At 73.4% G+C, this 57,671-nt stretch carries 44 protein-coding genes (2 of these 44 only partly in view); 33 read left to right on the top strand and 11 right to left on the bottom strand.

Features of this window, described 5'->3' with window-relative positions; translation table 11 throughout:
* Both miaB and ACZ597_RS20460 read left to right on the top strand, forming a co-directional pair.
* Positions 1–683, top strand: partial view of a tRNA (N6-isopentenyl adenosine(37)-C2)-methylthiotransferase MiaB gene (gene miaB / locus ACZ597_RS20465; protein WP_471331930.1) — the final stretch only. It extends 838 nt beyond the left edge of the window; only the last 683 of its 1,521 coding nucleotides appear in the window; its start codon lies off the left edge, out of view; the stop codon is at positions 681–683.
* Between the two features lie 34 nt (positions 684–717).
* Positions 718–1,431, top strand: a complete 714-nt coding sequence (locus tag ACZ597_RS20460; protein ID WP_471331928.1) for a class III extradiol dioxygenase subunit B-like domain-containing protein — start codon at positions 718–720, stop codon at positions 1,429–1,431.
* 85 nt (positions 1,432–1,516) lie between these two features.
* Here ACZ597_RS20460 and ACZ597_RS20455 read toward each other — a convergent pair whose 3' ends face one another.
* Positions 1,517–1,759 (bottom strand): antitoxin, encoded by a 243-nt coding sequence (locus tag ACZ597_RS20455; protein ID WP_471331926.1) that lies wholly within the window; start codon positions 1,757–1,759, stop codon positions 1,517–1,519.
* A 22-nt stretch (positions 1,760–1,781) separates the two neighbouring features.
* Positions 1,782–2,033, bottom strand: a complete 252-nt coding sequence (locus ACZ597_RS20450; RefSeq protein WP_471331924.1) for a hypothetical protein — start codon at positions 2,031–2,033, stop codon at positions 1,782–1,784.
* A gap of 185 nt (positions 2,034–2,218) precedes the next feature.
* On the opposite strand from ACZ597_RS20450, the gene miaA reads away from it, so the two are divergent.
* From miaA to hflX, 6 genes are all read left to right on the top strand, one after another.
* Positions 2,219–3,157, top strand: coding sequence for a tRNA (adenosine(37)-N6)-dimethylallyltransferase MiaA (miaA, locus tag ACZ597_RS20445; protein ID WP_471331922.1), 939 nt, complete (start codon positions 2,219–2,221; stop codon positions 3,155–3,157).
* A gap of 111 nt (positions 3,158–3,268) precedes the next feature.
* Positions 3,269–3,859, top strand: a complete 591-nt coding sequence (locus tag ACZ597_RS20440) for a hypothetical protein (protein WP_471332044.1) — start codon at positions 3,269–3,271, stop codon at positions 3,857–3,859.
* Positions 3,860–3,953: 94 nt separating this feature from the next.
* Positions 3,954–4,829 carry a diaminopimelate epimerase gene (gene dapF, locus ACZ597_RS20435; RefSeq protein WP_471331921.1) on the top strand — a complete coding sequence of 292 codons (876 nt, stop codon included), beginning with the start codon at positions 3,954–3,956 and terminating at the stop codon, positions 4,827–4,829.
* Between the two features lie 140 nt (positions 4,830–4,969).
* Complete coding sequence (locus ACZ597_RS20430; protein ID WP_471331919.1) at positions 4,970–7,048, top strand: RelA/SpoT family protein; 2,079 nt, start codon at positions 4,970–4,972, stop codon at positions 7,046–7,048.
* Between the two features lie 176 nt (positions 7,049–7,224).
* Positions 7,225–8,739 (top strand): M1 family metallopeptidase, encoded by a 1,515-nt coding sequence (locus ACZ597_RS20425; RefSeq protein WP_471331917.1) that lies wholly within the window; start codon positions 7,225–7,227, stop codon positions 8,737–8,739.
* Between the two features lie 281 nt (positions 8,740–9,020).
* Positions 9,021–10,526, top strand: a complete 1,506-nt coding sequence (gene hflX / locus ACZ597_RS20420) for a GTPase HflX (protein WP_471331915.1) — start codon at positions 9,021–9,023, stop codon at positions 10,524–10,526.
* Positions 10,527–10,630: 104 nt separating this feature from the next.
* On the opposite strand, the gene ACZ597_RS20415 is transcribed toward hflX, so the two are convergent.
* Positions 10,631–11,806: a trypsin-like serine peptidase gene (locus tag ACZ597_RS20415; protein WP_471331912.1), complete on the bottom strand. Its 1,176-nt coding sequence runs from the start codon at positions 11,804–11,806 to the stop codon at positions 10,631–10,633.
* Positions 11,807–12,287: 481 nt separating this feature from the next.
* Here ACZ597_RS20415 and ACZ597_RS20410 point away from each other — a divergent pair, with 481 nt between their 5' ends.
* From ACZ597_RS20410 to ACZ597_RS20390, 5 genes are all read left to right on the top strand, one after another.
* Positions 12,288–13,673, top strand: coding sequence for a diaminobutyrate--2-oxoglutarate transaminase family protein (locus ACZ597_RS20410; RefSeq protein ID WP_471332041.1), 1,386 nt, complete (start codon positions 12,288–12,290; stop codon positions 13,671–13,673).
* Between the two features lie 979 nt (positions 13,674–14,652).
* Complete coding sequence (locus ACZ597_RS20405) at positions 14,653–16,515, top strand: IucA/IucC family protein (protein ID WP_471331910.1); 1,863 nt, start codon at positions 14,653–14,655, stop codon at positions 16,513–16,515.
* A gap of 31 nt (positions 16,516–16,546) precedes the next feature.
* A complete protein-coding gene (locus ACZ597_RS20400) occupies positions 16,547–17,221 on the top strand; it encodes a GNAT family N-acetyltransferase (protein WP_471331907.1) in 675 nt (224 codons plus the stop codon).
* 164 nt (positions 17,222–17,385) lie between these two features.
* On the top strand, positions 17,386–19,242 hold the full coding sequence (locus tag ACZ597_RS20395; RefSeq protein WP_471331904.1) for an IucA/IucC family protein: 1,857 nt from the start codon (positions 17,386–17,388) through the stop codon (positions 19,240–19,242).
* A gap of 52 nt (positions 19,243–19,294) precedes the next feature.
* Positions 19,295–21,265 (top strand): ATP-dependent DNA helicase, encoded by a 1,971-nt coding sequence (locus tag ACZ597_RS20390; protein ID WP_471331901.1) that lies wholly within the window; start codon positions 19,295–19,297, stop codon positions 21,263–21,265.
* A 132-nt stretch (positions 21,266–21,397) separates the two neighbouring features.
* Here ACZ597_RS20390 and lexA read toward each other — a convergent pair whose 3' ends face one another.
* Complete coding sequence (gene lexA, locus ACZ597_RS20385; protein WP_125602045.1) at positions 21,398–22,189, bottom strand: transcriptional repressor LexA; 792 nt, start codon at positions 22,187–22,189, stop codon at positions 21,398–21,400.
* A 551-nt stretch (positions 22,190–22,740) separates the two neighbouring features.
* On the opposite strand from lexA, the gene nrdR reads away from it, so the two are divergent.
* The 6 genes from nrdR to ACZ597_RS20355 all read left to right on the top strand — a co-directional run bounded on the left by nrdR (position 22,741) and on the right by ACZ597_RS20355 (position 29,729).
* Positions 22,741–23,256, top strand: a complete 516-nt coding sequence (nrdR, locus tag ACZ597_RS20380; RefSeq protein WP_125816927.1) for a transcriptional regulator NrdR — start codon at positions 22,741–22,743, stop codon at positions 23,254–23,256.
* 136 nt (positions 23,257–23,392) lie between these two features.
* The gene (locus ACZ597_RS20375) at positions 23,393–26,275 is read left to right on the top strand and encodes a vitamin B12-dependent ribonucleotide reductase (protein WP_471331899.1); all 2,883 of its coding nucleotides are present in this window, start codon (positions 23,393–23,395) and stop codon (positions 26,273–26,275) included.
* A gap of 314 nt (positions 26,276–26,589) precedes the next feature.
* On the top strand, positions 26,590–27,432 hold the full coding sequence (locus ACZ597_RS20370) for an arylamine N-acetyltransferase family protein (protein ID WP_471331896.1): 843 nt from the start codon (positions 26,590–26,592) through the stop codon (positions 27,430–27,432).
* Between the two features lie 32 nt (positions 27,433–27,464).
* On the top strand, positions 27,465–28,070 hold the full coding sequence (locus ACZ597_RS20365; RefSeq protein WP_007266991.1) for a YdbC family protein: 606 nt from the start codon (positions 27,465–27,467) through the stop codon (positions 28,068–28,070).
* Between the two features lie 73 nt (positions 28,071–28,143).
* Complete coding sequence (locus ACZ597_RS20360) at positions 28,144–28,803, top strand: histidine phosphatase family protein (protein WP_471331894.1); 660 nt, start codon at positions 28,144–28,146, stop codon at positions 28,801–28,803.
* Between the two features lie 11 nt (positions 28,804–28,814).
* Entirely contained in the window at positions 28,815–29,729 is a 915-nt protein-coding gene (locus ACZ597_RS20355; protein ID WP_471331891.1) for an ADP-ribosylglycohydrolase family protein, read from the top strand.
* A gap of 126 nt (positions 29,730–29,855) precedes the next feature.
* On the opposite strand, the gene ACZ597_RS20350 is transcribed toward ACZ597_RS20355, so the two are convergent.
* On the bottom strand, positions 29,856–31,409 hold the full coding sequence (locus tag ACZ597_RS20350) for an MFS transporter (RefSeq protein WP_471331888.1): 1,554 nt from the start codon (positions 31,407–31,409) through the stop codon (positions 29,856–29,858).
* 142 nt (positions 31,410–31,551) lie between these two features.
* Here ACZ597_RS20350 and ACZ597_RS20345 point away from each other — a divergent pair, with 142 nt between their 5' ends.
* The 3 genes from ACZ597_RS20345 (at position 31,552) to ACZ597_RS20335 (ending at position 33,730) form a co-directional block, all read left to right on the top strand.
* Positions 31,552–32,157: a TetR/AcrR family transcriptional regulator gene (locus ACZ597_RS20345; protein ID WP_471331886.1), complete on the top strand. Its 606-nt coding sequence runs from the start codon at positions 31,552–31,554 to the stop codon at positions 32,155–32,157.
* A gap of 137 nt (positions 32,158–32,294) precedes the next feature.
* Positions 32,295–33,005, top strand: coding sequence for a ribonuclease HII (locus ACZ597_RS20340; protein ID WP_471331884.1), 711 nt, complete (start codon positions 32,295–32,297; stop codon positions 33,003–33,005).
* Between the two features lie 59 nt (positions 33,006–33,064).
* Positions 33,065–33,730, top strand: coding sequence for a hypothetical protein (locus ACZ597_RS20335; RefSeq protein WP_471331881.1), 666 nt, complete (start codon positions 33,065–33,067; stop codon positions 33,728–33,730).
* A gap of 258 nt (positions 33,731–33,988) precedes the next feature.
* Here ACZ597_RS20335 and ACZ597_RS20330 read toward each other — a convergent pair whose 3' ends face one another.
* Positions 33,989–34,618 carry a hypothetical protein gene (locus ACZ597_RS20330; protein WP_471331880.1) on the bottom strand — a complete coding sequence of 210 codons (630 nt, stop codon included), beginning with the start codon at positions 34,616–34,618 and terminating at the stop codon, positions 33,989–33,991.
* Positions 34,619–34,833: 215 nt separating this feature from the next.
* A complete protein-coding gene (locus ACZ597_RS20325) occupies positions 34,834–36,993 on the bottom strand; it encodes a RecQ family ATP-dependent DNA helicase (RefSeq protein ID WP_471331877.1) in 2,160 nt (719 codons plus the stop codon).
* Between the two features lie 124 nt (positions 36,994–37,117).
* On the opposite strand from ACZ597_RS20325, the gene ACZ597_RS20320 reads away from it, so the two are divergent.
* The 7 genes from ACZ597_RS20320 (at position 37,118) to ACZ597_RS20290 (ending at position 48,046) form a co-directional block, all read left to right on the top strand.
* Positions 37,118–38,380 carry a DUF4192 domain-containing protein gene (locus ACZ597_RS20320; RefSeq protein WP_471331875.1) on the top strand — a complete coding sequence of 421 codons (1,263 nt, stop codon included), beginning with the start codon at positions 37,118–37,120 and terminating at the stop codon, positions 38,378–38,380.
* Positions 38,381–38,904: 524 nt separating this feature from the next.
* The gene (locus ACZ597_RS20315) at positions 38,905–40,881 is read left to right on the top strand and encodes a glycogen debranching N-terminal domain-containing protein (protein ID WP_471331872.1); all 1,977 of its coding nucleotides are present in this window, start codon (positions 38,905–38,907) and stop codon (positions 40,879–40,881) included.
* Between the two features lie 117 nt (positions 40,882–40,998).
* Positions 40,999–41,745: an NUDIX hydrolase gene (locus ACZ597_RS20310; protein ID WP_042801975.1), complete on the top strand. Its 747-nt coding sequence runs from the start codon at positions 40,999–41,001 to the stop codon at positions 41,743–41,745.
* A 161-nt stretch (positions 41,746–41,906) separates the two neighbouring features.
* Complete coding sequence (locus tag ACZ597_RS20305) at positions 41,907–43,949, top strand: ATP-binding cassette domain-containing protein (protein WP_471331868.1); 2,043 nt, start codon at positions 41,907–41,909, stop codon at positions 43,947–43,949.
* A gap of 147 nt (positions 43,950–44,096) precedes the next feature.
* A complete protein-coding gene (locus tag ACZ597_RS20300; RefSeq protein WP_471331866.1) occupies positions 44,097–45,038 on the top strand; it encodes a FadR/GntR family transcriptional regulator in 942 nt (313 codons plus the stop codon).
* A gap of 383 nt (positions 45,039–45,421) precedes the next feature.
* Positions 45,422–46,993, top strand: a complete 1,572-nt coding sequence (locus ACZ597_RS20295) for an RNA polymerase sigma factor (protein WP_471331864.1) — start codon at positions 45,422–45,424, stop codon at positions 46,991–46,993.
* A 198-nt stretch (positions 46,994–47,191) separates the two neighbouring features.
* Complete coding sequence (locus tag ACZ597_RS20290) at positions 47,192–48,046, top strand: serine protease (protein ID WP_471331861.1); 855 nt, start codon at positions 47,192–47,194, stop codon at positions 48,044–48,046.
* Positions 48,047–48,266: 220 nt separating this feature from the next.
* On the opposite strand, the gene ACZ597_RS20285 is transcribed toward ACZ597_RS20290, so the two are convergent.
* The gene (locus ACZ597_RS20285; protein WP_007267009.1) at positions 48,267–48,500 is read right to left on the bottom strand and encodes a DUF7455 domain-containing protein; all 234 of its coding nucleotides are present in this window, start codon (positions 48,498–48,500) and stop codon (positions 48,267–48,269) included.
* A 446-nt stretch (positions 48,501–48,946) separates the two neighbouring features.
* Here ACZ597_RS20285 and ACZ597_RS20280 point away from each other — a divergent pair, with 446 nt between their 5' ends.
* From ACZ597_RS20280 to ACZ597_RS20270, 3 genes are all read left to right on the top strand, one after another.
* Positions 48,947–51,067 (top strand): DNA gyrase/topoisomerase IV subunit B, encoded by a 2,121-nt coding sequence (locus ACZ597_RS20280; RefSeq protein ID WP_471331858.1) that lies wholly within the window; start codon positions 48,947–48,949, stop codon positions 51,065–51,067.
* Positions 51,068–51,252: 185 nt separating this feature from the next.
* The gene (locus ACZ597_RS20275) at positions 51,253–51,816 is read left to right on the top strand and encodes a DUF485 domain-containing protein (RefSeq protein WP_471331855.1); all 564 of its coding nucleotides are present in this window, start codon (positions 51,253–51,255) and stop codon (positions 51,814–51,816) included.
* Positions 51,813–53,405, top strand: coding sequence for a solute symporter family protein (locus ACZ597_RS20270; protein WP_471331853.1), 1,593 nt, complete (start codon positions 51,813–51,815; stop codon positions 53,403–53,405). The genes ACZ597_RS20275 and ACZ597_RS20270 overlap by 4 nt, the downstream gene beginning before the upstream one ends.
* A gap of 2 nt (positions 53,406–53,407) precedes the next feature.
* Here ACZ597_RS20270 and ACZ597_RS20265 read toward each other — a convergent pair whose 3' ends face one another.
* From ACZ597_RS20265 to ACZ597_RS20255, 3 genes are all read right to left on the bottom strand, one after another.
* Positions 53,408–54,106: a DUF7342 family protein gene (locus ACZ597_RS20265; RefSeq protein ID WP_471331851.1), complete on the bottom strand. Its 699-nt coding sequence runs from the start codon at positions 54,104–54,106 to the stop codon at positions 53,408–53,410.
* Positions 54,103–55,719, bottom strand: a complete 1,617-nt coding sequence (locus tag ACZ597_RS20260) for a sensor histidine kinase (protein WP_471331848.1) — start codon at positions 55,717–55,719, stop codon at positions 54,103–54,105. The genes ACZ597_RS20265 and ACZ597_RS20260 overlap by 4 nt, the downstream gene beginning before the upstream one ends.
* 182 nt (positions 55,720–55,901) lie before the next feature.
* On the bottom strand, positions 55,902–57,128 hold the full coding sequence (locus tag ACZ597_RS20255) for a citrate synthase (RefSeq protein WP_471331845.1): 1,227 nt from the start codon (positions 57,126–57,128) through the stop codon (positions 55,902–55,904).
* A gap of 55 nt (positions 57,129–57,183) precedes the next feature.
* Here ACZ597_RS20255 and ACZ597_RS20250 point away from each other — a divergent pair, with 55 nt between their 5' ends.
* Positions 57,184–57,671, top strand: partial view of a citrate synthase/methylcitrate synthase gene (locus ACZ597_RS20250; RefSeq protein WP_471331842.1) — the 5' end (the start) only. The gene runs 679 nt beyond the window's last position; only the first 488 of its 1,167 coding nucleotides appear in the window; the start codon lies at positions 57,184–57,186; its stop codon lies beyond the right edge, outside the window.

Genomic DNA, 57,671 nt, shown 5'->3' with positions numbered 1-57,671 from the left:
CGGGTTCGGACCCGATCCTCAGGGCGATGCGCCGGTCGTACCGGCAGGAGCGTTTCCTCGGCATCATCGAGAAGGTCCGCGCCTCGATCCCGCACGCCGCGATCTCCACCGACATCATCGTGGGCTTCCCCGGCGAGACGGAGGAGGACTTCCAGCAGACGATGCACGTCGTGCGCGAGGCCCGCTTCGCCAGCGCCTTCACCTTCCAGTACTCCAAGCGCCCCGGCACCCCCGCCGCCGACATGGAGGGCCAGATCCCCAAGGAGGTCGTCCAGGACCGCTACATGCGCCTGGTCGCCCTCCAGGAGGAGATCTCCTGGGAGGAGAACAAGAAGCAGGTCGGCCGCACCCTGGAGGTCATGGTCGCCGAGGGCGAGGGCCGCAAGGACGGCGCCACCGCCCGCCTGTCCGGCCGCGCCCCCGACAACCGCCTGGTGCACTTCACCAAGCCCGACGAGGACGTCCGCCCCGGCGACGTGGTCACCGTGGAGATCACCTACGCGGCCCCGCACCACCTCCTCGCCGAGGGCCCGACGCAGGCCGTGCGCCGCACCCGCGCCGGCGACGCCTGGGAGAAGCGCAACGCCGCCCCCGCGCAGCCCGCCGGCGTCATGCTGGGCATCCCGTCCATCGGCGTCCCGGCCCCGCTGCCGGCCGCCACCTCGGGCTGCGCGATCGACTGACCGCGCAAGGGCCGGGGCGGCTAGGCTGCGGATCATGCTCGTAGCCGCAGCCGTCTGCCCCGCCCCGCCGCTCCTCGTGCCGGAGGTCGCCGCGGGCGCCGCCGCCGAACTCGACGACGCCCGTACCGCCTGCTCCGACGCGCTGGCCGTGCTCGCCGCCGCCCGGCCCGACCTGCTGGTCGTGGTCGGCGCCGCCGGAGCCGGCCGGGCCGGGGCCTACCCGCCGGGATCCCGGGGCGGGTTCCACGGCTTCGGGGTCGACACCGAGGTCCGCCTCGGGGATGGTCCCGGCGACTCCGAGGAGCGGGCGCTGCCCGACTCCCTGGCCGTCGGTGCCTGGCTGCTGGGCCGCGCGCGGTGGGGCGCCGCCCCCGTCGAGGGGCTCGCGGTGGGCGAGCCGCTGGAGACCGAGGGCTGCCTGCTGGCCGGCCGGGAGATCGCCGCGCGGGCCGGGCGGGTCGCGCTGCTCGTCCTGGGCGACGGGAGCGCCTGCCGGACCCTGAAGGCCCCCGGCTACCTGGACGAACGGGCCGCCGCCTTCGACGCCGCCGCCGGCCGGGCCCTGGGCGCCGCCGACACCGGGGCGCTCGCCGCGCTGGACCCCGTGCTCGCCGCCGAGCTGCTGGCCGCCGGCCGGGCCCCCTGGCAGGTGCTCGCGGGCGCCGCGGAGGGCGCGGGTCTGGACGGCCGGCTGCTGTACGAGGACGCCCCGTACGGGGTCGGCTACTTCGTGGCCGCCTGGTCGTAGCGGACGCGGGCGCCGGGTCCGCCCGTACGCACACACGGCGGAGGGGCGCGGGATCAGCCGATCCCGCGCCCCTCGCGGTACCGCGTCAGGCGGCCGGCGGCGTCGGCCCGCCGGGGGTGTCCTTGTGCGCGATCTTGCCCAGGGCGTCCTTCGCCTTGTCCGCGCCGGTCGTGATCCGGGCGCTGTACTTGCCATGGGTCTTGGAGTCCACGACCTTGGCGACCTTGTCGAGGCCCTCGCCGATCCTGCCCTCGTGCTGCTGCGCGAGGTCGCCGACCTTGTCCTTCGCCGGAGCGAGCTTGGCCTTCAGATTGTCCATGAACCCCATGGGGCACCTTCCAGTGGCGTGACTACGTACGGGCGCCCTCGCCGGCCTCGCTGTCCGCGGCCTCCTCCACCGACTGCTGCTTCGGGATCTCCACGGCCTCCGCCGCGGGGGTCCCGGCCGCCGCAGACCCGGCTTCCTCGACCTCCACGACCTCCTCGGCCCGTACGGCCGCCTCGGTCTCCGCCTCCAGCGCCTCCGCCGCCCCGGCCTCGGCGGCGGCCGGTTCGGCCACTACCTCTTCCTTGCGGCGAAAAATCCGGTCAAAAACGCCCATGTCTACTCCCATAACGTTACTCGTGCGGGTGAAGTTCCGCCCTGGCCGGACCGGCCTCCACCAGATGCGCGCCAGGCGCACGCCGGGCCGGAACCTCTTCAGGGCAACGACCCCGCCCGCACCCCGTCACCTCACCCGATCGGGTACATGACGGTGTCTTGACCGGGGGCTGCGAGACTGTGCCGGTGAGGAATGCAGCCCCCGCCCCGCGGGTCATCGCCGTCGTCGGTCCCACCGCGGCCGGAAAGTCCGACCTGGGCGTCGCCCTGGCCCGCCACTTCGACGGCGAGGTCGTCAACGCCGACTCCATGCAGCTGTACCGGGGGATGGACATCGGCACCGCCAAGCTGACGCCGGAGGAGCGCGGCGGGATCCCGCACCACCTCCTCGACATCTGGGACGTCACCGAGACCGCCAGCGTCGCCGAGTACCAGCGCCTGGCCCGCGCCGAGATCGACAAACTGCTCGCACAGGGCCGCACCCCCGTTCTCGTCGGCGGGTCCGGCCTCTACGTGCGCGGCGCCCTCGACGCCATGGAATTCCCCGGCACCGACCCCGAGGTACGCGCCCGGCTGGAGGAGGAGGCCACCCTGCGCGGCCCCGGCGCCCTGCACGCCCGCCTCGCGGCGGTGGACCCGGCCGCCGCCGCCGCGATCCTGCCCAGCAACGCACGCCGCATCGTCCGGGCCCTGGAGGTCATCGAGATCACCGGCAAGCCCTTCACCGCCAACCTGCCCGGCCACGAGTCCGTGTACGACACCGTCCAGATCGGCGTCGACGTGGCCCGGCCCGAACTCGACGAGCGGATCGCGCTCCGCGTGGACCGCATGTGGGACGACGGCCTGGTCGACGAGGTCCGCGCCCTGGAGGCCCAGGGGCTGCGCGACGGCATCACCGCCTCCCGCGCACTGGGCTACCAGCAGGTACTGGCCGCCCTCGCCGGGGAGTGCACCGAGGACGAGGCCAAGGCCGAGACCGTACGCGCCACCAAGCGGTTCGCCCGCCGCCAGGACTCCTGGTTCCGCCGCGACCCCCGGGTGCACTGGCTCAGCGGAGCCGCCGCCGACCGGGGGGAACTCCCCGGACTCGCGCAGTCGTTGGTCGAACGAGCGGTCACAGCCTGATCACGTGATTGCATCGGGAAGCCCCGTGTGCCCGTCGCGGGCCCAGGTCCGTGCCATCATCAAACTTCTGAACAGTGGCGTACGAAGTCCGAGTGGGGAGGGCGCGTGGCTATGGAGGCCGGCCCTCGTGACACGGGGCGGGACGACACCAGGCGGGAAGCGGACCCGATGCTCCGAAGCGGGCCCGGCGAGCCTGGCGCGCCCGCCGGACCCGGCACGCCGGACGCCCCGGCGGGCTCCGGCGGCACCGGCACCCCGGCGGGTCCCGACACGGACGCCGACGGGCTCGGGCTGCCCGCCGAACCGGCCCGGCTGAGCCCCGACGGCCCCGACGCCCCGGAACCGGGCACGGAGGCCGCCGGCCCCGAGTTCGAGGTCGAGCTGCGCCCGCAGCGCCGCCTGCGCATCTGGCAGATCGCTCCCATCGTGATGCTGGCCGCCGCCGGCTCCCTGATGTTCGCCTTCCCCCTCGCCTTCGAGTTCGGGGACGGCGGAGCCGTCGTCGCCATGCTCGGCTTCCTCATCAGCTCCTGCGCCGGCGGCTGGGGCATGATGGCCGCGCGCCGCGTCGGCTACACCTGGCCGGGGCTGCCGCCGCGCGGCAGCGGCCGCCGCCCCGACTGGCGGATGGCCGCGCTGTACGCGCTGGTCGCGCTGGCCGTCGTGGCACTCGCCGTCTACCGGGTGGCCCGGCTCCGCTGACCGCGCCGACCGGCCGCGGCACCGCCCAGGCGGCGGCCTGACCGCATGCTGATCCCGCAGGCCGCGGCCCCGAGCCGCTCGGTACCATGGGCGGGTGACGCACACCACCCTCTCCTTCCTCAAGGGCCACGGGACCGAGAACGACTTCGTGATCGTCCCGGACCCGGACAACGCCGTCGAGCTGCCCCCGACCGCCGTCGCCGCCCTGTGCGACCGCCGGGCCGGCATCGGCGCCGACGGTGTGCTGCACGTCGTCCGCTCCGCCGCGCACCCCGAGGCCGCGCACATGGCCGACGAGGCCGAGTGGTTCATGGACTACCGCAACAGCGACGGCTCCGTCGCCGAGATGTGCGGCAACGGCGTCCGCGTCTTCGCCCGCTACCTCCAGCACGCCGGCCACGTCGAGCCCGGCGACCTCGCCATCGCCACCCGCGGCGGCGTCAAGCAGGTCCACCTCGACAAGACCGGAGACGTCACCGTCTCCATGGGCCGCGCACTGCTCCCCGAGGGCGACGTCACCGTCTCCGTCGGCGAGCGCTCCTGGCCCGCCCGCAACGTGAACATGGGGAACCCGCACGCCGTCGCGTTCGTTGAAAGCCTCGACCACGCCGGAAACCTGTACAGCCCCCCGCCGTTCAGCCCCGCCTCCGCCTACCCCACCGGGGTCAACGTCGAGTTCGTCGTCGACCGCGGCCCGCGGCACGTCGCCATGCGCGTCCACGAGCGCGGCTCCGGCGAGACCCGCTCCTGCGGCACCGGCGCCTGCGCCGTCGCCGTCGCCGCCATCCGCCGGGACGGAGCCGACCCCGCCGAGACCGGCCGCCCCGTCTCGTACACCGTCGACCTGCCCGGCGGCACCCTCGTCATCACCGAACACCCCGACGGCCGCGTCGACATGACCGGACCGGCCGTCATCGTCGCCTCCGGGGAGTTCGAAGCCGCCTGGCTGACCGAAACGGCTTTCGCCTGAAGGTTCCCTCTCATGGGTGATCCGTTTCACGCTGAGCGAGAGGTGGACTGCGCCACGTGGTGGGGTCGGTAACATCAGGCACCGGCCCTGAGGGCTCACCCCATGCCCGCCACCGCCGGTCGAAGCCGCCGGAGGTGCCCATGAGTGCAGAGGCCACGAACCCCGAAGCACATGCCGAGATGCGCCCTGAGCTGCGCAGACGAGGCCGTAGCCGACTCGATCTGCGCCGCCTGGGGCGCGCGGCCCTGCTCGGGCCCACGTCACGCGACCGCCTGCCCGACGCCATCGGGCACGTAGCAGAAGCCCACCGCGCCCACCATCCGGACGCCGATCTGTCCATTCTGCGGAAGGCCTATCTGCTCGCGGAGCACTCCCACCGCGGCCAGATGCGCAAGAGCGGTGAGCCGTACATCACACATCCGCTCGCCGTCACCCTCATCCTCGCGGAACTCGGCGCCGAGACCACCACTCTGACGGCCTCTCTCCTCCACGACACCGTCGAGGACACCGACGTGACCCTCGAACAGGTCCGGGAGGAGTTCGGCGACGAGGTCTGCTTCATCGTCGACGGCGTCACCAAGGTCGAGAAGATCGACTACGGAGCCGCCGCCGAACCCGAGACCTTCCGCAAGATGCTCGTCGCCACCGGCAACGACGTCCGCGTCATGTCCATCAAACTCGCCGACCGGCTCCACAACATGCGCACCCTCGGCGTCATGCGCCCCGAAAAACAGGCCCGCATCGCCAAGGTCACCCGCGACGTCCTGATCCCGCTCGCCGAACGCCTCGGCGTCCAGGCCCTCAAGACCGAGCTGGAAGACCTCGTCTTCGCGATCCTGCACCCCGAGGAGTACGAGCACACCCGCTCCCTCATCGCCGCCCGCGCGGGCGAGGACGACCCCCTCGCCGCCATCGCCGAATCCGTCCGCACCGTCCTGCGCGACGCCGGCATCACCGCCGAGGTCCAGGTACGGCCCCGGCACTTCGTCTCCCTCCACCGCATCTCCCGGCAGCGCGGCGAACTGCGCGGCTCCGACTTCGGCCGCATCCTCGTCCTCGTCGCCGAGAACGCCGACTGCTACGGCGTGCTCGGCGAACTCCACACCTGCTTCACCCCGGTGGTCTCCGAGTTCAAGGACTTCATCGCCGTACCGAAGTTCAACCTCTACCAGTCGCTGCACACCGCCGTCGCCGTCCCCGAGGGGTACGTCGCCGAGGTCATCGTCCGCACCCGCCAGATGCACCGCGTCGCCGAAGCCGGAGTCGTCGCCCTCGGCAACCCGTACGCCACCGGCGAGCCCGCCTCCGCGGACTGCGACGAGGAACGCGTGGACCCCACCCGCCCCGGATGGCTCTCCCGGCTCCTCGACTGGCAGCAGTCCGCACCCGACCCCGACACCTTCTGGAGCGTGCTGCGCGCCGAGCTCGCCCAGGACCGGGAGATCACCGTCTTCCGCGCCGACGGGGGCACCCTGGGCCTGCCCGCCGGAGCCAGCTGTATCGACGCCGCCTACGCGCAGCACGGCGAAGCGGCCCACGGCTGTATCGGCGCCCGCGTCAACGGGCGCCTCACCTCCCTCTCCTCCCCGCTCTCCGACGGGGACACCGTCCAGCTGCTCCTCGCGCAGGACGCCTCCTCCGGGCCCGCCCCCGACTGGCTGGAGCACGCCAGGACCCCGGCCGCCCGGATCGCCATCGGCAGCTGGCTCCAGGCCCACCCCGACGGCCCCGGCCCCGCCACCGCCGCGCCGCGGGCGCCGCTGTCCGTGCCGGGTCTGCGCGGCGGCGGGGGCAACGCAGTCGCCGACCTGCCCGACGCGCACGTCCGCCTCGCCGGATGCTGCACCCCCGTACCGCCGGACGCGGTCGCCGGATTCGTCGTACGCGGCGGGGCCGTCACCGTCCACCGCGTGCACTGCCCGGCCGTGGCCCAGATGCGCTCCGTGGGCCGCACCTCGGTCGCCGTGCACTGGCGGGCCACCGCGGACTGCCGGGTCACGCTCAACGCCGAATCGTTCGGGCGCCCCCACCTCCTGGCCGACCTGACCGAGGCCATCGCCCGGCTGGGGGTCGAGGTCGTCTCCGCCACCGTGGAGCCTCCCGTCGAACAGCGGGTCCACCACAGCTACACGCTGCAACTGCCCGACGCGGCGGTACTGCCCGCGCTGATGCGGGCGATGCGGGACGTCCCCGGCGTGTACGACGTCAGCCGGGTGTAGGGCCCCGGAGGGGTTCAGGGGGCGCAGGGGGGAGCAGGGGGGTTCCGGGGACAGCACGCGCAGGGGCGCGTACGCGGGGGCGTACGGAGTCCGCTGCCCGGCAGCCGCGCCCCGTTCGGGTGGAGTCGTCGCGCGCCGCTCGCGGGCCCGGGACACACGCTGGTAAGCGGTGGTGGATGCAGCTCACCTCCCCGCGCCTGCGCGCCTCCCTGCTCGCCGCGGCCTCCCTCACCCTCGTCGCCGCCGTGCTGCCCCCGCCGAAGCCGCTGGGCATCGGCGACCGGCTCTTCCCCGAGCTCGGCAACCCCGGCTACGACGTCCTCTCGTACGACCTGTCCCTCACGTACAAGGACAACGGCAGTCCCCTCGACGCGGTCACCGCCATCGAGGCCCGCAGCCTGGAACCGCTGGAGCGGATCAACCTCGACTTCACGCACGGAACGGTCGCCTCCGCGGAGGTCAACGGGCAGCCCGCGCGCTTCGAGGCCGCCGGGGAGGACCTCGTACTGACCCCAGCGCACCCGGTCCCGGCGAGCACGCCGCTGCGCATCACCGTCCGGCACACGAGCGACCCGCGCGGCCGGGCCTCCGACGGCGGGTGGGTCGTCACCGAGGACGGCCTCGCCATGGCCAACCAGGCCGACGCCGCCCACCGGGTGTTCCCCTGCAACGACCACCCCGCCGACAAGGCCTACTTCACCTTCCGGATCACCGCCCCCGACGGGTACAGGGCCGTGGCCAACGGGCTGCCCGGCGCGCTCCCGGCCGCGCGGGCTGCGGGGACGACCGAGTGGACGTACCGGACCCTGCACCCGATGGCCACCGAGCTCGCCCAGGTCTCCATCGGCCGCTCCGCCGTCCTCCACCACACCGGCCCCCACGGCCTGCCGCTGCGCGACGTCGTGCCCGCCGCCGACCGGGAGCGGCTGGAGCCCTGGCTGGCCAAGACCGCAGGGCACGTCGCGTGGATGGAGGAGCGCGTCGGCCGCTACCCCTTCGAGAACTACGGGGTGCTGATCGCCCGGGCGAAGACCGGCTTCGAGCTGGAGACCCAGACCCTCTCCCTCTTCGAGCACGGCCTGTTCGCAGGGGAGGCGGCCGGCTACCCCGAGTGGTACGTGGAGTCCGTCATGGTCCACGAGCTCGCCCACCAGTGGTTCGGGAACAGCGTCACCCCGCGCACCTGGTCCGACCTGTGGCTCAACGAAGGGCACGCCACCTGGTACGAGGCCCTCTACGGGGACGGGCTCGGGAAGTACCCCCTGGAGCGGCGGATGCGCGAGGCCTACCAGCGCTCCGACCAATGGCGGGCCCAGGGCGGCCCCCCGGCCGCCCCGAAGGCGGCCGCCCCCGGCCAGAAGATCGGCCTGTTCCGGCCCGTCGTCTACGACGGTGCCGCGCTGATCCTCTACGCCCTGCGCCAGGAGATCGGCGCGGCGGCCTTCGACCGGGTCGAGCGGCGCTGGGTGGCAGAGCACAAGGACGGGGTGGCGGGCACGGAGGACTTCGTACGCCTGGCCTCGCAGGAGGCAGGGCGCGACCTCACGGCCTTCCTGCGGCCCTGGCTGTACGGGGAGACCACGCCGGCGATGCCCGGGCACCCGGAGTGGAGCGGCGCGGCGGCGGCGGCCGCCCCGGCGGCGGGGAAGGCCGCGGGGAAGGCGTCAGAGAAGGCCGCGGGGAAGGCGTAGGGGAAGCCGTGGGGGCGGAAAACGGTATGACGGGCGGGGAACGGGCATGACACCATCGACGAGGCCGACGGGGCGGTGCCCCGCCGGATCCCGCTCGGGAGAATCGCGGCCCGGGAACCGGCCCGGGGATCGGACCGGTAACCGCTCCGGGGAATCACCGGACGGGACCACACGTTGGACGTGACAGCGTTATGTCACGCACAGCGGTACCTTTGGCCCTGGCCGGCCCGGCCTGACACAGGACGGCCGGCGCGACACCATCGAATCGACGTAAGGATCCAATGACCTCCTCTTCTTCCCCTTCCCAGGACCCGCGGGACGCGCAGAACGTGCGGGACTCGCAGAGCTTCACCGAGAGCCTTCGGGCCGATGCCCTGATGGAAGAGGACGTCGCCTGGAGCCACGAGATCGACGGAGAGCGGGACGGCGACCAGTTCGACCGCTCCGAACGCGCGGCCCTGCGCCGCGTGGCCGGTCTCTCGACCGAACTCGAGGACGTGACCGAGGTCGAGTACCGCCAGCTCCGCCTGGAGCGCGTGGTCCTCGTCGGTGTCTGGACCTCCGGCACGGTCAGCGACGCCGAGAACTCCCTCGCGGAGCTCGCGGCCCTCGCCGAGACGGCGGGCGCCCTCGTGCTCGACGGTGTCATGCAGCGCCGCGACAAGCCCGACCCGGCCACCTTCATCGGTTCCGGCAAGGCGCGCGAGCTGCGCGACATCGTGCTCGAGAGCGGGGCCGACACCGTCGTCTGCGACGGCGAGCTCAGCCCCGGCCAGCTCATCGCGCTGGAGGACGTGGTCAAGGTCAAGGTCGTCGACCGGACCGCCCTCATCCTCGACATCTTCGCCCAGCACGCCAAGTCCCGAGAGGGCAAGGCACAGGTCGCACTCGCGCAGATGCAGTACATGCTGCCGCGACTGCGCGGCTGGGGCCAGTCGCTCTCCCGGCAGATGGGTGGCGGCGGCGGTGGCGGCATGGCCACCCGAGGCCCCGGTGAAACCAAGATCGAGACCGACCGGCGCCGCATCCGCGAGAAGATGGCGAAGATGCGCCGGGAGATCGCCGAGATGAAGACCGGCCGGGACATCAAGCGGCAGGAACGCCGCCGCAACAAGGTCCCCTCGGTCGCCATCGCCGGCTACACCAACGCCGGCAAGTCCTCCCTCCTCAACCGCCTCACGGGCGCGGGCGTACTGGTGGAGAACGCACTGTTCGCCACCCTCGACCCGACCGTGCGCCGGGCCGAAACGCCCTCCGGCCGCGTCTACACCCTGGCCGACACCGTGGGCTTCGTCCGGCACCTGCCCCACCACCTCGTCGAGGCGTTCCGCTCCACGATGGAGGAGGTCGGCGACTCCGACCTCATCCTGCACATCGTGGACGGCGCGCACCCGGCACCGGAGGAGCAGCTGGCGGCGGTGCGCGAGGTCATCCGCGAGGTCGGCGCCGTCAACGTGCCCGAAATCGTGGTGATCAACAAGGCGGACGCCGCAGACCCGCTCGTCCTCCAGCGGCTGCTGCGCATCGAACGGCACTCCATCGCCGTCTCGGCCCGCACCGGCCAGGGCATCGAGGAACTCCTCGCGCTCATCGACGCCGAGCTGCCCAGGCCCGCCGTCGAGGTGGAGGCCCTCGTGCCGTACACCCGCGGCGCGCTGATCGCCCGGGCGCACGCCGACGGCGAGGTGATCTCCGAGGAGCACACCCCGGAGGGCACCCTGCTCAAGGCGCGGGTCCACGAGGAACTCGCCGCGGAGCTGGCGCCGTACGTGCCCGCCAAGCACTGACGCCGGCACGGGGCGGCCATCCGCGGCCGCCGCTGACGGAACGACCGAGGGCCCCCGCAACACGCGGGGGCCCTCGGTCGTTCAGGCCGGAACTCGAACCCGGCTCACTTGAACTTGGCGCTCACCGCGTTGTAGATGCCCTTGGCCTCCGGACCCAGCTTCGGCCCGGCCAGCCAGCCGGCCTTCGCCGGACCGATCGAGGTGTTCGACACCAGCGCCGGCTTGCCGTCGGCACCCGTCGCGACCCAGCCGCCACCGGACGAACCGCCCGTCATCGTGCAGCCGATGCGGTACATCACCGGGTCGGCCTGCTTGAGCGCCAGCCGGCCCGGCTTGTCCGCGCACTGGAACGCCTTCTGCCCGTCGAACGGAGCCGCCGCCGGATAGCCCGTCGCCGTGATGCTCGCGACCTTGCCCACCGCAGGAGCGTTGAACTCCACCGGCAGCGCCGTACCGACCGTCTCCTCCAGCGACTTGCCGCCGCCCTTCTCCGGCGTCACGTGCAGCACCGCGAAGTCGTACGGGGCACCCGCGCCACCCGTCGGACCGCCGGTCGCGATCCACTGGTCCGAGGTCTGCGCCCAGTCGCTCCACCACACGCCGTACGGGGCGACCTGCTCGCGCGGCGCGCCCTTGAGCGCCGCCGCCGGCTTGCCCGCGTTGTTGTAGGACGGGACGAAGGCGATGTTGCGGTACCAGCCGCCGGCCTTGCCCGCGTGCACGCAATGGCCCGCCGTCCAGACCATGTTGGACTTGCCCGGGTGGGCCGGGTCCTTCACCACGGTGGCCGAGCAGACCATCGAGCCCTCGGGGCCGTCGAAGAAGACCTTGCCGGACGCCGGGACGCTGCTGTGGTACGGCGAAGCCGCAGGCTGGGCGGTCACCGGAGCCGGGGTCGGGTCGGTGACGCCCTGGTCCTTGCCGGCGTCCGGGTCGACGGCCGGGCGCTGCGGCTGCTCCGCGTCACGCATCCGGTCCGGGTCCCAGAGGCCGTCGATGATCGGGTTGACGTAGTCGCCCGCCTCGCGGAGCCAGTCCTCCTTCTTCCAGTTCTTCCACGCGCCTCCCTTCCACTTCTCCAGGTCGAAGCCGTGCTGCTTGAGCCTCTCCTTGAGCTCGTCCGGAATCTGGATCCCGTCCGCCGCGCCGGACGGCAGGGGCGCAGCCACGGTCGGCTTGGCGTCGGCGCCGGCCTCCCCGTCGCCGGGTCCGCAGGCCGAGGCGGTCAGCGCGAGCGCGGCCGCGCAGAGGATCGCGGTGACCGGTCGGTTCGGTCGCATGTCGTAAGTCCCCCAGGAGTTTCGAGGTGTTGAGACGGAGTCGATCGGGGTGGATCGCAGCACCCCACTATGCCGCCGAGGCCTAGGACGGCGGCCGCCGGGTCAATGGTTCCTGCCGCGACCGCCCGTTCGAACCGCAAGGATCTTCGGCCCACCCGTGATCCGAAGCCGTCACCGTCGTTGGTACGTACGGGGGATGGTGCGGCAGCGTTCGTGTTCGAGGCGCAATCCGGAAGAGCAACCTGCGGGAGGACCGACAGTCGTGGCCGTGACCGAACCGACCGCAGCCGCGGCACAGTTCCCCCTGCCGGCCGGGGCCGAGGCGTCGGCCGGGGCCTCGACCGATGCCTCGACCGCTTCCCCCGTCGGCGCGTCGGCCCGTGCGCCGGCGGCCGGGGCCGTGGCTGCCGGGGGCTCTGCGGCGGCCATGACGGGGGCCGCTACGCCGATCCCGGAGCACGCGGGGGCGCAGGGCGCGGGGATGGAGGGCGCGGGGCAGCCGGTGGTGCCGAGCCCCTCGAAGCCGGTCACGCGGAGCGCGCCGCAGGTCCCGGCGCAGGGCGGCCGGGGGCCCGCCTCGGCGGAGGGGATCCTGCGCAGGCAGGCGCTCCGGGAGTCCGCCGCCCGGACCTACGCCCGCTCGCTGCCCATCGTCCCCGTGCGCGCCCGGGGGCTGACCATCGAGGGGGCCGACGGGCGGCGCTACCTCGACTGCCTCTCCGGCGCGGGCACCCTCGCCCTCGGGCACAACCACCCCGTCGTCCTCGAAGCGATCCGCGGGGTCCTCGACTCCGGGGCTCCGCTGCACGTCCTCGACCTGGCGACCCCGGTCAAGGACGCCTTCACCACCGAGCTCTTCGAGAACCTGCCGGCCGCCCTGGCCGCCGACGCCCGCGTGCAGTTCTGCGGCCCCGCCGGGACCGACGCCGTCGAAGCCGCCCTGAAACTGGTCCGGGCCGCCACCGGACGCAGCGGGCTGCTCACCTTCACCGGCGCCTACCACGGCATGACCGCCGGAGCCCTGGAGGCCTCGGGCGGCGCCGGCGAGGTACGGGTGACCCGGCTGCCCTACCCCCAGGACCACCGCTGTCCGTTCGGAGTCGGCGGCGCCGAGGGCGCGCGGCTCGGGGCCCGCTGGACCGAGAGCCTGCTCGACGACCCCAAGGGCGGGGTCCCGGTGCCCGCCGCGATGATCGTCGAGCCCGTACAGGGAGAGGGGGGCGTGCACCCGGCCCCCGACGCCTGGCTGCGCCGGATGCGGGAGATCACCGAGGTCCGGGGCATCCCGCTGATCGCGGACGAGGTACAGACCGGGGTGGGCCGCACCGGCGCCTTCTGGGGCGTCGACCACGCCGGGGTGGTCCCGGACGTGATGGTCCTCTCCAAGGCCATCGGCGGCAGCCTTCCGCTGGCCGTGATCGTCTACCGGGCCGGACTGGACGTCTGGGCCCCCGGCGCCCACGCCGGAACGTTCCGCGGGAACCAGCTGGCCATGGCCGCCGGCACCGCCACCCTCGCCTACGTCCGGCGCAACGGCCTCGCCGAGCGCGCGGCGGCCCTGGGCGGGCGGATGCTGACGGCCCTGCGCGGTCTGGCGGCGGACCAGCCCTGCATCGGCGACGTGCGGGGCCGCGGACTGATGATCGGCGTCGAACTCGTCGACCCCGACACCGGTGCCGCCGCACCTGGCCTCGCCGCCGCCGTGCGCCAGGAGTGCCTGGATCGCGGCCTGATCGTCGAGCTCGGAGGCCGCCACTCCAGCGTCGTCCGTCTGCTGCCGCCGCTGATCCTGACCGACGAACAGGCCGCAGCCGTCCTGGACCGGCTGGCCGACTCCATCCCCGCCGCCGCCCGCCGGCCCCACTGACCACACGCCGAAGGACCCCCCGATGCCCGACCCCTCGACCACCCCCCGCCCCGAAGCCCCGGACACCCCGCCCCACCCGGCCCCGGCCCCTCCCGCCGCCCCGGGCCCGCCCGCGAGCCCGGCCCCGCCCGCCACCCCGGCCCCGGCCGCTGCCCCGGGCCAGCCCGCCAGCCCGGCCTCGGCCGCCAGGCCGGCCCCACCCGCTGCCCCGGCCCCACCCGCTGCCCCGGCCCCACCCGCTGCCCCGGGCCCCGCCCCGGCCGCCGCCCCAGGCCAGCCCGCCAGCCCGGCCCCGGCCGCCGCCCCGGCCCTGGCCCCCTCCCCGACGCCTCTCGCCGAGGCACGGCTGGCCCCCCACGCCCCAGGCCAGCCGGCGGCCCACCCGGCGCAGGCTCCGATCGCGGCTTCGGTCCCCCCGGCCCCCACACCCCTCGCCGGCATCCCGCCCGGCCCCCTCACCCCGGCCCCGGCCGACCTGGGCGCCGCCGCCCTGGGCACCCCAGCCCCGGCCCGCTTTGGCCCCGCCGCCCCAGCTACCCCGACCGAGGCCCCGGCCGCCGCTCCGGCCCCGGCCGCCACCCCCGACGGGCTGCCGGCCACCGCCGCCCAGGCGGCATCCGATGGGGGTGCACCCGCAGCCGCGCCCGCGCCGGCCCACCCGGCGGCGGTGCCCGGCAACGCCCCGTCCCAGGGTCCGGTCGCCCCCGGTCCGGGGCAGCCCGCAGCCGCCCCCGAGCAGCATCCGGCCCCGGTGAGCCCGGCGGCCGCGCCCGCCACGGCGCGGCCCGACGGCTCTGCCCGGCCGCCTGCCGCCGGGCACCCCGCCGGCCCCCCGCAGCCCGGGCCGCCCGCCGCCGCGCAGGTACCCCCGCGGCCCCGCCCGGACTCCGCGCAGCCCGAGCGGCCCGCGGCATCCCCGGCAGCGGACCGGGAGCAGGCGGCCCCCGGGCGGGCCCAGGCCGGAGCCGAGCCCGCCCCTGTGCCCGGAGTACCGGCGGCGCAGGCCGCCCCGGCGCACGCCCCGGCGGGCAGCGTGCCCCGGCAGAAGGACGGCACCCTCCGCCCCCGGGTCGGCGGCACCGGCCCCACAGGCCCCGACCCGGCGGCGCTGTCCGACCTGCTGGACCACCCCGACCCGGCCACCGCGGCCGAATCCGCGACGGTGGAGAACCTGCTGCGGTGCTGGGTTCGCGAGAGCGGCATCGGCCGCCCCGACGGGCCCGTCGGAACCCTGCTCCGCATCCCCCTCCCCGCGTCCGGAGCCGCGCTGCTCGTCCCCGTCCGGTACTGGTCCCCGGCAGGCTGGCACCGCTTCGCGCCCGCCCGCCTCGAAGGCGCTCCCGCCCACGCACCCGCCGTGGACGCCGTCACCCTCGGGGCCCTGCTCGCCCGCGAGGGCGACGGCCGCAGCGGCACCGACCTCGTCGGCCGGGTCGCCGACTCGGTGCGCCGCACCACCGAGTTCATCGCCGACCGCCGCCAACGCCCCACCGGCCCGGCCCCCGTCGCCGGCGACCGCTTCCTCACCGCCGAACAGTCACTCCTCCTCGGCCACCCCCTCCAACCGGACCCCAAGAGCCGCGAAGGACTCTCCGAAGCCGAAGTACGCCACTACTCACCCGAACTCCACGGCTCCTTCCCCCTGCACTGGATCGCGGTCGCGCCCGAGGCCCTCGCCACCGACTCCGCCTGGACCGAACGGGGCCGCCCGGTCTCCGCCGCACAGCTCCTCGCCCGGCTCGCCCCCGGTCTCCCGCTGCCCGCCGGCACCACCGCCCTCCCCCTGCACCCCTGGCAGGCCCGCGACCTCCTCCAGCGTCCCGCCGTCACCGCCCTCCGCGACGCGGGACTCATCACCGACCTGGGCCCGTACGGCGCCCCCTGGTACCCCACCTCCTCCGTCCGCACCGTCCACCGCCCCGGCGCCCCCGCGATGCTCAAGCTCTCCCTCGGGCTGCGCATCACCAACTCCCGGCGCGAGAACCTCCGCAAGGAACTCCACCGCGGCGTCGAGGTCCACCGGCTGCTCCGCACCGGCCTCGCCGAGCAGTGGCAGACCGCCCACCCCGGCTTCGACATCGTCCGCGACCCCGCCTGGGTCGCCGTCGACGCCCTGGACGGCAACCCCGTCCGCGGATTCGACGCCGTACTGCGCCACAACCCCTTCCGCTCCGACGACGACGCCGTCTGCGTCGCCGCACTGACCTCCCTCCGCCCGTGGCCCGGCAGGACCACGATGCGCTCCCGGCTCTCCGACACCCTCTCCCGGCTCGCGGTGACCACAGGCCGGCCCGTAGCCGCCGTCGCCGCCGAGTGGTTCCTGCGCTACCTCGACCACGTCGTCCTGCCGGTCCTCGCCTTCGACGCCCTCGCCGGCATCGCCCTCGAAGCGCACCAGCAGAACACCGTGGTGCTCCTCGACCGGGCGGGCTGGCCCGTCGGCGGCCGCTTCCGCGACAACCAGGGCTACTACTTCCGGGACTCCCGCCGCGCCGAACTGGAACGACGCCTTCCCGGCATTGGCGGCGCCAGCGACACCTTCGTTCCGGACGCCGTCACCGACGAACGCTTCGCCTACTACCTCGGCATCAACAACGTGATCGGCCTCATCGGCGCCTTCGGATCGCAGCGGCTCGCCGACGAGCGCGTGCTCCTCGCCGCCTTCCGCCGCTTCCTCGGCAAGGCCTCGGGCCTCGGCCCGGTCCCCGCGCGGCTCCTCGACTCACCCACGCTGCGCTGCAAGGCGAACCTGCTCACCCGCCTGGGCGGGTTCGACGAACTCGTGGGCCCCGTCGACACCCAGTCGGTCTACGTCACCATCGCCAACCCCCTCCACGACTGACGCGCTCCCACCGACACCGAGAAGAGCCCCGATGCCTCCCACGGACACCACCACGAGCACCGCCGGCGGCCCCGCCTCCCAACAGGCCACCGCGCACCGCTTCACCGTCGGATTGCTGCCGCTGCTCGCCGAGGCGGAACTCCTGGACTCACCAGCGGGCTGGGGCGCGGCCCCGACACCGGCAGGGGCCTTCCGCCTGGAACCCGTACGGCCGGGCCGGGACCTGGAACTGCTCACGGGCTGGATGAACGACCCCGAGGTGGCCGCCTATTGGGAGCTCGGCGGATCCTCCACCGTGACCGAGGCCCACCTGCGGGCCCAGCTCGACGGCGACGGCCACAGCATCCCCTGCCTGGGCCTCCTCGACGGCAGCCCCATGAGCTACTGGGAGATCTACCGGGCCGATCTCGACCCGCTCTCCCGTCACTACCCGGCGCGCTCGCACGACACCGGTATCCACCTGCTCATCGGAGACGGAACGAACCGGGGCCGGGGCCTGGGCACCACGCTGCTGCGGGCCGTCGCCGAGCTCGTCTTCGACAACCGCCCCCGATGCACACGCGTCATCGCGGAACCGGACATTCGCAACACCCCTTCCGTTTCAGCCTTCATGAACGCCGGCTTCCGCTATTCCACGGAAATCGACCTGCCCGAGAAGCGAGCCGCGCTGATGATCCGTGAGAGGGCCCTGCGCAATCTGCTCTGATCGCCACCCGGTCATCCCGCTCATCGCGCCATCCCGATCGACCTGACCGGTTCGCGTCTTCGACCCTCGGTATTCGGTTCTCGGCATTCGGCATTCGGTTTTCACAGCTCTCATCTCCAGAACTCCGCGTCGTTCAGCAAGGTTCCCGATATCCGAGGAGTGCCGTGCCGAATTTCCCCGCAGTCCCCGACTCCGCCGGGCACGCCGTTCCCCCGTCGCCCCAGCACCCGAGCACGCCCCCCGAACTCAACCGACCCACCTGGGACTTCGCTGCGCGCCGCCTGCTGGCCAAGATGCTCGGCGAGTTCGCGTACGAGGAGATCGTCAGCCCCGTCCCGGTGCCCTCGGCCGCGGGCGACGCCTGGACCCTGAGCCTCGACGACGGCAGCAGCCTGGGCTTCCGCGCCCGCCGGCGTGCCTACGGCAGCTGGCAGGTCGAGCCGGACACGATCACGCTGACCCCGCCGGACCCCTCCACGGAGCCCCCGATCGCGTTCGGGGACCCGTACGGCTTCCTCGTCCGGGCCCGGAGCCTCCTGCGCCTCGACGGTCCGACCCTCGGCCACCTGATCCACGAGCTCAGCTCCACCCTCGCCGCCGACGCCCGGCTCGACCACCACGCCTCCACCGCCGACGTCCTCGCCGACCTGGACTACGCGGCGCTCGAAGGCCACCAGACCGGCCACCCCTGGCTCGTCCTCAACAAGGGCCGCGTCGGATGGTCCGCCGGCGACGCCGCAGCCTGGGCCCCCGAAGCGCGCACCCGGCAGCGGCTGCCCTGGCTCGCCGCCCACACCTCCCTGGCCGAGTACCGCGGCACCGCCGGCCTCGAAGACCCGGCCCGGCTCTACGCGGCCGAACTCGACCCGGCCACCCGTGCGGGGTTCGACCGGATCCTGCGCGACCGGGGCCTCGACCCGCTCCGGTACCTCTACCTCCCCGTCCATCCCTGGCAGTGGGACGAGATCGTCCTGCCCCTCTTCGCCCCCGAGCTCGCTTCCGGCACCCTTGTGCCCCTCCCCGCCGACCCCGACGACCGGATCCCGCAGCAGTCGATCCGCACCTTCCTCAACCTCACCCGTCCCGACCGGCACAGCGTCAAACTCCCGCTGTCCGTCTTCAACACCACCGTCTGGCGCGGCCTGCCCAGCGACCTCAGCGTTGCCGCGCCGGCCGTCACGGCCTGGATCCACTCGCTCCGGGACGCCGACCCCTTCCTGCGCGACGAATGCCGGGTCGTGCTGCTCGGAGAGGTCGCCTCGGTCACCGTCCGCCACCCCGTGTACGACGGGCTCCCCGAGGTCCCGTACCAGTACAAGGAACTCCTCGGAGCGATCTGGCGCGAGCCGTTGGCCGACCGCCTCGCCCCGGGCGAGCGCGCCCGCACCCTCGCCTCCCTCCTCCACGTCGATCCCCGCGGCCGCTCCTTCACCGCCGAGCTCGTCGCCCGCTCCGGCCTCACCCCCCAGGCCTGGCTGCGCCGCCTCTTCGCCGCCCTGCTGCCCCCGCTGCTGCACTTCCTCTACCGCTACGGCACGGTGTTCTCCCCGCACGGCGAGAACACCGTCGTGATCTTCGACGAGCAGGACGTCCCCGTCCGCCTCGCGGTCAAGGACTTCGTGGACGACGTCAACATCAGCAGTACGCCCCTGCCGGAGCACGCGTCCATGCCCGACGAGGTCAGGGCCGCGCTGCTCACGGAGCCGCCCGGCTTCCTCACCCAGTTCATCCACTCCGGACTGTTCATCGGCGTCTTCCGCTACCTGTCCGCCCTGTGCGACGACCGGCTCGGCGTGCCCGAGGGCGAGTTCTGGTCCCTCGTACGGGCGGAGATCCTCCTCCATCAGGCCCGCTTCCCCGAGGACAAGGACCGCCACCGGCTCTTCGACCTGCTGACGGAGCGGATCGACCGGCTCTGCCTCAATCGGAACCGGCTCCACGCGGACGGCTACCGCGACCGCCCGGACCGCCCGGGCGCCGTCGTCCACGGCACCGTGCCCAACCCGCTCCACGGCCCCTGAAGAGTGATCGATGCGGTCGCTGTCGGTGGCGCCCCGTAGGGTTGGCAGTGCTATGACGAAGCCCTCCCTCCCCGACCTGCTGCACGCCGCCGTCTCCGCCGTGGGCGGCACGGAGCGGCCCGGCCAGGTGGCCATGGCCGAAGCCGTCGCCGAAGCGATCGACGACAACTCCCACCGGCTGATCCAGGCCGGCACCGGCACCGGCAAGTCCCTCGGCTACCTGGTGCCGGCCCTCGCGCACGGCGAGCGGGTCGTCGTCGCCACGGCGACGCTCGCGCTCCAGCGCCAGCTCGTCGAGCGCGACCTGCCGCGCACGGTCGAGGCGCTGCACCCGCAGCTTCGCCGCCGGCCGCAGTTCGCCATGCTCAAGGGCCGGTCCAACTACCTGTGCCTGCACCGCCTCCACGAGGGGGTCCCGCAGGACGAGGAGGAGGGCCTCTTCGACCAGTTCGAGGCGGCGACCCCGACCAGCAAGCTCGGCAAGGACCTGCTGCGCATGCGCGACTGGGCGGACGAGACCGAGACCGGCGACCGCGACGACCTCACCCCCGGCGTCTCCGACAAGGCCTGGAGCCAGATCTCGGTCTCCTCCCGGGAGTGCCTGGGCGCGACGAAGTGCGCCTACGGGGCCGAGTGCTTCGCGGAGGCGGCCCGTGAGCGGGCCAAGCTCGCGGACGTGGTCGTCACCAATCACGCGCTCCTCGCCATCGACGCGATCGAGGGTGCACCGGTGCTCCCGCAGCACGAGGTGCTGATCGTGGACGAGGCCCATGAGCTGGTCTCCCGCGTCACCGGCGTCGCCACCGGCGAGCTCACCCCGGGCCAGGTCAACCGGGCCGTGAAGCGGGCCGCCAAGCTGGTCGACGAGAAGACCGCGGACTCCCTCCAGACAGCTTCGGAGACCTTCGAGCGGGTGATGGAGCTGGCGCTCCCCGGCCGCCTGGAGGAGATCCCCGAGGACCTCGGCTACGCGCTGATGTCCCTGCGCGACTCCGCGCGCAACGTGATCTCCGCGATCGGTGCCACGCGGGACAAGTCCGTCCACGACGAGGACGCCGTCCGCAAGCAGGCCCTCGCCGCCGTGGAGAACGTCCACGCGGTGGCGGAGCGGATCACCAACGGCTCCGAGTACGACGTCGTCTGGTACGAGCGCCACGACCGCTTCGGCGCCACCCTGCGGGTCGCCCCGCTCTCGGTGTCCGGGCTGCTGCGCGAGAAGCTCTTCGAGGACCGCTCGGTGGTCCTCACCTCCGCCACCCTCAAGCTGGGCGGCGACTTCAACGGCGTCGCGGCCTCGCTGGGCCTCTCCCCGGAAGGGGTGGAGGGCGAGGGCGTGCCGGTGTGGCGGGGTCTGGACGTCGGGTCGCCGTTCGACTACCCGAAGCAGGGCATCCTCTACGTCGCGAAGCACCTGGCCACCCCGGGCCGGGAGGGCACCCGCGGCGACATGATGGACGAGCTGGCGGAGCTGATCGAAGCCTCCGGCGGCCGGACCCTGGGCCTCTTCTCCTCCATGCGCGGTGCCAAGGCCGCCGCCGAGGAGCTCCGCGGGCGACTCGACAACCCGATCCTGCTCCAGGGCGAGGAGACGCTGGGCGAGCTGATCAAGACCTTCGCGGCGGACCCGAAGACCTGCCTGTTCGGGACGCTGTCCCTGTGGCAGGGCGTCGACGTGCCCGGTCCCAGCTGCCAGCTCGTGATCATGGACAGGATCCCGTTCCCGCGCCCCGACGACCCGCTGATGAGCGCACGGCAGAAGTCGGTCGAGGAGAACGGCGGCAACGGCTTCATGGCGGTCGCGGCCACCCATGCCGCCCTGCTGATGGCCCAGGGTGCGGGCCGGCTCGTACGGGCCTCGGGAGACCGGGGCGTCGTGGCGGTCCTGGATCCGCGGCTGGCCACGGCCCGGTACGGGAGCTTCCTGCGGGCCTCGCTGCCCGATTTCTGGTACACCACGGACCGCAACCAGGTGCGCCGCTCGCTGGCCGCCATCGACGCGAGCGCGAAGGCCGACGGCAAGTAGGGGCCGAGCCGGAGCCCGGCCGGCATCAAGCCGGGAGCGGCAGTTCGCGGGGAGGTGGTGCCCGCGGGCATGGAACAGCTCCGGGACCGGCGCAGTGGGTCCCGGAGCTGGCTGAGGGGCGACGGGGCGGGATCAGACCCGTCGCAGTACGGCGACGACCTTGCCGAGGATGGTCGCCTCGTCGCCGGGGATCGGCTGGTAGGCGGCGTTGTGCGGGAGCAGCCACACGTGGCCGTCCTCCCGCTTGAAGCGCTTGACGGTGGCTTCGCCGTCCAGCATCGCGGCGACGATGTCGCCGTTCTCCGCGACGGGCTGACGGCGGACGGTGACCCAGTCGCCGTCACAGATCGCGGCCTCGATCATCGAGTCGCCGACGACCTTGAGGACGAACAGTTCGCCGTCGCCGACGAGCTGGCGGGGGAGCGGGAACACGTCCTCGACGGACTCCTCGGCCAGGATCGGCCCGCCGGCCGCGATCCGGCCGACCAGGGGAACGTAGGAGGCGGCGGGCTTGCCGGTGGTGTCCGTGGGCTGCGAGCTGGGCTGGTCGGAGCCGCGCACCTCGTAGGCGCGGGGCCGGTGCGGGTCGCGCCGCAGGAAGCCCTTGCGCTCCAGGGCCATCAGCTGGTGCGCCACGGAGGAGGTGCTGGAGAGGCCGACCGCCTGGCCGATTTCGCGCATCGACGGCGGGTAGCCGCGGCGCTGCACGGAGTCCCGGATGACCTCGATCACCCTCCGCTGCCGGTCCGTGAGCCCGGAGCTGTCGGCGCGGATGCCTGGAGGTCGCCCTGGCAGGGAGCGCGCGGGGCGTACGGCCTCCGCCTCCTGGTTCTGACTTGCGTCATTCATGGCATGCACCGGCTCGAGTCGGCTCTGGGAGCGGTTCTGGGCAGTGATGGTGGCACTGTCTGCGGTGGTGGTCACGTCGGCCCCTCTCGAAATGTTCTCCCTAGCTGGACAACGGTAGTAGCTTTCGAAAGGTTGCGCCAAACACACGTTCGAGTGAAAAATCGCGGATCCCCCGCCCGGGTTAGATCTGCAGGTGTATGGGCGGTAGGTGATGGCGGCCGTCCGGACGGGTCCGGAGAGGTCGTCGCGACGGTCAACCGGAATGCGTTCGGCGCGGGTCCGGACGAACGCGGGTTCGGCTCCGCGTGCGCTCCTTACGGTACCCTTCCCGGTTGGATCGGCCATGCTCGGGCGGGGTCCGGCGCTGGGCCCAGTTTGGCACCAGGAGCCCCCGTATCCGGCCATCGGACACCGCGACACGCGGAGCGGCGTAAATCCGGCGCAACCCAAGATCTAGTGGTTGGATGGGCGCGGCCACCCAGAAGTTGTGGTCCTCGGGTCCGCCGAGGTCCCCGGGATCGCATATGCTTGTGGCTGCTTCACGAGCCCCCGGCGAAGACTCGCTCTCCGTCGTTGAGGGGCTCCGTGGGGTGATTCAGTCGTGCCAAGAGGAGGGTGAGGGAACCATGCACTGCCCCTTCTGCAGGCACCCCGACAGCCGCGTCGTCGACAGTCGCACCACCGACGACGGAACGTCGATCCGCAGGCGCCGCCAGTGCCCCGACTGCTCCCGTCGCTTCACGACGGTGGAGACGGCCTCGCTGATGGTGATCAAGCGAAGCGGGGTCACCGAGCCCTTCAGTCGTACCAAGGTCATCTCCGGCGTGCGCAAGGCATGCCAGGGGCGGCCGGTCACCGAGGACGCCCTCGCCAAGCTCGGCCAGCGGGTCGAAGAGGCGGTGCGCGCCACCGGGAGCGCCGAGCTGACCACCCACGACGTGGGTCTGGCCATACTCGGCCCGTTGCAGGAACTCGACCTCGTCGCCTACCTGCGGTTCGCATCCGTTTACAAAGCGTTCGACACCCTTGAAGACTTCGAGACCGCCATCGCCGAACTGCGCGAGCCGCGGCCTCACCCCCACGAGTGCGAGCCCGGAGGGACCCCCGCGGTCGTCCCCGTGCCCGCCTCCGCCGCCGACTGACCGTTCGGGGCCGCAGTGCAGCGCGGTCCGGCCGGTCGGTGGGGCGAGATTCGTAGATACAAGACACACAGCACTGTGCCGCGGAATAGCGCTGGCACTTTAGGGCGTTTTTGCCCGCATATGGGAGGCAGGCGGCATGACAGAGACGGCGAGCAGCTCGGCACGTGGTTCCCGCGCCAAGGGGACCAAGGCCGCCAAGGGCGGCCTGCGGATCGAGCGCATCCACACCACCCCCGGCGTGCACCCCTACGACGAGGTGAACTGGGAGCTCCGTGACGTCGTCATGACCAACTGGCGCGACGGCTCGGTCAACTTCGAGCAGCGCGGCGTCGAGTTCCCCGACTTCTGGTCGGTGAACGCGGTCAACATCGTCACCAGCAAGTACTTCCGCGGCGCCGTCGGCACCCCGCAGCGCGAGACCGGTCTGAAGCAGCTCATCGACCGCATCGTGAAGACGTACACGAAGGCCGGCGAGGACCACGACTACTTCGCGTCCCCCGCCGACGCGGAGATCTTCGAGCACGAGCTGACCTACGCCCTCCTGCACCAGATCTTCAGCTTCAACTCGCCGGTGTGGTTCAACGTCGGCACGCCCCAGCCGCAGCAGGTCTCCGCCTGCTTCATCCTGGCCGTCGACGACTCCATGGAGTCGATCCTCGACTGGTACAAGGAAGAGGGCATGATCTTCAAGGGCGGCTCCGGCGCAGGCCTGAACCTTTCCCGCATCCGCTCCTCCAAGGAGCTCCTCTCCTCCGGCGGCAACGCCTCCGGCCCGGTCTCCTTCATGCGCGGCGCCGACGCCTCCGCTGGAACGATCAAGTCGGGCGGCGCCACCCGCCGCGCGGCCAAGATGGTCGTCCTGGACGTGGACCACCCGGACGTCGAGGACTTCATCGCCACCAAGGTGAAGGAAGAGGAGAAGATCCGCGCCCTGCGCGACGCGGGCTTCGACATGGACCTGGGCGGCGACGACATCACGTCCGTCCAGTACCAGAACGCCAACAACTCCGTCCGTGTGAACGACGAGTTCATGACGGCCGTCGAGAACGGCACCGAGTTCGGCCTGCGTGCCCGCATGACCGGCGAGGTCATCGAGAAGGTCGATGCCAAGGCGCTCTTCCGCAAGCTGGCCGAGGCCGCGTGGGCCTGTGCCGACCCGGGCATCCAGTACGACGGTGTGATCAACAACTGGCACACCTGCCCCGAGTCCGGCCGCATCACCGCGTCCAACCCCTGCAGCGAGTACATGCACCTGGACAACACGTCCTGCAACCTCGCCTCGCTGAACCTGATGAAGTTCCTGAACGACGACGGCAAGGGCAACCAGTCCTTCGACGCCGAGCGCTTCGCCAAGGTCGTCGAGCTGGTCATCACCGCGATGGACATCTCCATCTGCTTCGCGGACTTCCCGACCCAGAAGATCGGCGAGAACACCCGCGCGTTCCGCCAGCTCGGCATCGGCTACGCCAACCTCGGCGCCCTGCTGATGGCGACCGGCCACGCCTACGACTCGGACGGCGGCCGCACCCTCGCCGCGTCGATCACCTCGCTGATGACCGGCACCGCGTACAAGCGCTCCGCCGAGCTGGCCGCCATCGTCGGCCCGTACGACGGATACGCCCGCAACGCCGACTCGCACAAGCGCGTCATGAAGCAGCACGCCGACGCCAACGCCGTCGCGCCGCGCACCGAGGACCTGGACAACACGATCTGGGCCGCGGCCACCGAGGCCTGGCAGGACGTCCTGCGCCTCGGCGAGAAGAACGGCTTCCGCAACGCCCAGGCCTCCGTCCTCGCGCCGACCGGCACCATCGGTCTCGCGATGTCCTGCGACACCACCGGTGTCGAGCCGGACCTGGCCCTGGTCAAGTTCAAGAAGCTCGTCGGCGGCGGCTCGATGCAGATCGTCAACGGCACCGTCCCGCAGGCCCTGCGCCGCCTGGGCTACCTGGAAGAGCAGATCGAGGCGATCGTCTCCCACATCGCCGAGCACGGGAACGTCGTCGACGCCCCGGGCCTGAAGACCGAGCACTACGAGGTCTTCGACTGCGCGATGGGCGAGCGCTCCATCTCCCCGATGGGCCACGTCCGCATGATGGCCGCGATCCAGCCGTGGATCTCCGGTGCGATCTCGAAGACGGTCAACATGCCGGAGTCGGCGACCGTCGAGGAGATCGAGGAGATCTACTTCGAGGCGTGGAAGCTGGGCGTCAAGGCGCTCGCGATCTACCGCGACAACTGCAAGGTCGGCCAGCCCCTCTCCGCCAAGAAGAAGGAGGAGGAGAAGGCCGAGGTCACCGAGAAGGCCGAGGAGACCATCCGCACGGCGGTCGAGAAGGTCATCGAGTACCGTCCGGTCCGCAAGCGCCTCCCGAAGGGCCGCCCGGGGATCACCACCTCCTTCACGGTCGGTGGCGCCGAGGGCTACATGACCGCGAACTCCTACCCGGACGACGGCCTGGGCGAGGTCTTCCTGAAGATGTCCAAGCAGGGTTCGACCCTCGCGGGCATGATGGACGCCTTCTCGATCGCCGTCTCCGTCGGCCTGCAGTACGGCGTCCCGCTGGAGACGTACGTCGCGAAGTTCACGAACATGCGCTTCGAGCCGGCCGGTATGACGGACGACCCCGACGTGCGCATGGCGCAGTCGATCGTCGACTACATCTTCCGTCGCGTGGCGCTGGACTTCCTGCCCTTCGAAACCCGCTCGGCGCTCGGCATCCACTCCGCCGAGGAGCGTCAGCGCCACCTCGACACCGGCTCCTACGAGCCGCTCGACGAGGAGGAGCTCGACACCGAGTCCCTCGCCCAGTCGGCGCCCGTCGCCGCCGTGGCCAAGCCCGTGGCGATCGTCCCGGTCCCGGCCCCCAAGACGGCGCACAGCAACGCCGAGCTGGTCGAGATGCAGATGGGCGTCTCCGCCGACGCCCCGCTCTGCTTCTCCTGCGGTACGAAGATGCAGCGCGCCGGCTCCTGCTACATCTGCGAGGGCTGCGGCTCCACCAGCGGCTGCAGCTGACCCGACGCGGGTAGCTGAGCCGCGGAGCTGACCCGCGGCACACGAACGGAGGGGACCGGCCCACGGCCGGTCCCCTCCGGCGTACCCGTACCCGTACCCCGCATCTGTATCCGCGCCCGCTCCGGCGCAGGGCCGTCCGTCAGTGGGGGATCGTCCGGGAGGGCCGGGTGACCAGGTCTTCCCGGCACTCCGCGATCCTGGAGTGGAGCTGGCGCATCACGAGGGGGTTGGTGTGCAGGGCGGTCATGGCGATCATTGTGCGGGGCCCGTGCAGGCGCGGGCACGGGGATTTCACGGCGGGGGAGCGCAGAGCCATGTGGAGCGGTGACGGACTGGACCTGGACGCGTACCTGGCGCGGATCGGGCTCGGCGCCCGGACGGGACGGGCGGCGGGGGAACTCCGGCCGGACCTCGAGACGTTGTACGAGGTGCACCGGGCCCACACCGCCGCCATCCCCTTTGAGAGCTTGGACGTCCTGCTCGGCCGCCCCGTCGAGCTGGAGGTCGAGGCGCTGGAGGACAAGCTCGTGCGCGCCCGCAGGGGCGGATACTGCTACGAGCAGAACTCGCTGCTGGCCGCCGCCCTGGAGCGGATCGGCTTCGAGGTCTCCGGGCGCGGTGCCCGCAACCGCACGCGGGGTGACTCCCTGCTCGCGGTGACGCACGCGATGCTCGTCGTCACCGTCGAGGGCGAACCGTGGCTGTGCGACGCCGGGTTCGGCTACATGGGCCCGCGCGAGCCCGTCCCGCTCGCACGGCCCGGCAGCGAGGTGCGCCAGGGCCCGTGGACGTACGCGGTCCACGAGGAGGAGGAGGGCGTGCTCGTGCTCCGGGCCCGCCGCGGGGAGGAGTGGTGGGACCTGTACGCCTTCTCACCGCAGCGGTACCACCCCGTCGACTACGTCGTGCTGAACCACTACAGCTCCACACACCCCCGGTCCTCCTTCGTAGGCCAGACCATCGCGCAGCTTCCCGGAGACGCCGTCCGCAAGACGCTCGTCGGGCGCGAGCTCATGCGCCTCTTCCCCGACGGGCGGACCGAGCGGGAGCCGGTGGACTCCGACCGGCTGCCCGCCCTCCTCGACCGGGAGTTCGGGCTTCGGCTGCCCGAGCGGGATGCGGCGGAACTGGTACGGATCCACCGCTCCGGGGACTGACCCGGACCGCGCCCGGCCCGTACGATGGCGCGGTGCTGGTCAAGTGGATTCGCTGCACGGTGACGGACCGACGCGGGTTCGAGCGCGGGCAGCGCAAGTGGGCGGGGCTGCCCGGCGAACCGGGATTCCGGGGGCAGGGCGGCGGCTGGAGCAGAGGCCGGCAGGGGGTCGCGCATGTCTTCGCGTTCTGGGAGAGCCGTTCCTTCTACGACTCCTTCATGGCCCGCTCGCACGACAGACTGGCGGCCTCGCAGAACGGCACCTACACCGATGCGCGGGTCACGCTCTTCGACCACCGCTTCGACGTGAAGACCGGCTTCGAGCCGCGCTTCAGCGATGCCGACGTGGTGCGGGTCGCCCACACCCGGGTGCGGGAAGGGCGCGTGGACCATTTCGCGCTGATGCAGGAGAAGGTGTGGAACCCGGCCATGGCGGGGTCGCCCGGGATGATCCGGGGCCTGTTCGGCGAGGCGCCGGGCCGGGAGTTCCTGGTGCTGTCGATGTGGCGGGCGGCGGCGGAGCACGGCAAGTACCGGCAGGAGCGGGTGGAGCGGCTCTCCCTGCGCGCCCAGACCGAGGCCGACGTGGAGGCGCTCACCGGGGACGTCGTCGACCTCGAACCGGGCTGGACGGTATGACCGTAGGACAAGCGTCACCCCCGACCGGCGTGCCCGGGGCGTACCGGCCCCGGCGGCCGAATAGGGTCGGGGGATGGTTCGACCACGGCGCATCGTCCTTGTCCGGCACGGGGAATCGGAGGGAAACGTCGATGACACGGTGTACGAGCGGGAGCCCGACCACGCCCTGCGGCTGACCCGCACCGGCCAGGAGCAGGCCGCGGCCGCCGGGGAGCGGCTGCGCGAGCTCTTCGGCCAGGAGAGCATCAGCGCGTACGTCTCCCCCTACCGCCGGACCCTGCAGACCTTCCGCGGGCTGCGGCTGGACCCGTCGCGGGTACGCATGCGGGAGGAGCCCCGGCTGCGCGAGCAGGACTGGGGGAACTGGCAGGACCGCGACGACGTGAAGCTCCAGAAGGCGTACCGGGACGCGTACGGGCACTTCTTCTACCGCTTCGCGCAGGGCGAGTCGGGCGCCGACGTCTACGACCGCGTCGGGTCCTTCCTGGAGAGCCTCTACCGGAGCTTCGAGGCCCCGGACCATCCCGAGAACGTCCTGCTGGTCACCCACGGGCTGACGATGCGGCTGTTCTGCATGCGCTGGTTCCACTGGTCGGTGTCCGAGTTCGAGGCCCTGTCCAACCCGGGCAACGGCGAATACCGTGTCCTGCTCCTCGGACCCGACGGCCGGTACCGGATGGACCGCCCGTTTGAGCGGTGGACCACACCCGAGCCTTATGGCCTGGACGGCTAAAGTGACGCGCGATGACCGCTGACTCCACTCCCGAAACGCGTTACGCACGCGCCCTGTCCAGCCTTCGCGGGCTGGCGCTGGGGGACGCCCTGGGCTCCCAGTACTTCGTTCCCGTCAACTATCCGCTGCTGAAGAGGCGCGAGCTGCCGGCCGGCAGCGAGCCGTGGCAGTGGACCGACGACACCGAGATGGCCTGCTCGGTGGTGGCCGTGCTCGCCACGCACGGCCGCGTCGACCAGGATGCGCTGGCGGCCTCCTTCGCCGACCACCACGACTTCGACCGCGGTTACGGGCCCGCCGTGAACCGGATGCTGCGCCTGGTCCGGGAGGGCCAGGACTGGCGCACGCTGGCCGCCGAGCTCTTCAACGGGCAGGGCTCCTGGGGCAACGGCGCCGCCATGCGGATCGCCCCGCTCGGCGCCTGGTACGCGGACGACCCCGAGCAGGCCACGCACCAGGCGGAGATCTCCGCCTACACCACCCACCAGCACCGCGAGGCGGTGTGCGGGGCGATGGCCGTCGCCGCCGCGGCCGCGCTGGCGGCGTCCCCGTCCGGGGTGCCGACCGCCACGGACCTGCTGGACGGGGTGATCGCGCTGGTGCCGCGCAGCGCCGTCGGCGCGGGCGTGCGGAGGGCGCGGGACATGCTGGACTACGGCGACGCGACGACGGTCGCCGCGGTGCTGGGCTGCGGGCGGCGCACGAGCGCCCACGACACGGTGCCCTTCGCGCTGTGGTCGGCGGCCCGGGCGCTGGACGACTTCGAGCGGGCGTTCTGGACCACCGCCCAGGTGGGCGGCGATGTGGACACCACCTGCGCGATCGTCGGCGGAGTACTGGGCGGGCGCGGGGAAGCGGCGCTGCCGCAGCCCTGGCTGGACCGGACCGAGGCGCTTCCGGCGTGGCTGCCCGGCCTGCCCGGCTGACGGGTACCGGCTGCTGAGGGGTCCCGGCCGGGTGGCGCCGGTGCCGGGCGCGGGGACGGCTCCGCGCCCGGTGCTCCTCGTACGTCTTCCCGGCGGCGGCCGTGGGGCTCGTACGGGGCCGCGCGCTCAGGCCGCGGGGCCGGCCTCGGCGGCGGTTCCGCTCAGGGCCTCCAGGTCGCTCTTGCGCACCCGGATCACCAGCAGCGCGGTGGCCAGTGCCAGCCCCGCCATGGCGACGGCTGCGACGAAGGCGGTGGAGATGCCCTGGGTGAGGACGAGGTCCCCCCAGGGGTCCGGCAGCTGTCCGGTCTCCTTGAAGGCGGCCAGCTGGCCCGGTTCGGCGTGCGCCATGAAGTCCGGGACCTGATTGGCGGCTTCGTCGCGCCCGGCGGTGCCGAAGACGGTGACCAGGATCGACAGGCCGAGCGAACCGCCCACCTGCTGGCTGGCGTTCAGCAGCCCGGAGGCCGCGCCCGCCTCCTGCGGTGCCACACCGGAGACGGCGGTGAGCGTGAGGGTGACGAAGTTGAGGCCCATGCCGAAGCCGAACAGCAGCATCGGGCCGAGCACGCCGGACAGGTAGGTGCTGTCGGTGCGGATGAAGGTCAGCCAGGCCAGGCCGGTTCCGGTGAGGGCCGAGCCGGCGACCATGAACGGCTTGGGGCCCAGGCGCGGCAGGAAGCGCTGTGAGAGCCCGGCGGCGGCGATGATCGCCACGGTGACCGGCAGGAAGCCTGCGCCGGACTGGATCGGCGAGAAGCCCAGCACGTTCTGCACGAACTGGACGATGAAGAAGAACATGCCGAACATGGCGGCGGCGAGGCCGAGCATGATCAGGTAGGTGCCGGCGCGGTTGCGGTCGGCGAACATCCGGAGCGGGATGATCGGTTCGGCCGCCCGCGACTCGATGAGCACGAAGAGGCCGAGCAGGACGACGGCGGCGGCGAAGGAGCCGAGGGTCAGGGAGTCGCGCCAGCCGTCCTCGGACGCGCGGATGAACCCGTAGACGAGTGAGGCCATCCCGGCGGTGGAGGTGAGCGCGCCGGCGGCGTCGAAGCGGCCCGGGTGGCGTTCGGACTCGTTGATGTAGAGCGGGGCGAGGACGGCGATGAGCACGCCGATCGGCACGTTGACGAAGAGCACCCAGCGCCAGTCGAGCCACTCGGTGAGCATGCCGCCGGCCAGCAGGCCGACCGCGCCGCCGCCTGCGGACACGGCGGCGAAGACCCCGAACGCGCGGTTGCGGTCGGGGCCTTCGGCGAAGGTCGTGGTGATCAGGGCGAGCGCGGTCGGCGACGCGATGGCCCCGCCGACGCCCTGGAGGGCGCGGGCCGCCATCAGCTGCCAGGGTTCCTGGGCGAAGCCGCCGAGCAGGGAGGCCAGGGTGAACAGCAGGATTCCGGCCACGAAGACGCGGCGCCTGCCCAGGATGTCGCCGGCCCTGCCGCCGAGCAGCAGGAGCCCCCCGAAGGCGAGGGTGTAGGCGCTGATCACCCAGGACAGGTCGGTGGTGGAGAAGGACAGCGCCGTCTGGATGTGCGGCAGGGCGATGTTCACGATGGTCGCGTCGAGGACGACCATGAGCTGGCAGGCGGCGATGACGGCGAGCGCCACCCCTGGACGTCCGGGCCGTCGGGCGGCCCCCGGTATCCGGGGCTTGGCGAGTTGAGCGCTTGTCACTGTGGATCCCCCCGAAGTGAAATAGTGAACGCCTTCGTTCACTGCGGGTCCACGGTAGGAGCCGGGATGTAGGGAACGCAAGCGTTCACTAAGGCTGAAAATGTGCACGGGGAATCACCCGCGCCGGTCGGAGGTATGGGGCATGGCGGGTTCGGGCTGGTCGGCGGACGCGGCGCCGGTGCGCAGGCGGGGGCCGGCGCTCGAACGGGCGATTCTGGACGCCGCGCTGGAGCAGCTGAGCACCGTCGGCTGGAACGCCCTCACCATGGAGGCGGTCGCGTCCGGGGCGCGCACGGGCAAGGCCGCCGTCTACCGGCGCTGGCCCACCAAGACCGACCTGGTGGCCGAGGTGCTGCGGGCGGGACTGCCCGCCCTGGGGGAGATCGCCGACCACGGATCGGTGCGCGAGGACCTGTACCGGCTGTGCGTGCGGATGCGGGACGTCATGCGCTCCCAGGCCGGGGTGGCGTTGCGCGCAGTCCTTCACGAGTGCGACCACGCCCATGCGGGCCTGTTCCGCGAGGTGATCTGGAAGGGCCTGCACGAGCCGGCGCACGAGGTGATACGGGAGCTCTTCCAGCGCGGAATCGAGCGGGGGGACGTCCGTCCCGACGCCACGAGTCCCATGCTCACCGAGGTGATTCCGGCGATGCTCATGTATCGCACGAAGGTGTGCGGAAGCGAATGGCCGGACGTCGAGATCGCGGAGATGATCGACGGGCTGATGGTGCCGATGCTCCGGGTGTGAAGCGTCGGGAAGCCCGGCCGACGACCTCGGCACGGGCCCGCCGGCGCCCGCCGACGGCCCCCCGGGGACGCCCCGGCGCCGCTTGGCCCGGGCCGGGGTGTGCAGGCGGCCCGGGGCGGCGTAACCTTGCTGGCGCCATGCCGTACGAAGCACCCACCCACACCGTCGAGCGCTCCCTCCGTGCAACCACCGGCGCCAAGGTCATCGCCGGGGTCGACGAGGTCGGACGAGGGGCCTGGGCCGGTCCCGTCACCGTCTGCGCGGCGATCACCGGCCTGCGCCGGCCGCCCGAAGGGCTCACCGACTCAAAACTGCTCACCCCGAAGCGGCGCGACGCCCTGCTCGAGGTCCTGGAGGACTGGGTCACCGCGCACGCCCTCGGGCACGCCTCCCCGGAGGAGATCGACGAACTCGGGATGACGGCGGCCCTGCGGCTCGCGGCCGTGCGCGCGCTGGAGGCGCTCCCGGTGCGGCCCGACGCGGTGATCCTCGACGGCAAGCACGACTACCTCGGCCCGTCCTGGCGGGTCCGTACGGTCATCAAGGGCGACCAGTCCTGCGTCGCCGTGGCCGCGGCCTCGGTGATCGCCAAGGTCCGGCGCGACCGGATGATGGCCGAACTCGGCGAACCGGGCGACGGAATCGAGGACTTCGCCTTCGCCGCGAACGCGGGCTACCCCTCGCCGGTGCACCGGGCCGCGCTGGAGGTGCGCGGGCCCACCGCGTACCACCGGCTCTCGTGGTCCTACCTCGACGCGCTGCCCCAGTGGCGGCACTTGAAGAAGGTGCGCCGCAGCGAGGAAGCGATGGAACTGGAAAACGGAGGCCAACTCGGCTTCGATTTCTGATCGCACCCACGTGCCACCGACCGGTACGTTTCGTACCGGTGTTTGATAGATATCAACTCATGCCTCTCACCCCCGCCATCGAGGAGCCTCAGATTCACGAGAGTGCCCAGGGTCCCCGCGTCACGCCGGCCGCGAGCCGCACCGCGCAGACCCCCCGCCCTGTACCTGGTCCGCGTCCCGTAGCCGTTCCCCGGCCCGGACGCCCCGGTCCCTCCCCCGCGGCGGCGAGCCGCGCGGGTGTCGCCCCCCGGCCCGGTCCCCCGGCGCCGCGCACGGCGGAGACCACCCCCGGACCCGTTCCCGCAGCCCCCACCGCGCCGTCCGTCTCGGCGGCGGTCCCGCAGGTCCAGCTGATCCCGGCCTCCGCCGAGGGCGCGCTGGACGCGGCCGAGGAGGCCGTGGACCTGCTGCTCGACACCGGGCGCGCGCCCGGCGAGATCCTGGTGATCACCACCGGCGACCCGCACCCGTGGGCCGCCCACGAGCTGTCCTTCGGCGAGGCCTCCTACTGGGCCCAGCACGACGCCGGGGACGACGTCTTCTACGCGGACGCGGCGCACGTGGAGCGCGCCGCCGGCCGCCCCGTCGTGGTCTTCGCGGCCAACGGCGGACCGGCCGAGGCGACCTCCACCGCACTGCCGGTGGCGCTCGCCGGGGCTGGTGCGCTGCTGATCGTGTGCGGCGACGTCCAGCAGATCAACTCCGTGCTGGGTGCGGGCGTCTGACGCCCCGTATCCCGCGCGGGCGAGGGGCGGGGCGGGCCATGGGCCGGCCCCGCTGAAGTCCGAAGCCCGACCAGCCGTACCCCCTTCCCCGGGAGTACGGCCGTGAGGGCTGCCCCCGCACGTCCGCAGCGGCGCGCGGCGGCTTCCCACGGCGTACGGTCCTGCCGGGGCGTCGGCATCGCGGCCGTCGCCGCGGTGGCCGTCCGGTCCGGTCCGGGGCGTCGGCGTCGGCGCCGGGGACCGCCGGTTGCCGGAGCCTCAGCGCGCGGCGGTCCGGCGCAGGGGCTCCGAAGAGCCGCCCACGGTGCTCAGGGTCAGCGGCGCGAGCTCGGGGGTCAGGGAGCCGAGCGGCTCGGGCCGGGAGTCCGAACCGGGCCGCCGCCCGCCACGGCCCTCACCCACCACCTGCCAGCCGCCGCGGGTCAGCGTGATGTACGCCCCGCAGCGCAGTCCGTGCAGGGTGCAGGCGTCGCGCAGCCCCCACATCCAGGCGCCGTCCTCCTCGGTCCAGCGCTCGTCTCCGTCACGGCAGTACATCAGCACCGCCGTCCGGACCGGGGTCCGGCGCCGCAGGTCGTGCGGGATCACCCGGCGCAGCCGCGACAGCAGCGCGTTGCGGTACTCCCAGCCGTCCGCCGAAGCGGACTTCTGCACGAACGAGGCGCTCGCGACGAGCTGTTCCTCGGGACCGAGCACGGCTATGACGGCGGTGGACGGAGCGGGGCTGTGCCGGGAGTGCAGCCCGCTGACCACCTCGCGCGGATTGCGGAGCAGGGGGACCCCCGCCGCCGTCCACTCGGAGGGTTCGAGCAGTCTGCCGTGCCGGCTTGCGCCACCGGCCGCCGCTGCCAGTGACGTGGTCGAGGACGGGGCGAATCCGAAGGTCACGGTCCTCCCTTCGGGTACACGCCCGCGTACGGGCACGGCTGGGGTGTGGGCGCGCCGCAGCGCGGCCCAGGAGAGTGCCGACGAGCCGAGCGGGAGCACTCCGATTCTCGCGTGGCCCGCGAGGATGGGGCAATGAGCATTTGCGCCCGCGGACCGGAATTCGCCGGTATGCCGCTCATATCCTTGCCCCGCCACGCCGAAGATGACGCATTCCGCTACGGCTGGAGCGCGAGCACCAGCGGAAACACCCCCTCGACCCCCGCCCGCCGCAGCAGCCGGGCGGCCACCGCGAGGGTCCATCCGCTCTCCGCGCGGTCGTCGACGAGGAACACCGGACCCCGGACCCCGGAAAGGCTCGCGGCCAGGGCCGGTGGCACGGTCAACGCCTGGTGGAGCCCGCGGACCCGCTGGGCGCTGTTCGATGACGGCAGACCGAACTGCGGCGCCTGATCCGTGTATTCCAGCGCCCCCAGCAGGGGGATCCGCCCCACCTCGGCGATGCGCGCGGCCAGGGAGCCGACCAGCTGCGGGCGGCTGCGCGAAGGCAGCGCGACCACGCCCACGGGCCGGGCCGGAGCGTCAGCGGCCCCCGAGGCCCAACCGCCGGGGCCCCGGGCCCAGTCGGCGAGCACGGCCACCACGGCCTGCGCGACATCGTCCGGAACCGGCTGGTCGGCCGCCTGCGGGGCCAGCATGGGGCGCAGCCGGTTCCCCCAGCCGATGTCGGACAGCCTGCCCAGGGCGCGCCCGGTCGACGACTGCTCCCCGGCCGGGATCCGCCCCTTGAGGTCCACGCCCACCGCCGCGAGCCCCGTCGGCCACATCCTGCGCGGTTCCAGTTCCACTCCGGGGCGGCCCAGTTCGCCCCGCGCGGTGTCCAGCGCGGCGCCGGAGACGTCCGCCGTGAAGCGGGCTCCGGCACAGTTGTCGCAGCGGCCGCAGGCGGTGGCCTCCTCGTCGTCGAGCTGGCGGCGCAGGAACTCCATCCGGCAGGCGGTCGTGCCCGCGTAGTCCCGCATCGCCTGCTGCTCGGCCGCCCGCTGCCGGGCTACCCAGGCGTACCGCTCGGCGTCGTACACCCAGGGCTCGCCGGTGGCGGTCCAGCCGCCCTTCACCCGGTGGACGGCCCCGTCCACGTCGAGCACCTTCAGCATGCTCTCCAGCCGGGTGCGGCGCAGGTCCACCAGCGGCTCCAGCGCGGGCAGCGAGAGCGGGCGGCCCGCCTGGGCCAGCGCGTCCAGGGTGCGGCGCACCTGCTCCTCCGGGGGGAAGGCCACCGAGGCGAAGTACTGCCAGATCGCCTCGTCCTCACGCCCCGGCAGCAGCAGCACCTCGGCGTGCTCCACCCCGCGGCCGGCCCGGCCGACCTGCTGGTAGTAGGCGATGGGGGACGACGGCGAGCCCAGGTGCACCACGAAGCCCAGGTCGGGCTTGTCGAAGCCCATCCCCAGGGCGGAGGTCGCCACCAGGGCCTTCACCCGGTTCGCCTGGAGATCGCTCTCCGCCTGCTCCCGGTCGGCGTTCTCCGTCTTGCCGGTGTACGAGGAGACGGTGTGCCCGCGGTGGCGCAGGTAGGCGGTGACCTCCTCCGCGGCGGCCACCGTCAGCGTGTAGATGATTCCGGATCCCGGCAGCTCGGCGAGGTGGTCGGCGAGCCAGGCCAGCCGGTGCGCGGCGTCGGGCAGGGCCAGGACCGCCAGGCTCAGGCTCTCGCGGTCCAGCGGGCCGCGCAGCACCAGCGCGTCCGTGCCGGCACCCGTACCGAGCTGCTCCGCGACGTCGGCCGTCACCCGGGCGTTCGCGGTGGCCGTCGTCGCCAGCACGGGGACGCCCGGCGGGAGATCGGCGAGCATCGTGCGCAGCCGGCGGTAGTCGGGACGGAAGTCGTGCCCCCAGTCGGAGATGCAGTGCGCCTCGTCGACCACGAGCAGCCCCGTGGCGGCCGCCAGCTTGGGCAGCACCTGGTCGCGGAAGTCCGGATTGTTGAGCCGCTCGGGGCTCACCAGCAGGACGTCGACCTCACCCGCCGCCACCTCGGCCTGGATGCCCTCCCACTCCTCCGGGTTGGCGGAGTTGATGGTGCGCGCGTGGATGCCGGCCCGCGCGGCGGCCTCGACCTGATTGCGCATCAGCGCCAACAGCGGGGAGACGATGACGGTCGGTCCGGCCCCGCTCGCCCGCAGCAGGGACGTGGCCACGAAGTAGACCGCGGACTTGCCCCAGCCGGTGCGCTGGACCACCAGGGCCCGCCGCTTGTGCGCGACGAGGGCCTCGATCGCCCGCCACTGGTCCTCACGCAGCCGCGCGGTGCCCGTGGGGTCGCCCACGAGGCGGGCGAGTACGGAATCGGCCGAGGACCTCAGGTCTGCGTTCATGCCCCCATGCAACCCGATGCCTCCGACATCGCGCCAATGCGGATCCGAACCTGTGGAAATTGAAGATCGAACGAGTTATCCACAGGGGTTTCCGGATCAGAGCGGGCACGGGACCGTCGGACGCATGACGACGAACCACGAATCACCCAGCCCGTCCGGCCGGCCCTCCATCAGCCCGTCCGGAGTCCCCACCGAACCCCAGATCACCCTGCGCAGCCCGGCGGAACTGGCCGACGCGCTGCCCTACATGCTCGGCTTCCACCCCACCGACTCCCTCGTCATGGTCGCCGTGCACGGCGAGAACGGACGCTTCGGCGGTCGCCTGCGCGTGGGCATCCCCCTCGCCCCCGGCGAATGGGAGGACACCGCCCGGCAGGTCGCCGAATGCCTCATCCGCGGCAGCGAACGGCGCGGCGGCAAGCCCGACGGCATCGTGGTCTTCCTCTGCCAGGACCCCGGCGGCGGCGAGAGCGGGCAGCGGGTCATGACCCGGCTGCGGCCGCTCGCCCAGCGGCTGCGGATCGCCTGCGGCGCCCTGGACGTGCCGGTCCTGGAGGCGCTGTGCCTCTCCGCCGGCCGCTACTGGTCCTACACCTGCGGCGGCGACGGATGCTGCCCGGCGGAGGGCAATCCGCTGGCGCCGCCCGGCACCTCGGTGATGGCCGCAGCGGCCACCTTCGCGGGGCTGCGGGTCCGGGGCTCCCTCAAGGAGATCGAGAACCGGCTGACACCGCTCGCCGGGGCATGGGCCACCGAACAGGAAGAGGCGCTGGAGCGGGCCGCCACGGCACTGGTGCCGAGGATCCTCGACGGGGCGACCCGGGAGGAGGTCGGCGAGCAGACCCTCGCCCTGGCGCGCACCCTGATGCGGCGCCTGACCCTCGCGCCTCCCGCCGAGGGCGGGCCCCGCGCCGACGACTGGGACGACGCGCTGCTCGGCCACGACGAGGCCGCCGCCGTGATCCTCGGGCTCCAGGACCGGGAGATCCGCGACATCGCCGCCGAGTGGATGGAGGACGAGGAGGCAGCGCCCGCCCTGAGGCTGTGGCGGGCCCTGGCCCGGCGCTGCGTCGGCGCCTACGGGGAGCACGCCGCGGCCCCGCTGACCCTGGCCGGCTGGGTCTCGTGGTCCACCGGGGACGAGCCGACCGCCCGGATCGCGTTCGGGCTGGCCCTGCGGGCCGACGCCGAGTACCGGTTCGCCCAGCTCCTCCACCACGCCTGCAACGAGGGCATCGACCCGGAAGGCCTGCGGGAGTGCCTGCGGGAGGAGCGCAGGCGCCGGGAGCCGGGCCGCAAGCGGCCCGCCGGAGCCACCCGCCCGCCCGGCCGCCTCACCGGACAGCGCCGCCGCGCCTCCCGCCGCACCGAGGGGAGCGGGCAGTGAGCCCCCGGCAGGGCCTTGCGGCGGCCCTGTGGAGTGCGGCCGGCCGGGCCCGGAGCCGAAGCCGCCCCGCCCGCTGCGGGCAGCCGCCACCGCGGCCCGTGACCCGGGCGGGGGTGGCCGCGTTCAGCTGGGGGGTGGTGGGGGCCCGGCCGCGCCGCCGCCCCGCAGAACCGGCCGGAGCGCAGACAAGGCGGCACATGGCTCCCCCCGTACCCCGAAGCGGCCCGTCCGGGCCCCCTCCCACCCCAGCGCCCCGCCCGCCGGATTCCGCGCCTGACCACCCGGCGGAGCGCCCGCCGGGCGGCCCGTTCGGCTTGGGCGGCTCGGCCGGCTTGGGCGGCCCGTCCGGCCCGCTGCCGGGGGGTGCCGCGCCGCCGGGGCAGGTGCCGGGCGGTGCCGGGGCGGGTCCGATCGGGCCGGAGCCGGTGCCGGTGCCGGTCCCTGTGCAGGTGGCCGGTGCCGGTCCTGGTGCCGGTGCGGGTGCCAGTGCCGTGGGTGGGGTCGGGGGGCGGTCCGGCGCCGGGGTGCCCGGACAGACGGCCGCCGCCGGTACCGGGCGCCGGGCCGAGCTGCCGCCGGTGCACGGCGCGGTCATCTGCGTCGCCGCACCCTGCCTGGCCATCTCGCCCGAGCACGGCCAGCTGACCGGGCGGGGGGTTGACGGGATCTACCGCTCCGGGCGCCGACTGCTCTCGCGCTGCGTGCTGCGCGTCGCCGGGCGGGACCCGGTCGCCGTCCAGGGCCGCAGCATCGGCGCGGACCGGGCCTCCTTCACCGCCACCGTCCGCACCGGCGTCGAGCCCGGACCGGACCCCGACATCGGGGTCGAACGGATCCGCCACGCCGACGGCACCGAGCGCATCACCGTACGCAGCTTCGCCGCCCGCCCCCTGCGCCTGCCCGTGGAGGTCTCCCTCGGCACCGACCTGGCCGAACTGGCCGCGGTGGCCGCCGGCCGCGCCGGGCCGGAGCTCGCCGCCGCGGTGCACGCCGCCGGACTGCGCTGGAGCACCGGGGACGCCCTGGCCGTCACCACCGCCGAGCCGGCCCCCGACGACGCCCTCGCCTCGGCCGGGCTGCTGCGGTGGGAGCTCGACCTCAGCCCCGGCGAGTCCCGGACCATCGAGCTGCGGACCACCCGGGACCGCACCGCGCGGGCCTCCGCCGGGCAGGTGGCGAACCTCCTGGCCGCAGCCCGAGCCGAGGGGGACGACTCGAGGGCCGACGCGTGGTTCCGCAGCAGCGTCGAAGACCTCCGGGCCCTGCTCCTGCGGGACCCCGCGGAACCCGGCGACGCCTTCGCGGCGGCAGGAGTGCCCTGGCGGCTCGGACCGGCCCCGGCGGAGTCGCTGTGGGCCGCGCGGATGGCACTGCCGCTCGGCACCGGACTGGCAGCCGCCACGCTGCGGATCCTGGCCCGCGGGCAGACCGGGGGCCGGGGCCCGGACGCGGGGAAGATCCCGGGTCCGCTGCGGGCCGCCGGGCCGCAGCTGCCGCCCGGGTGCACCGGGACCGAAGCCACCCTCGGCTTCCCGGCGGTGCTTGCCGAGGCCCGGCGGTGGGGCCTGCCCGAGGACGAGGTGGCCCGGCTGCTGCCCGTCGCGGAGCGCTGCCTGGACTGGCTGCGCGGGGCGCTGGGGGAGGACGGCTTCCTGGCCGACCCCGACCCGGGGCCCCGCCGCTGCGAGACCCAGGCCCACGCGCACCGGGCCGCGCTGCTCGGCGCCGACCTGCTGGACGGGTGCGGGCGCGGCGGAGCGGGGGAGTGGCGGGAGTGGGCGGCCGCCCTGCGGGAGAGGTTCCGGGCCCGGTTCTGGATCGGCGGCCCGGACGGGGGCCGCCCCGCCGCCGCCCTGCACCCCGACGGCCGTCCGCTGCCCCGGCTCACCGGAGCCGCCGCGCACCTGCTGGACACCGGCCTGCTAGGCGGGGGCCGGATGGCGCCCGGGCTGCTGGACCCCGTCCGCACCGAGCAGCTCGCCCGGCTGCTCGGAGCCCCCGCCATGGATTCGGGATGGGGGCTGCGGAGCATGGCGGCCCGGGAGCCCGGTCACAACCCCTTCGGCCACCGGTCGGGAGCCGTCCGGGCCCACGAGAGCGCCGTCGCCGTGGCCGGGCTGGCCCAGGCGGGCTTCGAGAAGGAGGCCGCCGGTCTGCTGCGGGGCCTGCTCGACGCCGCGGAGGCCTTCGGGTACCGGCTGCCGGAGATGCACGCCGCCGAGCAGCGCACCGCGGGCAGCGCGCCCCTGCCGCATCCGGCGGCCTGCCGGCCGGCCGCGGTGGCCGCGGCCGCCGGGATCCACGCGCTCACCGCCCTCGCAGGCGTCCGGCCGGACGCCCCGGCGGGCACGGTCGCCGTGGCCCCCAGGGCGGGCGCCCCCCTCGGCGCCCTGCGCCTCTCCGGGCTGCGGGTGGCCGGGGAGCCCTTCACCGTCCGGATCAGCCGCCTCGGCGTCGGCATGGTGGAGGAGGCGGCCGATGGGCTCCAGCTGGGAGGCTGAGAGGAGGACCGGAAGGCGGCCCCTGGTGCTCGGGCGGATCCTGACTGGGGTCCAGATCACCGTCCTCGGGATCACGAAAGCGCTGTTTATCGTCAGGCAGACGACTATGATCGCGGCATGTCGCCCTACGACCCGTCGGCCTTTCCGCCCTTCGCCGTCACCGTCGACCTGGTCGTGCTCACCGTGCGGCGCCACGCGCTCTGCGCGCTGGTCGTGCGACGGGGTGAGCAGCCGTTCCAGGGGCGCTGGGCGCTGCCCGGCGGCTTCGTGCGCGGGGACGAGGACCTGGCGGGCGCCGCGGCCAGGGAACTCGCCGAGGAGACCGGCCTGTGCGCGCACGACCCGGCCGCGCCCGGCGTGGACAACGGCGCACACCTCGAACAGCTCGCCACCTACGGGGACCCGAAGCGCGACCCCCGGATGCGGGTGGTCAGCGTGGCCCACCTGGTCCTCGCCCCGGACCTGCCCGCCCCGCGGGCCGGGGGCGACGCCAACAGCGCCCGCTGGGCCCCCGTCGACGAACTCCTGGAAGGCCCCGACCAGGCCTCCGCCGGGCTCGCCTTCGACCATGCGACGATCCTCGCCGACGGCGTCGAACGGGCCCGCTCGAAGATCGAGTACTCCTCGCTGGCCACCGCCTTCTGCCCGCCCGAGTTCACCGTCGGCGAGCTGCGCCGGGTGTACGAGGCCGTCTGGGGCGTGGCGCTCGACCCGCGCAACTTCCACCGGAAGGTCACCGGGACCCCCGGGTTCCTGGTGCCCGCCGGCGGGACGACCACCCGTCAGGGCGGGCGGCCCGCCCAGCTGTTCAGGGCCGGCGGGGCCACCCTGCTCAACCCCCCGATGCTGCGCCCGGAGGTCTGATCCGCCGCCTCGGCGGCGGCTCCCTCCGCCGTACGGGGGGAGGCCTGCGGCCATCTCGGTACGGACTCGGGCCGGTTGCGTAGAAAATCGGACATATCGCGTTATCTTGCATGCGGTACTCACGCTGCCGCAAAGCGGTCTCACACCCCGCGAGAGAAGCGATGCTCCAGGCCATCGGACTCACCAGCACACCCCGTCGAGAACTCCCGCCCCTCGTGGACGACCTCACCTTCGAGGCCCGCCCGGGGTGCGTGACCGCCCTGCTCGGAGAGCCGGGCTCGGGCAAGACGACCGCCCTGCGGCTCATGCTCGAACTCGAACCGGGCCGCGGCGTCACCTACTTCCGCGGCCGCCCGCTGCACCGGATCCCGCATCCCGGCCGTGAGGTCGGGGTCCTCCTCGGCGACGTCCCCGGGCACCCGTCGCGGACGGTCCGCAGTCAGCTCCGGATGCTCTGCGCCGCCGTCGGCGTCCCGGCCTCCCGGGCCGACGCCATGATGGAGGTCGTCGGCATCGGCGGCTTGCGCGACCAGCGGCTCGGCTCGCTCTCGGCCGGGATGGACCGCCGCGTCGGGCTGGCGGCGGCCATGCTCGCCGACCCCTGCACCCTGCTCCTCGACGAACCCACGGCAGGGCTGGCCCCCCGGGAGCGGGCCTGGCTGCACGGTCTGCTGCGCGGCCACGCAGCCCTGGGCGGTGCCGTGCTCTTCACCACGGACGACGCCAAGGAGGCCGCCCGCAGCGCGGACCGGGTCGTCTCCATCGCCGCGGGCCGGCTGGTCGCCGACCAGGACGCCGCGGACTTCGCGCGCACCCGGCTGCGACCCAGGGTCGCCGTGCGTACCCCGCACGCCGTCCGGCTGGCCGACGTGCTGGGCCGGGAGGCCCGGGCCGCGCACCGGGTGGTGGAGATCGTCGAGGAGAGCGGCAGCCGGCTCTCGGTGTACGGGAGCAGCTGCGCCGAGGTCGGCGAGGCCGCGTTCCGACACGGCGTACTGGTCCACCAGCTCGCGGACGAGACGGGCGACACCGGAGCACCCGTCCCGCCCGTGCCGCAGGCCCGCACCGGGACCGGCTCGGGGATCCGGGTGGAGGCCCGCCCGGAAGCCCGGGTGGAAGCCGCCGCGCAGGCCCGCACCGGCCCGGGCGCCGGCACGTCCGGCGGCGACGCGGGCGTCCACGCCGCCCCCCGCACGGGCACCGGCCCCGCGGCCGAACCCGCCGGCCCCGGACACGCCGTCGGCCCCGGCCCCATTCCCGGTCCCGCCGCCGGCGCCGGCCCCGCCATCGGCGTCCCCGCCGAACCGGACGCCGAAGCCCGGCCCGGCCCCGCCCCGGCGCCCGCCCCCGGCTCCACCGGGCGCACGCGCGCCCTCGCGCGGCGGGCCCGGCACGCCCGACCCGCGCGCCCCGCCCCGGCCGTGCGCCGCGTGGGCGGCCCGCTGCGACCGTTGCGCTACGAGCTGCGCCGCGCCTTCGGTACTGCCACGCCCTTCCTCACCGCCGCCCTCGTCGTCGCCGTCTCCGCCGCCACCGCCCTCGTGCTCGCCCGCGCCGGCCACACCCCGCAGAACAGGGTCCTGGCCGCGTGGCCCGAGCGGTTCCCGCTGCCCCCGGCCGCGCTCGGCGCCGGTCTGCTGGGGGCCCTGGCCTTCGGCGAGGAGTACCGCTACCCCGCCCTCGCGGCCGACCGGGGCACCGTGCCGCGCCGGTTGGGGCTGCTCACCGCCAAGCTCGGGGTGTGCGCCGCCCTCGCCCTCGTGCTCGGGGCCCTCGCGGTCACGTCCGACGCCGCCGCGCTGCGCCTCGTCTTCGGGACCGCCCCGCTGCGGGCCCCGGCCGAGTGGCTCGCCCCGGCCGCGAGTTGGGCCGGTCTGCTGGTCGGCTGCGCTTGGGCCGGGGTGCTCGCCTCCGGGGTCTTCCGGTCCTCCCTCGCGGGCCTGGGCGCCGTGGTCGCCGTACCGGTGGCGGTCGTACCGCTGGTGCGTGAGGTCCTGGAGGGGCAGTCCGCGTACCCCGCGAGCGGAGTCGCCTCCCGGCTGCGCGCCCTGGCCTCCGCGCCCTGGCCCCCGGAAGGGGACCGCTTCGTACTGGGGGCCCTTCGGGTGATGGCCCAACCCATCGGCACCGCGCTGGTGTTGTCGTTGATCGTCCTGTTGTGCGCCTATGGGTTCACAGGACTGCGCGCCCGAGTCCGTTGGTGATCGTTCCGGTGCGGGTGGCGACCGCGGGGCGACCGTGGAAGTCCGCTTCGCGCGGAATCACGCGAAGCGGACCGCAACTCCCCGCAAAAAGCCCGGTTCCTTACGATAAGGCGTCAATTGCGTAGGTGGCGCCGATCACCCTTTCGTGTGCTTTTCACCAAAGACCTCAAGGGTGATGGAGGCGCGGCCGACAAAGGATTCGTGAGTACCCTTGCGCACACCATGATGACCGCCGCCCGCCATGCCGACACCGGCCTCGCCGGCCCGGGCGAACTCGACCGCTACCCCTACGCGGAGGCCGTCGGCTCCGACCGGGTCGGGCCACCCCACTGGGACGGCGCCGACGTCGAGTTGAGCCGCGTCGGACGCCGGGCGGCCGGCAGCCGCGGCCGCGGACTGCACGGCCAACTCGTCCAGCAGCTCGGCCAGATGATCGTCTCCGGCGACCTCGGTGCGGACCGGCCGCTGGTCCCCGAGGAGATCGGCCAGCGCTTCGAGGTCTCCCGCACGGTCGTCCGCGAATCGCTGCGGGTCCTGGAGGCCAAGGGCCTCGTCAGCGCCCGCCCCAACGTGGGCACCCGGGTCCGGCCGGTCGCCGACTGGAACCTCCTCGACCCCGACATCATCGAGTGGCGCGCCTTCGGCCCCCAGCGCGACGACCAGCGCCGCGAGCTCAACGAGCTCCGCTGGACGATCGAGCCGCTGGCCGCCCGCCTCGCCGCCGGACACGACCGCCCGGACGTCCAGCAGCGCCTCTCCGACATGGTCGAGATCATGGGCCACGCCCTCGGCCAGGGCGACGCGATCACCTTCGCGCGCGCCGACAACGAGTTCCACGCGCTGCTCATCCAGGTCGCGGGCAACCGCATGCTGGAGCACCTGTCGGGCATCGTCTCCGCCGCCCTCCAGGTCTCCGGCAGCCCCGTCACCTCCTGTGACCGCCCCAGCGAGACCGGCGTGGCACACCACGCGCGGATGGTGGAGGCCCTGGCCTCCGGCGACAGCGCGGGTGCCGAGAGCGCCATGCGCCAGCTCCTGACGGTGCATCCGGAGGTCGAGCGCGTGGTCCCCGCCCCGCGCGAGCACTGACGCTCCGACGCACGGGGGCGTGGGAGCGCACCACCGGTCGCCGGGCCCCCTCGGGCCCGGCGACAGCGGCATACGGGCTCCCTGGCGCGGGCGCCCTCCGCCGGTAATGACGACTGCGGGACCGGCACGACCGGGCACGCCGTGTGACGCAGGCCACGAAGAGGTGTACCCGGGACACGAAGATTGGGCGTAACGCTCCGCGACGTCACGCGATGACCTAAGAGGTGATGGCCGACGGAGGGAAGACAGCAGCCCTTGGGGATGCTGTGCAGCTCCCCGGCCCCTGCCCGCGCCCCCGGCCCATCCCCAGTCGGTGGTCGTCGGCTCCGGTCCAGCACCAGGCCGGGGTCGGAAGCCGTTCCCATCGTTCCGAGAGGTTGTTCGTGTCGGCCAGCACATCCCGTACGCTCCCGCCGGAGATCGCCGATTCCGAGTCTGTGATGGCGCTCATCGAGCGGGGCAAGGCCGAGGGGCAGATCGCCGGCGATGACGTGCGTCGGGCCTTCGAGGCTGACCAGATTCCTGCGACCCAGTGGAAGAATGTCCTGCGCAGCCTCAACCAGATCCTCGAGGAAGAGGGTGTGACGCTGATGGTCAGTGCCGCGGAGTCGCCCAAGCGCACCCCACGCAAGAGCGTCGCAGCGAAGACTCCCGCGAAGCGGACGGCGACGAAGACCGTCGCGGCCAAGACGGCGGCCGCCCCGGCAGTGGCCGACACCATCGCGGAGGCGGGGGCGGCGGACCCCGACACCGCCGACGCGCTCGCCGGGGAGCCCGCAGCCGAGCCCGCCGCGAAGAAGACGGCGGCGAAGAAGACCGCGGCCAAGAAGGCCGCACCCGCCAGGAAGGCCGCCGCGAAGAAGACGGCGGCGAAGAAGACCGCGGCCAAGAAGGACTCCGACGAAGGCGCCGAGGAGACTCTCGAGGAGGGCCCCGACGCCGCGAAGGCGGAGGCCGAGGAGGAGGACGAGGGCGGCGAGAACAAGGGCTTCGTCATCTCCGACGACGAGGACGACGCCCCCGCCCAGCAGGTCGTCGTGGCCGGCGCGACCGCCGACCCCGTCAAGGACTACCTCAAGCAGATCGGCAAGGTGCCGCTCCTCAACGCCGAGCAGGAGGTCGAGCTCGCCAAGCGCATCGAGGCGGGCCTGTTCGCCGAGGACAAGCTGGCGAACTCCGACAAGCTTGCCCCCAAGCTCAAGCGCGAGCTGGAGATCATCGCCGAGGACGGCCGCCGGGCCAAGAACCACCTCCTGGAGGCCAACCTCCGCCTCGTCGTCTCGCTGGCCAAGCGCTACACCGGCCGCGGCATGCTCTTCCTGGACCTGATCCAGGAGGGCAACCTGGGTCTGATCCGCGCGGTCGAGAAGTTCGACTACACCAAGGGCTACAAGTTCTCCACGTACGCGACCTGGTGGATCCGGCAGGCGATCACCCGGGCCATGGCCGACCAGGCCCGCACCATCCGCATCCCGGTGCACATGGTCGAAGTGATCAACAAGCTCGCCCGTGTGCAGCGTCAGATGCTCCAGGACCTGGGCCGCGAGCCCACCCCGGAGGAGCTGGCCAAGGAACTCGACATGACCCCCGAGAAGGTCATCGAGGTCCAGAAGTACGGCCGCGAGCCGATCTCCCTGCACACCCCGCTCGGCGAGGACGGCGACAGCGAGTTCGGCGACCTCATCGAGGACTCCGAGGCGGTCGTCCCGGCCGACGCCGTGAGCTTCACGCTCCTGCAGGAGCAGCTCCACTCCGTGCTCGACACGCTGAGCGAGCGAGAGGCGGGCGTCGTCTCGATGCGCTTCGGCCTGACCGACGGGCAGCCCAAGACCCTCGACGAGATCGGCAAGGTCTACGGGGTCACCCGCGAGCGCATCCGCCAGATCGAGTCCAAGACCATGTCGAAGCTGCGCCACCCGTCGCGTTCGCAGGTCCTGCGCGACTACCTGGACTGATCCGGTCCGCGGGGCGGCCGGGCGGGCTCCTTCCGGCCCGGCCGGACCCGACCGGGCGTCGAGCGGACGCACGGCGGTCCTCGACGGGCCCTCGACCGGCGCGGCGGGCCCTCGGGCCGGGCCGGGGCAGCAGGTGCGCATGTCCACCGGGCATCCCACTCTGGGTGTAATCGAGCACACTCAGAGTCAGGAGGCCTCATGCGTCGTCCCTTCGCCCGTGCCCTGGCGGGCGCTCTGACCCTGGCGGCGGGAGCGGCCGCGGCGCCGCTCGCCCAGGCGCCCAGGGTGGCCGCGGACAGCGTCGTCATAGGCGGGAGCCCGGTACGGGTCGCCGACAGTCCCTGGGTGGTGGCCCTCGCCAGCCGTGACCGGTTCGGGGGTATCCGTGACGGGCAGTTCTGCGGCGGTGTCATCGTCGCGCCGACCACCGTGGTGACGGCGGCCCACTGCCTCGGCCGCCAGGTCCTCGGCGGGCCGGTCGAATCCGTCGCCGACTTCCGCGTGATCACCGGGCGTACGGAGCTCCGCGCGCCCGAGGGCCGCGAGATCGCTGTGGCCGGGGCCCGGGTCAACCCCGCCTACGACCCCGGGACCAATGCCGGTGACCTCGCCGTGCTGGACCTGGCGGAAGCGGTGCCGGCGGACCACGTGCTCCCCATGGCCGGGGCCGGCCACGCCGCCTACGGGGCGGGCACCGAGGCGGCCGTGTACGGCTGGGGCGACACCAGCGGCTTCGGCGACTACGCGTACGGGCTGAGGGCGGCGCGGGTCACCGTACTGGCCGACGAGGTCTGCCGCCGGGCGTACCCGGGGGACTCGGACGGGCAGTACCGGGAGGATTCCATGGTGTGCGCGGGCGACGGCGCGGGCGGGAAGGACGCCTGCCAGGGGGACAGCGGCGGACCGCTGGTGGCACAGGGGCGGCTCATCGGGCTGGTGTCCTGGGGGCGTGGCTGCGGGCGCGCCGACAGCCCGGGCGTCTACACCCGGATCGCACCGCTCGTCGGCTTCGTGAGCGGCCCCGAGAGGCGCGCACGGCCGAGCGGGGCCTAGGGCGCCGTGCGGGGTGCCCGGAGGGTCTCCAGGCGCCCCGCACGCCCCGGGAAGGGGTACGGGAGCCGGCACGGGGCGGGCCCCGGAGCGCGGAGAGCCCTTCGGGCCCTCCGGGCACCCCCGGACATGAGGACGGGCGGCACCCCTGGGTCTCAGGGGTGCCGCCCGTCGACCGGCCTGGCCGGTCCTGGCTCGTCGGATGCGAGGTTCAGGCCTTGTGTCAGCGGTCCTCGTCGGCCGCGCTGGCGGCCGGAGCGGACGTAAGCCGCTCGGTCTCATCCTGTATTTCCGCGGCGATCTTCTTGAGTTCCGGCTCGAACTTACGCCCGTGGTGGGCGCAGAAGAGCAGTTCACCACCGCTCAGGAGGACGACGCGCAGATATGCCTGGGCGCCGCAACGGTCGCATCGGTCAGCGGCCGTCAGCGGGGTCGCGGGTGTCAGAACAGTAGTCACGTCGCCTCTTCTCTAGCTCGACGAGCTGTCGTACCAGGGTCAACATCCAACCAGGCCGAAAACGTTCCCGCTCGCGGCTTTTCCTCGAAACTTCCTTCCGAAGCTGGCCGGCTGCTGCCGGTTGGCGGCGAAGGAGCCGTATTGCGTTGCTTTACGGTTTCGCGTTGTCAGTCGTTCGCTTGTAGCAGTTCTCGTCCTCCCGGCGTGAGTGCCGGTTGTTCATGAGGACGTGCCCGAACCCTAAATGGTTCATGCGTCGAAGGGAACGTGATGTTTGCTTCACCCCCACGGGGGATCGAACATCCGTGCGGATCTGCACTAGGCTGTGGAACCCACGAGGGTGGCGTTGCATCGGCTCTACCAGGCCTCGGTACCCTTCGACCGGCGACCCAGCCACCCCTGCGCCCGACCGGGCCAGAAAAGAAATTCAGCGAGGAGCGAACTGCGTGACCGCCGACACGTCCGTGCCTTCCAGCGCGCTGCTGTCCGGAGCAGACCGGGACGGTTCCAACTACACCGCGCGGCACCTGCTCGTCCTCGAAGGCCTCGAGGCCGTCCGCAAGCGCCCCGGCATGTATATCGGCTCCACCGACAGCCGAGGCCTGATGCACTGCCTCTGGGAGATCATCGACAATTCCGTCGACGAGGCCCTGGGCGGCTACTGCGACCACATCGAGGTGATCCTCCACGACGACGCCTCGGTCGAGGTGCGCGACAACGGCCGCGGCATCCCGGTCGACGTCGAGCCCAAGACCGGCCTGTCCGGCGTCGAGGTCGTCATGACCAAGCTGCACGCCGGCGGCAAGTTCGGCGGGGGCTCCTACGCGGCCTCCGGCGGCCTGCACGGCGTCGGCGCCTCCGTGGTCAACGCCCTCTCCGCCCGCCTGGACGTCGAGGTCGACCGCGGCAGCTCCACCCACGCGATCAGCTTCCGCCGCGGCGTCCCCGGCCTCTTCACCGAGCAGGGCCCCGAGAGCCCCTTCGACCCGGGGAACGGCCTGCGCAAGGTCAAGCGCATCGCCAAGGGCAAGACCGGCACCCGGATCCGCTACTGGGCCGACCGCCAGATCTTCCTCAAGGACGCCCGGCTCACCCTGGAGACGCTCTACCAGCGCGCCCGCCAGACCGCCTTCCTCGTGCCCGGCCTGACCATCGTCGTCCGCGACGAGCGGGCCATCGACGGCGCCGGCAAGACCGAGGAGACCTTCCGCTTCGACGGGGGCATCAGCGAGTTCTGCGAGTACCTCGCCCAGGACAAGGCCGTATGCGACGTGCTGCGCCTGACCGGCACCGGGACCTTCAAGGAGACCGTCCCGGTCCTCGACGACCGCGGCCACATGACCCCCACCGAGGTCACCCGCGAGCTCGGCGTGGACATCGCCCTGCGCTGGGGCACGGGGTACGAGACCGGCGTCAAGTCCTTCGTGAACATCATCGCCACCCCCAAGGGCGGCACCCACGTCTCCGGATTCGAACGCTCGGTCACCAAGACCGTGAACGAGGTGCTGCGCTCCGCGAAGCTCCTGCGCGTCGCCGAGGACGACGTGGTCAAGGACGACGCCATGGAGGGCATGACGGCCGTCGTGACCGTCCGCCTCGCCGAGCCGCAGTTCGAGGGCCAGACCAAGGAGGTGCTCGGCACCTCCGCGGCTACCAGGATCGTGGCCGCCGTCGTCGCCAAGGAGCTCAAGGCCTTCCTGACCTCCACCAAGCGCGACGACAAGCAGCAGGCCCGCGCCGTGATGGAGAAGATCGTCGCGGCCGCCCGGACCCGGATCGCGGCCCGCCAGCACAAGGAGGCGCAGCGCCGCAAGACCGCGCTGGAATCCTCCTCGCTGCCGGCCAAGCTGGCCGACTGCCGCAGCGACGACGTGGACCGCAGCGAGCTCTTCATCGTCGAGGGCGACTCCGCCCTCGGTACGGCCAAGCTCGCGCGGAACTCCGAGTTCCAGGCGCTGCTGCCGATCCGGGGCAAGATCCTCAACGTCCAGAAGTCCTCGGTCTCGGACATGCTCAAGAACGCCGAGTGCGGCGCGATCATCCAGGTCATAGGAGCCGGCTCCGGCCGCACCTTCGACATCGACGCCGCCCGCTACGGGAAGATCGTCCTCCTCGTCGACGCCGACGTCGACGGCGCGCACATCCGCTGCCTGCTGCTCACGCTCTTCCAGCGGTACATGCGCCCGATGGTCGAGGCGGGCCGGGTCTTCGCGGCCGTGCCGCCGCTGCACCGGATCGAGCTGGTCCAGCCCAAGAAGGGGCAGGACAAGTACGTCTACACGTATTCGGACAACGAGCTGCGCCAGACGCTGCTGGAGTACCAGCGCAAGAACATCCGGTACAAGGACGGCATCCAGCGCTACAAGGGCCTCGGCGAGATGGACGCGGACCAGCTGGCGGAGACCACCATGGACCCCCGCCACCGCACCCTGCGGCGGATCAACATCGGCGACCTGGACTCCGCCGAGCAGGTCTTCGACCTGCTCATGGGCAATGAGGTGGCACCGCGCAAGGAGTTCATCACCGGCTCCGCGGCGACCCTCGACCGTTCGCGCATCGACGCCTGACCCCTCTGCGGTGCCGGCCGGCCACGGCCGGTACCGCAGATGCGGAATCGGCGTTCCGGCACACCGGTGCCGCTCGTTCCATCACCTGAAGGGGTGAAGAGCACCGGTACATCAGTCCGGAAACCGACCATCCGGCACATCCTTGTGGGCACGCGGCCAATGCGGCGGCGGACAAGGAGAGTTCGGTGGAGGACAAGCACGAAGGTCGTGATGCCGGAACGATCCGGTTGGACGACCCCTGGTACGACGCACTGGCCGTGGGCTGGGGCGAGGGCGCGGACACGGTCCCGGCCCAGGCCCAGGCCCAGGCCCAGGCCGCCCCGGCCCCCGGGGGCCGCGCGGCACCCGGCGCATCCGAGATCTACCTGGAAGTGCAGCGCAGCGCCGCCTTCCAGGAGGTCCGCGGCCGCTACCGAAGGTTCGTCGTCCCCGCGACCGCCGGCTTCTTCCTCTGGTACGTCGCCTACGTGGTCGCCGCCACCGCGGCACCGGAGCTCATGGCCCGGCCCGTGGCCGGCGCGGTCAACGTGGCCCTGCTGGCCGGCCTCGGGCAGTTCCTCAGCACCTTCCTGCTGACCTGGGCGTACGCCAGGCACGCGCGGCTGCGCCGCGACAGGGCCGCGCTCGACCTGCGCTGGACGGTATTCGAACAGGAGCGCGTACAGGAGCGCGCACTGGGCCGTGCGTCCGCCCGCGAGCAGGAGCGCGGCCGGCCGCGGACCAGGACGGGCCGGGGGGAGGGGGCGTGACCACCGAGCACCAGACCCTCGCGCTGATCCTCTTCAGCGCCTTCATCGCGGTCACCCTCGGCATCACGACCTGGGTCAGCCGCAACCGGCACGGCTCGGCCGAGGAGTTCTACGCGGGCGGGCGGCTCTTCTCCCCCATGGAGAACGGTTTCGCCATCGCCGGCGACTACATGTCCGCCGCCTCCTTCCTGGGGATCTCCGGCCTGATCGCCCTCTTCGGCTACGACGGCCTGCTCTACTCCGTCGGCTTCCTCGTCGCCTGGCTCGTGGTCCTCTTCCTGGTCGCCGAACTGGTGCGCAACTGCGGGCGGTTCACCCTCGCCGACGTGGTGGCCGCCCGGATGAGCGAGCGGCCCGTCCGGATCGCCGCCGGAACCTCCTCGGTGGTCGTCTCCGTGCTCTACCTGGTCGCGCAGATGGTCGGGGCGGGCAGCCTGGTCGGCCTGCTGCTCACGGACTCGGGCCCAGCCGCCCGGACCCTGACCGTGATCGGGGTGGGTGCGCTGATGGTGGTCTACGTGACCTTCGGCGGGATGCGGGCCACCACCTGGATCCAGATCGTCAAGGCGGTGCTGCTGATGGGCGGGGCCGTCGCCCTGACCGTGCTCGTCCTGCTCCGCTTCCACGGCAACCTCGACCAGCTGCTCACCGGCGCGGCAGAGCGCAGCGGGCACGGGGCCCGCTTCCTGAGCCCCGGCCTCAAGTACGGCGGCGACTGGACCGCCCGGATCGACTTCATGAGCCTCGGCCTGGCGCTGGTCCTGGGCACCGCCGGGCTGCCGCACATCCTGTCGCGCTTCTACACCGTGCCGACCGCGCGGGCGGCCCGCCGGTCGGTGGTGTGGGCGATCGCGCTGATCGGGGGCTTCTACCTGATGACCGTCGTCCTCGGCTTCGGGGCGGCCGCGCTGGTCGGACCCGACGAGGTGCGTGCCTCGAACGCCTCCGGGAACACGGCCGTACCGCTGCTGGCGGCCTTCCTGGGCGGGGGCGCCGAGTCCACCGGGGGCGCGGTGCTGTTCGCGATCGTGGCCGCCATCGCCTTCGCGACCATCCTCGCCGTGGTCGCCGGGATCACCCTGGCCTCGTCGGCCTCCGTCGCGCACGATCTGTACGCCTCCCTCAAGCGCCGCCACGCCCGGCAGCGCAGCGAGGTGGCCGTGGCGCGGATCGCGGCCGTGGGGGTCGGGGCGGTGGCCATCGCCCTGGGGCTGCTCGCCCAGGACCTGAACGTGGCCTTCCTGGTGGGGCTGGCCTTCGCCGTGGCGGCCTCGGCCAACCTGCCGGTGCTGCTGTACTCGCTGTTCTGGCGGGGCTTCACCACGCGGGGGGCCGTCTGGTCGGTGTACGGGGGGCTGGTTCCCGCGGTGCTGCTGGTGGTCCTGTCGCCCGTGGTCTCCGGGAGCCCCGAATCCCTCTTCCCCGGCGTGGACTTCCAGTACTTCCCGCTCCAGAACCCGGGGATCGTCTCGATCCCGCTCGGCTTCCTGGCCGGCTGGCTGGGCACCGTCACCTCCGCGGAGGAGCCGGACGAGCGCAAGCACGCTGAGACGGAGGTCCGCTCCCTGACCGGGGCCGGGGCGGTCTGATTTCAGGGGGTTTCCGACGGGCGCCAGGCGTAGCGGTGTTCGGGGCGGCCGGTCTCGCCGTAGCGCAGGGCCAGTGTGACGCGGCCGGCCCGGTCCAGGAGCTTCAGGTAGCGCTGGGCGGTCTGCCGGCTGATGCCGGCGCGGTCGGCGATCTGCTGGGTGGACAGGGGGCCTTCGGCGGCGCGAAGGACCTGGCGGACCAGTTCCGCGGTGGTGGGGGAGTGCCCTTTGGGCAGCTCGTTCGGGGTGCCGGCTGCGGCGAGGGCGCCGAAGATCCGGTCCACCTCGGCCTGTTCGGCCTCGCCGCCGCCGGAGAGCGAGCGGCGCAGGGAGGCGTAGGCCTCCAGCTTGGTGCGCAGTCCGGCGAAGGTGAACGGCTTGACCAGGTACTGGAGGGCGCCGAGGCGCATGGCGGCCTGGACGGTGGCCAGGTCCCGGGCGGCCGTGACCATGATCACGTCGGTGTGGTGGCCGAGCTGGCGCAGGCGGCGCACCAGGTCGAGGCCGTTCTCGTCCGGGAGGTAGTGGTCGAGGAGGACCAGGTCCACCGGGCGGGCGGTGAGGAAGTCCAGGGCCTCGGCCGCCGAATGGACCTCGCCGCAGGCCCGGAAGCCGGGAACCTTCGCCACGTACGCCGCGTTGATCCTGGCAACACGCATGTCGTCGTCGACGACCAATACGTGGATCGGGGTCTCGTTCATCGCAGGGCCTCCGGGAGCACGACGGAGAACTCCGCCCCTCCGTCCTCTGCCGCCCCGGCCCGGGCGCTGCCGCCCTGCCGCTCCGCGAGGCGGCGTACGAGGGCCAGGCCCAGCCCGCGCTCGCGGTGGGCCGCGGGCTGCTTGGTCGACCAGCCCTCGGTGAAGATCTCCTCGTGCCGGCCGGAGGGGATCCCGGGACCGCTGTCGCGCACCCGCAGCACGGCGGTGCGCCCCTGCGCGCGGATGTCGACTTCGACGAGGGGAGCGGCCGAGCCGGCCGCCGCGTCCAGGGCGTTGTCCACGAGGTTGCCGAGGATCGTGACGAGCCCGCCCGGGTCCACCAGGCGGTCGGGGAGGAGGGCGGCCGGGGCGAGGCGCAGCGCGACGCCGCGCTCGGCGGCGACGGTGGCCTTGCCCACCAGCAGGGCCGCGAGCAGGGGGTCGTGGACCTTCTCGGTGACCTGCTCGGCCGTGGTGCGGTGGACTCCGACGACCTCGTTGACGAAGTCGACGGCTTCCTCGTGCAGGCCCAGTTCGAGCAGGCCGAGGAGGGTGTGGAGGCGGTTCGCGTGCTCGTGGTCCTGCGCGCGCAGGGCGTCGATCAGGCCCTTGGTGGAGTCCAGCTCGCGGCCCAGGCGCTCCACCTCGGTGCGGTCGCGCAGGGTGGCGACGGCTCCGCCGTCGGCGGTCGGCATCCGGTTGGCGACCAGGACCCGCGGGCCCTGGACGGTGAGCAGGTCCCGGCCGGTGACCCGCCCGGTCAGGACGTCGCTGGTGCGGCCAGTGCCGAGGACCTCGTCCAGCGGCCGGCCGGCGAGGGTGCCCGCGCTGTCCGGGGGGAGGCCCAGCAGCCGGGCGGCCTCGTCGTTGACGAGCCGCACCCGGTCGTCCGGGTCGAGGGCGATCACGCCCTCGCGGATGGAGTGCAGCATGGCCTCGCGCTCCGCCAGGAGGCCCGCGATATCGGAGAAGGCCAGGTCGCGGGTCTGCCGCTGGATCCGGCGGGAGAGCAGGCAGGCGGCCAGCGCGCCGGCCGCCAGGGCGCCGCCCGCGTAGGCGAGCAGTCCGGGGATGGCGCCGAGCAGCCGGTCGCGGACGCTGTCGTAGGCGATGCCTACGGAGACGGCGCCGACGACTTCGCCGTCGGCGGCGACCAGGGGGACCTTGCCGCGGGCGGAGCGCCCCAGGGTGCCCTCGTCGATCTCCATCACCTCGTGGCCGGCGAGCGCGTCGCTGGGGTCGGTGGAGACCGGCCGTCCGATCCGGTCGGCGCTGGGGTGGGAGCGGCGGATGCCGTGCAGGTCGAGGACCACCACGTACTCGGCGCCGGTCGCCCTGCGGATCCGCTCGGCAGCGGACTGCACGGGGCTGTCCTCCGTCGGTTCCGACCGCAGGAGGTCGGCGGCCAGGGAGGGGTCCGCGGCCGCGCTCTGGGCGATGGCCAGGGCCCGTCGCATGGCCTGGTCGTCCAGCTGGCCGCTCAGGGGGGCCAGGAAGAGCCCGGTCGCGAGGACGGCGACCCCGGCCGCGATGGCCAGCTGGGTCAGCAGGATCTGCGAGACGGCCCGTCTGGGCAGCCCGAGGCGCCGAGCGCCCGTGGGGAGGAACCGCATGACTAGCACCGTAGGTCGGCGGGGGCGGAAGCGGAATTCCCCCGTCTATGAGAAGCCCCACCCGGAGGGGGCCGCCGCCCCGCCCCGCCCCGCCCGGGCGGGGCGGGGCGGGGCGCCGGTCAGGGAAGCGGGCGGGGCGGGGCGCCGGTCAGGGAAGCGGGCGGGGAGGGGCGGGGCGCCGGTCAGGGAAGCGGGCGGGGAGGGCGCGGGCCGGTGTAGTGCCCGCTCGGGCGCATGCGCAGGGGGCGCTCCTGGTACTCCTCCAGCGCGTGGGCGATCCAGCCCGCCGTCCGGGCGACCGCGAACACCGTCTCGCCGGCCTCGGCGGTCATCCCGCAGGACACCGTCAGCACCGCCAGCGCCAGGTCCACGTTGGCGTGCAGCCCGTGCCGGGCCATCACCGCCGCCACGTCCCGTGCCGCGCCGAGCGCCGGAGCGGCCTGCGGGAGCCCCTCCAGGTGCGCGAACAGCGCACCCGCCCTCGGGTCCTCGCCCCGGTACAGCCGGTGGCCGAGCCCGGGCACCCGGCGCCCCGCGCGCAGGTGCTCCGCCACCACGGGCGCGGCGCCGCCCCGCTCCAGGACCTCCGCCAGCATCCGGTGCGCGAGCCGTCCGGCCGCCCCGTGCAGGGGGCCCTCCAGCGCGCCGAGCCCGGCCGAGACCGCCGCGTACGGGTGGGCCCGCGCCGAGGCGGCCACCCGAACGGCGAGGGTGGAGGCGGCCAGGTCGTGGTCGACCAGCAGGGCCAGCGCCAGGTCCAGGGCGTCGACGGCCACCGGGTCGGGATCGTGCCCGGTCAGGCGGGACCACAGCGCCCGGGCGAGCCGCCCGTCGCCTTCGGGCGCGGGGGCCGGGTCCGCCTCGGGCAGGGCGCCGACCAGGGTCGGGATCAGGCAGCGCGCGGAGCCGAGTACCGCCTCCTCGGACAGGTCGAAGCGCAGCGGGTCCACCACCGCCGCGGCGGCGACCGCGACCCGCAGCCGGTCGAGGGGCCCGCTGTGCTCGGGCAGTGCGGCCACCGCCCGCCGGGCGGCGGCGAGAGCCTCCGGGGGAGCGGCGAACCGGGCCCCGTGCGGCAGGCTCCCCGTCCAGAGCCACTCGGCGACCTCCTCGTAGGGGTACCGGGAAGCCAGTTCGACGGCGTCGACGCCGCGGAAGAAGTATCGGTCGGCCTCGATGAGGGTGAGCGAGGTGCGTACGGAGAGCTCCCCGGCGGGCGCCGCGGCCTCCCGCCGGCTGCGCCGTGCCAGGGCCTCCACCTCCCGTGCGTCGAAGGTGCTGCCCCGCCCGACCGCGTCGCGGCGGCTGCCGAGCTGGCCCCGGCTGACGTAGGCGTACACGGTCGCGGGCTTCACCCCGAGGAGCCGCGCGGCCTCCTGGGTGGTGAGCCGCCTCTCTTCTTCGCTCATGACACACAGGGTACATATGTTGATCAGATCAATATTGACATCGATTCAATCAAGGATGGATGGTGAATCCATGAACACCACCGTCGAAGTACCCCGCGGTCTCGCGGGAGTCGTGGTCACCGAAACCCAGCTCGGTGACGTCCGGGGCCGCGAGGGCTTCTACCACTACCGCCAGTACTCGGCCGTCGACCTCGCCGCGAGCCGCACGTTCGAGGACGTCTGGCACCTGATGTTCCGCGGCACCCTCCCCGCGGACGCCGCCGAGAGGGCCGCCTTCGCCGCCGAGACCGCCCCGCTGCGGCACCTGCCCGCCGAGGTCCGCGACGCCCTCCCCGCCCTCGCCGGAGCCACCGCCCTCTCGGGTCCCCTCGCCGGGCTGCGCACCGCGCTCTCGCTGCTCGGCGCCTGCTCCGGCTTCCGCCCGGTGTACGACCTCGACCCCGAACGCCGGGCCGCGGACGCGCTCGCCGCCTGCGCCGCCGTACCCACCCTGCTCACCGCCCTGCACCGGCTGGGCCGGGGCCTGGAGCCGGTCGAGCCGCG

The sequence above is a fragment of the Streptomyces sp. NPDC040718 genome, from assembly GCF_055593565.1.
This window is presented reverse-complemented; position numbering and strand designations above follow the sequence as displayed.

Bases quoted from the DNA above. Each gene is read 5' to 3' on its own strand.
- nrdR (WP_125816927.1), top strand. From the start codon at position 22,741: ATGCACTGCCCCTTCTGCAGGCACCCCGACAGCCGCGTCGTCGACAGT.
- ACZ597_RS20400 (WP_471331907.1), top strand. From the start codon at position 16,547: ATGCCTCCCACGGACACCACCACGAGCACCGCCGGCGGCCCCGCCTCC.
- ACZ597_RS20425 (WP_471331917.1), top strand. From the start codon at position 7,225: ATGCAGCTCACCTCCCCGCGCCTGCGCGCCTCCCTGCTCGCCGCGGCC.
- ACZ597_RS20410 (WP_471332041.1), top strand. From the start codon at position 12,288: ATGGAGGGCGCGGGGCAGCCGGTGGTGCCGAGCCCCTCGAAGCCGGTC.
- ACZ597_RS20340 (WP_471331884.1), top strand. From the start codon at position 32,295: ATGCCGTACGAAGCACCCACCCACACCGTCGAGCGCTCCCTCCGTGCA.
- ACZ597_RS20390 (WP_471331901.1), top strand. From the start codon at position 19,295: ATGACGAAGCCCTCCCTCCCCGACCTGCTGCACGCCGCCGTCTCCGCC.
- ACZ597_RS20370 (WP_471331896.1), top strand. From the start codon at position 26,590: ATGTGGAGCGGTGACGGACTGGACCTGGACGCGTACCTGGCGCGGATC.
- ACZ597_RS20305 (WP_471331868.1), top strand. From the start codon at position 41,907: ATGCTCCAGGCCATCGGACTCACCAGCACACCCCGTCGAGAACTCCCG.
- ACZ597_RS20430 (WP_471331919.1), top strand. From the start codon at position 4,970: ATGAGTGCAGAGGCCACGAACCCCGAAGCACATGCCGAGATGCGCCCT.
- ACZ597_RS20360 (WP_471331894.1), top strand. From the start codon at position 28,144: ATGGTTCGACCACGGCGCATCGTCCTTGTCCGGCACGGGGAATCGGAG.
- ACZ597_RS20260 (WP_471331848.1), bottom strand. From the start codon at position 55,719: ATGCGGTTCCTCCCCACGGGCGCTCGGCGCCTCGGGCTGCCCAGACGG.
- ACZ597_RS20255 (WP_471331845.1), bottom strand. From the start codon at position 57,128: ATGAGCGAAGAAGAGAGGCGGCTCACCACCCAGGAGGCCGCGCGGCTC.
- ACZ597_RS20325 (WP_471331877.1), bottom strand. From the start codon at position 36,993: ATGAACGCAGACCTGAGGTCCTCGGCCGATTCCGTACTCGCCCGCCTC.
- ACZ597_RS20375 (WP_471331899.1), top strand. From the start codon at position 23,393: ATGACAGAGACGGCGAGCAGCTCGGCACGTGGTTCCCGCGCCAAGGGG.
- ACZ597_RS20415 (WP_471331912.1), bottom strand. From the start codon at position 11,806: ATGCGACCGAACCGACCGGTCACCGCGATCCTCTGCGCGGCCGCGCTC.
- ACZ597_RS20265 (WP_471331851.1), bottom strand. From the start codon at position 54,106: ATGAACGAGACCCCGATCCACGTATTGGTCGTCGACGACGACATGCGT.
- ACZ597_RS20320 (WP_471331875.1), top strand. From the start codon at position 37,118: ATGACGACGAACCACGAATCACCCAGCCCGTCCGGCCGGCCCTCCATC.
- ACZ597_RS20440 (WP_471332044.1), top strand. From the start codon at position 3,269: ATGGAGGCCGGCCCTCGTGACACGGGGCGGGACGACACCAGGCGGGAA.
- ACZ597_RS20450 (WP_471331924.1), bottom strand. From the start codon at position 2,033: ATGGGCGTTTTTGACCGGATTTTTCGCCGCAAGGAAGAGGTAGTGGCC.
- ACZ597_RS20460 (WP_471331928.1), top strand. From the start codon at position 718: ATGCTCGTAGCCGCAGCCGTCTGCCCCGCCCCGCCGCTCCTCGTGCCG.
- ACZ597_RS20335 (WP_471331881.1), top strand. From the start codon at position 33,065: ATGCCTCTCACCCCCGCCATCGAGGAGCCTCAGATTCACGAGAGTGCC.
- ACZ597_RS20290 (WP_471331861.1), top strand. From the start codon at position 47,192: ATGCGTCGTCCCTTCGCCCGTGCCCTGGCGGGCGCTCTGACCCTGGCG.
- ACZ597_RS20310 (WP_042801975.1), top strand. From the start codon at position 40,999: ATGTCGCCCTACGACCCGTCGGCCTTTCCGCCCTTCGCCGTCACCGTC.
- hflX (WP_471331915.1), top strand. From the start codon at position 9,021: ATGACCTCCTCTTCTTCCCCTTCCCAGGACCCGCGGGACGCGCAGAAC.
- ACZ597_RS20345 (WP_471331886.1), top strand. From the start codon at position 31,552: ATGGCGGGTTCGGGCTGGTCGGCGGACGCGGCGCCGGTGCGCAGGCGG.
- ACZ597_RS20455 (WP_471331926.1), bottom strand. From the start codon at position 1,759: ATGGGGTTCATGGACAATCTGAAGGCCAAGCTCGCTCCGGCGAAGGAC.
- ACZ597_RS20355 (WP_471331891.1), top strand. From the start codon at position 28,815: ATGACCGCTGACTCCACTCCCGAAACGCGTTACGCACGCGCCCTGTCC.